General features: G+C 63.0%; 47 protein-coding genes (1 of these 47 running past the window's edge). 29 read left to right on the top strand and 18 right to left on the bottom strand.

From position 1 onward, the window contains the following. Nucleotides 1–94: 94 nt before the first annotated feature. Nucleotides 95–1,039, bottom strand: coding sequence for a choline ABC transporter substrate-binding protein (gene choX / locus F3J44_RS07810; RefSeq protein WP_167271544.1), 945 nt, complete (start codon nt 1,037–1,039; stop codon nt 95–97). Nucleotides 1,040–1,183: 144 nt separating this feature from the next. Between choX and F3J44_RS07805 the strand changes: the two genes are divergently transcribed. Further along, nucleotides 1,184–2,128 carry a GlxA family transcriptional regulator gene (locus tag F3J44_RS07805; RefSeq protein ID WP_167271543.1) on the top strand — a complete coding sequence of 315 codons (945 nt, stop codon included), beginning with the start codon at nt 1,184–1,186 and terminating at the stop codon, nt 2,126–2,128. A gap of 69 nt (nt 2,129–2,197) precedes the next feature. On the opposite strand, the gene F3J44_RS07800 is transcribed toward F3J44_RS07805, so the two are convergent. After that, nucleotides 2,198–2,599 (bottom strand): lysozyme inhibitor LprI family protein, encoded by a 402-nt coding sequence (locus F3J44_RS07800; protein ID WP_167271541.1) that lies wholly within the window; start codon nt 2,597–2,599, stop codon nt 2,198–2,200. A 284-nt stretch (nt 2,600–2,883) separates the two neighbouring features. On the opposite strand from F3J44_RS07800, the gene F3J44_RS07795 reads away from it, so the two are divergent. The 6 genes from F3J44_RS07795 (at nt 2,884) to F3J44_RS07770 (ending at nt 10,691) form a co-directional block, all read left to right on the top strand. Beyond that, nucleotides 2,884–3,861 carry a dipeptidase gene (locus F3J44_RS07795; RefSeq protein WP_016497618.1) on the top strand — a complete coding sequence of 326 codons (978 nt, stop codon included), beginning with the start codon at nt 2,884–2,886 and terminating at the stop codon, nt 3,859–3,861. Nucleotides 3,862–3,937: 76 nt separating this feature from the next. After that, entirely contained in the window at nt 3,938–4,468 is a 531-nt protein-coding gene (locus F3J44_RS07790; RefSeq protein ID WP_054891724.1) for a DUF5943 domain-containing protein, read from the top strand. A gap of 15 nt (nt 4,469–4,483) precedes the next feature. Beyond that, nucleotides 4,484–6,544, top strand: coding sequence for a dimethylglycine demethylation protein DgcA (gene dgcA / locus F3J44_RS07785; RefSeq protein ID WP_167271539.1), 2,061 nt, complete (start codon nt 4,484–4,486; stop codon nt 6,542–6,544). A 181-nt stretch (nt 6,545–6,725) separates the two neighbouring features. Further along, nucleotides 6,726–8,678, top strand: a complete 1,953-nt coding sequence (gene dgcB / locus F3J44_RS07780) for a dimethylglycine demethylation protein DgcB (protein ID WP_167271537.1) — start codon at nt 6,726–6,728, stop codon at nt 8,676–8,678. After that, nucleotides 8,678–9,910, top strand: a complete 1,233-nt coding sequence (locus F3J44_RS07775) for an electron transfer flavoprotein subunit alpha/FixB family protein (protein ID WP_167067531.1) — start codon at nt 8,678–8,680, stop codon at nt 9,908–9,910. The genes dgcB and F3J44_RS07775 overlap by 1 nt, the downstream gene beginning before the upstream one ends. A 10-nt stretch (nt 9,911–9,920) precedes the next feature. Next, nucleotides 9,921–10,691, top strand: a complete 771-nt coding sequence (locus tag F3J44_RS07770; RefSeq protein WP_167271536.1) for an electron transfer flavoprotein subunit beta — start codon at nt 9,921–9,923, stop codon at nt 10,689–10,691. Between the two features lie 214 nt (nt 10,692–10,905). Here F3J44_RS07770 and F3J44_RS07765 read toward each other — a convergent pair whose 3' ends face one another. Beyond that, the gene (locus tag F3J44_RS07765) at nt 10,906–11,109 is read right to left on the bottom strand and encodes a cold-shock protein (RefSeq protein ID WP_167271535.1); all 204 of its coding nucleotides are present in this window, start codon (nt 11,107–11,109) and stop codon (nt 10,906–10,908) included. A gap of 613 nt (nt 11,110–11,722) precedes the next feature. Here F3J44_RS07765 and F3J44_RS07760 point away from each other — a divergent pair. Beyond that, a complete protein-coding gene (locus F3J44_RS07760) occupies nt 11,723–12,523 on the top strand; it encodes an RHS repeat-associated core domain-containing protein (RefSeq protein ID WP_167271534.1) in 801 nt (266 codons plus the stop codon). A gap of 61 nt (nt 12,524–12,584) precedes the next feature. Here F3J44_RS07760 and gbcA read toward each other — a convergent pair whose 3' ends face one another. Beyond that, nucleotides 12,585–13,877, bottom strand: a complete 1,293-nt coding sequence (gene gbcA / locus F3J44_RS07755) for a glycine-betaine demethylase subunit GbcA (RefSeq protein WP_167067548.1) — start codon at nt 13,875–13,877, stop codon at nt 12,585–12,587. Nucleotides 13,878–14,160: 283 nt separating this feature from the next. On the opposite strand from gbcA, the gene gbcB reads away from it, so the two are divergent. Continuing rightward, entirely contained in the window at nt 14,161–15,261 is a 1,101-nt protein-coding gene (gene gbcB / locus F3J44_RS07750; protein WP_167067551.1) for a glycine-betaine demethylase subunit GbcB, read from the top strand. Between the two features lie 156 nt (nt 15,262–15,417). Here the strand turns inward: gbcB and F3J44_RS07745 are convergent, their stop codons facing one another. Continuing rightward, nucleotides 15,418–17,043, bottom strand: a complete 1,626-nt coding sequence (locus F3J44_RS07745) for a methyl-accepting chemotaxis protein (RefSeq protein ID WP_167271533.1) — start codon at nt 17,041–17,043, stop codon at nt 15,418–15,420. Between the two features lie 277 nt (nt 17,044–17,320). On the opposite strand from F3J44_RS07745, the gene F3J44_RS07740 reads away from it, so the two are divergent. From F3J44_RS07740 to F3J44_RS07730, 3 genes are all read left to right on the top strand, one after another. Continuing rightward, the gene (locus F3J44_RS07740; protein ID WP_167067559.1) at nt 17,321–17,551 is read left to right on the top strand and encodes a hypothetical protein; all 231 of its coding nucleotides are present in this window, start codon (nt 17,321–17,323) and stop codon (nt 17,549–17,551) included. Further along, nucleotides 17,548–17,850, top strand: a complete 303-nt coding sequence (locus tag F3J44_RS07735; protein WP_167067562.1) for a cell division protein ZapA — start codon at nt 17,548–17,550, stop codon at nt 17,848–17,850. Before F3J44_RS07740 ends, F3J44_RS07735 begins: the two co-directional genes overlap by 4 nt. Nucleotides 17,851–17,989: 139 nt before the next feature. Continuing rightward, nucleotides 17,990–19,927: a methyl-accepting chemotaxis protein gene (locus tag F3J44_RS07730; RefSeq protein WP_167271532.1), complete on the top strand. Its 1,938-nt coding sequence runs from the start codon at nt 17,990–17,992 to the stop codon at nt 19,925–19,927. Nucleotides 19,928–20,009: 82 nt separating this feature from the next. Here F3J44_RS07730 and F3J44_RS07725 read toward each other — a convergent pair whose 3' ends face one another. Continuing rightward, the gene (locus F3J44_RS07725) at nt 20,010–21,050 is read right to left on the bottom strand and encodes a low specificity L-threonine aldolase (protein WP_167067567.1); all 1,041 of its coding nucleotides are present in this window, start codon (nt 21,048–21,050) and stop codon (nt 20,010–20,012) included. A 328-nt stretch (nt 21,051–21,378) separates the two neighbouring features. On the opposite strand from F3J44_RS07725, the gene F3J44_RS07720 reads away from it, so the two are divergent. The 7 genes from F3J44_RS07720 to fdhA all read left to right on the top strand — a co-directional run bounded on the left by F3J44_RS07720 (nt 21,379) and on the right by fdhA (nt 30,378). Continuing rightward, a complete protein-coding gene (locus F3J44_RS07720; protein WP_039581293.1) occupies nt 21,379–22,632 on the top strand; it encodes a serine hydroxymethyltransferase in 1,254 nt (417 codons plus the stop codon). Between the two features lie 15 nt (nt 22,633–22,647). Then, complete coding sequence (locus F3J44_RS07715) at nt 22,648–23,898, top strand: sarcosine oxidase subunit beta family protein (protein WP_003255680.1); 1,251 nt, start codon at nt 22,648–22,650, stop codon at nt 23,896–23,898. Between the two features lie 14 nt (nt 23,899–23,912). After that, a complete protein-coding gene (locus tag F3J44_RS07710) occupies nt 23,913–24,248 on the top strand; it encodes a sarcosine oxidase subunit delta (protein WP_167067569.1) in 336 nt (111 codons plus the stop codon). Further along, nucleotides 24,245–27,262 (top strand): sarcosine oxidase subunit alpha, encoded by a 3,018-nt coding sequence (locus tag F3J44_RS07705; RefSeq protein WP_167271531.1) that lies wholly within the window; start codon nt 24,245–24,247, stop codon nt 27,260–27,262. The genes F3J44_RS07710 and F3J44_RS07705 overlap by 4 nt, the downstream gene beginning before the upstream one ends. 181 nt (nt 27,263–27,443) lie before the next feature. Next, nucleotides 27,444–28,076, top strand: coding sequence for a sarcosine oxidase subunit gamma (locus F3J44_RS07700; protein WP_167067575.1), 633 nt, complete (start codon nt 27,444–27,446; stop codon nt 28,074–28,076). A 12-nt stretch (nt 28,077–28,088) separates the two neighbouring features. Beyond that, complete coding sequence (gene purU / locus F3J44_RS07695; protein WP_167067578.1) at nt 28,089–28,946, top strand: formyltetrahydrofolate deformylase; 858 nt, start codon at nt 28,089–28,091, stop codon at nt 28,944–28,946. A 232-nt stretch (nt 28,947–29,178) separates the two neighbouring features. Continuing rightward, entirely contained in the window at nt 29,179–30,378 is a 1,200-nt protein-coding gene (gene fdhA, locus F3J44_RS07690; RefSeq protein ID WP_016393294.1) for a formaldehyde dehydrogenase, glutathione-independent, read from the top strand. Between the two features lie 117 nt (nt 30,379–30,495). Here fdhA and F3J44_RS07685 read toward each other — a convergent pair whose 3' ends face one another. The 4 genes from F3J44_RS07685 to F3J44_RS07670 form a co-directional block, all read right to left on the bottom strand. Continuing rightward, nucleotides 30,496–30,705, bottom strand: coding sequence for a hypothetical protein (locus F3J44_RS07685; protein WP_167067584.1), 210 nt, complete (start codon nt 30,703–30,705; stop codon nt 30,496–30,498). Between the two features lie 406 nt (nt 30,706–31,111). After that, nucleotides 31,112–31,378, bottom strand: a complete 267-nt coding sequence (locus tag F3J44_RS07680) for a DUF3077 domain-containing protein (RefSeq protein WP_167271530.1) — start codon at nt 31,376–31,378, stop codon at nt 31,112–31,114. A gap of 64 nt (nt 31,379–31,442) precedes the next feature. Further along, a complete protein-coding gene (locus F3J44_RS07675; RefSeq protein WP_167271529.1) occupies nt 31,443–31,673 on the bottom strand; it encodes a hypothetical protein in 231 nt (76 codons plus the stop codon). Between the two features lie 437 nt (nt 31,674–32,110). Further along, nucleotides 32,111–32,818 carry an RHS repeat-associated core domain-containing protein gene (locus F3J44_RS07670; RefSeq protein WP_167271528.1) on the bottom strand — a complete coding sequence of 236 codons (708 nt, stop codon included), beginning with the start codon at nt 32,816–32,818 and terminating at the stop codon, nt 32,111–32,113. 222 nt (nt 32,819–33,040) lie between these two features. Here F3J44_RS07670 and F3J44_RS07665 point away from each other — a divergent pair, with 222 nt between their 5' ends. Beyond that, nucleotides 33,041–33,616: a DUF2780 domain-containing protein gene (locus F3J44_RS07665; protein ID WP_167271527.1), complete on the top strand. Its 576-nt coding sequence runs from the start codon at nt 33,041–33,043 to the stop codon at nt 33,614–33,616. Nucleotides 33,617–33,662: 46 nt separating this feature from the next. Here the strand turns inward: F3J44_RS07665 and F3J44_RS07660 are convergent, their stop codons facing one another. Further along, a complete protein-coding gene (locus F3J44_RS07660) occupies nt 33,663–34,487 on the bottom strand; it encodes an RHS repeat-associated core domain-containing protein (RefSeq protein ID WP_167271526.1) in 825 nt (274 codons plus the stop codon). 957 nt (nt 34,488–35,444) lie between these two features. On the opposite strand from F3J44_RS07660, the gene F3J44_RS07655 reads away from it, so the two are divergent. Both F3J44_RS07655 and F3J44_RS07650 read left to right on the top strand, forming a co-directional pair. Next, nucleotides 35,445–36,416, top strand: coding sequence for an RHS repeat-associated core domain-containing protein (locus tag F3J44_RS07655; protein ID WP_167271525.1), 972 nt, complete (start codon nt 35,445–35,447; stop codon nt 36,414–36,416). A gap of 240 nt (nt 36,417–36,656) precedes the next feature. Then, nucleotides 36,657–36,782, top strand: a complete 126-nt coding sequence (locus F3J44_RS07650; RefSeq protein WP_205299754.1) for a DUF2780 domain-containing protein — start codon at nt 36,657–36,659, stop codon at nt 36,780–36,782. Between the two features lie 177 nt (nt 36,783–36,959). On the opposite strand, the gene F3J44_RS07645 is transcribed toward F3J44_RS07650, so the two are convergent. Continuing rightward, the gene (locus F3J44_RS07645; protein WP_167271523.1) at nt 36,960–38,309 is read right to left on the bottom strand and encodes an APC family permease; all 1,350 of its coding nucleotides are present in this window, start codon (nt 38,307–38,309) and stop codon (nt 36,960–36,962) included. Nucleotides 38,310–38,518: 209 nt separating this feature from the next. After that, nucleotides 38,519–39,406: an acyltransferase gene (locus F3J44_RS07640; protein WP_167271521.1), complete on the bottom strand. Its 888-nt coding sequence runs from the start codon at nt 39,404–39,406 to the stop codon at nt 38,519–38,521. 227 nt (nt 39,407–39,633) lie between these two features. Between F3J44_RS07640 and F3J44_RS07635 the strand changes: the two genes are divergently transcribed. The 4 genes from F3J44_RS07635 to creD all read left to right on the top strand — a co-directional run bounded on the left by F3J44_RS07635 (nt 39,634) and on the right by creD (nt 43,794). Beyond that, nucleotides 39,634–40,089: an ATP-dependent zinc protease gene (locus F3J44_RS07635; RefSeq protein ID WP_255456932.1), complete on the top strand. Its 456-nt coding sequence runs from the start codon at nt 39,634–39,636 to the stop codon at nt 40,087–40,089. Nucleotides 40,090–40,244: 155 nt separating this feature from the next. Then, nucleotides 40,245–40,925: a two-component system response regulator CreB gene (creB, locus tag F3J44_RS07630; protein ID WP_167067620.1), complete on the top strand. Its 681-nt coding sequence runs from the start codon at nt 40,245–40,247 to the stop codon at nt 40,923–40,925. After that, on the top strand, nt 40,925–42,358 hold the full coding sequence (gene creC, locus F3J44_RS07625) for a two-component system sensor histidine kinase CreC (protein WP_167067623.1): 1,434 nt from the start codon (nt 40,925–40,927) through the stop codon (nt 42,356–42,358). The genes creB and creC overlap by 1 nt, the downstream gene beginning before the upstream one ends. Nucleotides 42,359–42,465: 107 nt before the next feature. Beyond that, the gene (gene creD / locus F3J44_RS07620; RefSeq protein WP_167271517.1) at nt 42,466–43,794 is read left to right on the top strand and encodes a cell envelope integrity protein CreD; all 1,329 of its coding nucleotides are present in this window, start codon (nt 42,466–42,468) and stop codon (nt 43,792–43,794) included. 149 nt (nt 43,795–43,943) lie between these two features. On the opposite strand, the gene F3J44_RS07615 is transcribed toward creD, so the two are convergent. From F3J44_RS07615 to aceE, 5 genes are all read right to left on the bottom strand, one after another. Beyond that, nucleotides 43,944–44,567: a glutathione S-transferase gene (locus F3J44_RS07615; protein ID WP_167271515.1), complete on the bottom strand. Its 624-nt coding sequence runs from the start codon at nt 44,565–44,567 to the stop codon at nt 43,944–43,946. A gap of 3 nt (nt 44,568–44,570) precedes the next feature. After that, nucleotides 44,571–45,239: a peptide-methionine (S)-S-oxide reductase MsrA gene (gene msrA / locus F3J44_RS07610; protein ID WP_167066324.1), complete on the bottom strand. Its 669-nt coding sequence runs from the start codon at nt 45,237–45,239 to the stop codon at nt 44,571–44,573. Between the two features lie 157 nt (nt 45,240–45,396). Then, nucleotides 45,397–48,081 (bottom strand): bifunctional diguanylate cyclase/phosphodiesterase, encoded by a 2,685-nt coding sequence (locus tag F3J44_RS07605; protein WP_167066326.1) that lies wholly within the window; start codon nt 48,079–48,081, stop codon nt 45,397–45,399. A 339-nt stretch (nt 48,082–48,420) separates the two neighbouring features. Then, nucleotides 48,421–50,061: a dihydrolipoyllysine-residue acetyltransferase gene (aceF, locus tag F3J44_RS07600; protein ID WP_167271513.1), complete on the bottom strand. Its 1,641-nt coding sequence runs from the start codon at nt 50,059–50,061 to the stop codon at nt 48,421–48,423. Nucleotides 50,062–50,074: 13 nt separating this feature from the next. Beyond that, entirely contained in the window at nt 50,075–52,720 is a 2,646-nt protein-coding gene (aceE, locus tag F3J44_RS07595; RefSeq protein WP_167066334.1) for a pyruvate dehydrogenase (acetyl-transferring), homodimeric type, read from the bottom strand. A 383-nt stretch (nt 52,721–53,103) separates the two neighbouring features. On the opposite strand from aceE, the gene glnE reads away from it, so the two are divergent. From glnE to waaC, 3 genes are all read left to right on the top strand, one after another. Beyond that, nucleotides 53,104–56,037, top strand: coding sequence for a bifunctional [glutamate--ammonia ligase]-adenylyl-L-tyrosine phosphorylase/[glutamate--ammonia-ligase] adenylyltransferase (glnE, locus tag F3J44_RS07590; protein ID WP_167271511.1), 2,934 nt, complete (start codon nt 53,104–53,106; stop codon nt 56,035–56,037). A gap of 180 nt (nt 56,038–56,217) precedes the next feature. Continuing rightward, on the top strand, nt 56,218–57,267 hold the full coding sequence (waaF, locus tag F3J44_RS07585; RefSeq protein WP_167271509.1) for a lipopolysaccharide heptosyltransferase II: 1,050 nt from the start codon (nt 56,218–56,220) through the stop codon (nt 57,265–57,267). Further along, on the top strand, nt 57,268–57,540 hold the start of the coding sequence (gene waaC, locus F3J44_RS07580; RefSeq protein WP_167066343.1) for a lipopolysaccharide heptosyltransferase I. The gene runs 786 nt beyond the window's last position; 273 of the gene's 1,059 nt are visible here — the first part of the coding sequence; its start codon is at nt 57,268–57,270; the stop codon falls past the right edge of the window.

The following is a 57,540-nucleotide window of genomic DNA, read 5'->3' as shown; positions in this document are numbered from 1 at the left end:
CTTTCGCGGGGCAAGCCCGCTCCTACAGGGGATCGAAGATCCCCTGACAAACGCATGACTTGTAGGAGCGGGCTTGTCCCGCGAAAGGGCCGGATCAGTTGGCGCTAAGCTTGAGGTTGTCCGCCGCAGGCTTGCCGTCAAAGGTGGTCACACCCTCAAGCCAGCGAGCCTTGTCCTCGGGGTGGTCCTTGAGCCACTGGCGGGCCGAAGCCAGGGCGTCCTTGTGGTCGAGCAGTGGCTGCATCATGCGGCTCTCGTCCTCGGCGCTGAAGGTCAGGTTGGCCAGCAGGCGGTGGGCGTTGGGGCACTTTTCGGCGTAATCGGGTGCGGTCACCGTCCACACCGTGGCGCGGCCTTCATCCGGGCCCAGGGCATCCTGGCTGTCACCCAGGTAGGCCATGTCGATGTTGACGTTCATCGGGTGCGGCGCCCAGCCGAAGAACACCACCGCCTCCTTGCGCCGCACGGCGCGGTCGACGGCGGCGAGCATGCCGGCTTCGCTGGACTCCACCAGCTGGAACTTGCCCAGGCCGAACTGGTTCTTGCTGATCATCGCCTTGATCTGGGTGTTGGCACCGGAGCCAGGTTCGATGCCGTAGAGCTTGCCGCCCAGTTCCTTCTCGAACTTCTGGATATCGGCGAAGGTCTTCAGGCCCTTGTCGTACAGGTACTTGGGCACGGCGAGGGTGGCGCGGGCGTCTTCCAGGCTGGGTTTGTCCAGCACCTTGACCTGCTTGGCGTCGATGAACGGGGTGATGGTCTGGGTCATGATCGGGTTCCAGTAACCCAGGAACATGTCCAGGCGCTTGTCGCGAATGCCGGCGAAGATGATCTGCTGCGAGGCGCTGGTCTGCTTGGTCTGGTAGCCCAGGCCGTCGAGCAGTACCTGGGCCATGGCGCTGGTGGCGATGACGTCGGTCCAGTTGACCACGCCCAGGCGCACGTTCTTGCAGGTGGCAGGCTCGGCGGCGAACAGCGGGGTGGCGACCATGCAGGTCACGGCAAGGGACAACAGGCTGCGGCGGATCAAGCGGGACATGGTGGCTCTCCATCGGCAGAACATTTTTATGGGGCCGGCCTCTTTGGGCCGTGTGAACACGCTACGCTGCTGCCAGGGCAGAAATTCGCACCCTGGCGACCAACATTTGCACGGTGGCGACCACCTTCAGCCGTGGAGCACGCAATGCCGCAATTGATTCATTTCCTGCTGTTGCCGGGGTTCTCGGCGATGGGCTTCATCAGCGCCCTGGAACCGCTGCGGGTAGCCAACCGCTTCAAGGGGCCGTCGTACCAGTGGCGTGTGCTGAGCCTGGATGGCGGCGCGGTGCAGGCCAGCAATGGCATGTCGGTGAATGCCGATGGCGCGTTGGGGGAGGGGGAGCCTGGGGGGATTTTGTTGATCGTCGCCGGCTTCGAGCCGCTGGCCTGCTATGGGCCGCCGTTGCAGCAGGCCTTGCGCCGGCTCGACCATGACGGCGTGATTCTGGGCGGCATCGATACCGGCCCGGTGGTGTTGGCTGAAGCCGGCCTGCTCGACGGTTACCGCGCAACCCTGCACTGGGAAGCGTTGGACGCCTTCAAGGAGCGCTACCCGCGCCTGCAGGTCACCCAGGAGCTGTTCGAAATCGACCGCCGGCGCATCACCTGTGCCGGGGGCACTGCCTCGATCGACCTGATGCTCGACCTGATCGGCCAGGCCCACGGCAGTGAACTGGCGGTGCAGGTGTCCGAGCAGTTCGTGCTCGGGCGCATTCGCCCACGCCAGGATCACCAGCGCATGCAGATCGCCAGCCGGTACGGGCTGAGCAACAAGAAGTTGGTGAAGGTGATTGGCGAGATGGAGCGCAACGTCGAACAGCCGCTCAATACCCAGCTGCTGGCAGAAGCGGTGCAGGTGACCCGGCGGCAGTTGGAGCGTTTGTTCAGGCTGCATCTGGACGACACGCCCAGTGGCTTCTACCTGCGGATTCGGTTGGACAAGGCGCGCCAGCTATTGCGCCAGACCGACATGAGCGTGCTGGAAGTGGCCGTGGCGTGCGGGTTCGAGTCGGCTTCGTATTTTACCCGGTGTTACCGGGCGCGGTTTCAGCGGTGCCCGCGGGAGGATCGGTTGGCCCGGGTGGTTTGATGTTTGTCGGTGCCGGCCTCTTCGCGGGGCAAGCCCGCTCCTACAAGCGGGCTTGCGGCCAGTGCAGGCTTACTGCTGGCCGATGGACTGCAGGTACTCCGAACGGTCATCACTACGCTGCGCCACGCAGGTATCCCACGCCGCCTGCAACGCCTTGCTGCCGGCCTTCTCGGCATAGGTTTCGACCTTGCAGTCGGCATCGCGCAGTTGCGTCCACAGCTTCTCGGCCGCCTCCATGCGCCCGACCAGGGCCTTGGCGTTGTCGCCATCATCGGCGTACTGGTCACGAATGCGCTGGATCAGGTCATCATAGGCCGACTTCAATTCACGCTCGGCGGTCTGTTTGTTGAACGCCGCGCAGGCGAAAGTCTGCTGGTCGCTCTCGACGTTGTCGCACGGCGTACTTTCTTCCTCGCCGGCGTGAGCGCCGGTCACCACGGCCAGCAACACCAGCCATGCCATCGATCTCATCCGTTTTCTCCTTAACAGGCTGACGAATCGGCAGGATTCTCGCTCAGCCGCCGAGAAGACGATAGCTCTCTGACGAAATGTTCATCAAACAGCTACGCATGTCGTTATCGCGACTGTCTCGCATCCCCAGGCGCCGTGCCAGAGGGTGCGATGTCGCGCATTGACGCTTTCGGCAAACCCCCTGTCGTTTTTGCATCGGGGCGCCTTTGGGCACAGGCATATGCTGGCCCCAAAGCGCCGGCACAAGGTTCGGCGAGCCCAACTGAATAAAAGGGGACAGCCTGATGAGCCCAGCCGAACTTCACGCCGACAGCATCGTCATCGACGGCCTGATCATTGCCAAATGGAACCGCGAGCTGTTCGAGGACATGCGCAAGGGCGGGCTGACTGCGGCCAACTGCACCGTGTCGGTGTGGGAAGGGTTCAAGGCCACCGTCGACCAGATCGCCGCCAGCCAGAAGCTGATTCGCGACAACAGCGACCTGGTGATGCCGGTGCGCACCACCGCCGACATCCGCAAGGCCAAGGAGCTGGGCAAAACCGGCATCCTTTTCGGTTTCCAGAACGCCCACGCCTTCGAAGACCAGATTGCCTATGTAGACGTGTTCAAGCAGCTGGGCGTGGGCATCGTGCAGATGTGCTACAACACCCAGAACTTGGTGGGCACCGGTTGCTACGAGCGTGATGGCGGGCTGTCGGGCTTTGGCCGCGAGATCGTGGCGGAAATGAACCGCGTCGGCATCATGTGCGACCTGTCCCACGTCGGTTCGAAAACCTCCGAGGAAGTCATCCTCGAATCGAAAAAACCGGTCTGCTACTCCCACTGCCTGCCGTCGGGCTTGAAAGAACACCCGCGCAACAAGTCGGACGAAGAACTGAAGTTCATTGCCGACCACGGTGGCTTCGTTGGCGTGACCATGTTCGCGCCGTTCTTGGCCAAGGGCATCGACTCGACCATCGACGACTACGCCGAGGCCATCGAGTACACCATGAACATCGTCGGTGAAGACGCCATCGGTATCGGTACCGACTTCACCCAGGGCCACGGCCAGGACTTCTTCGAGTACCTGACCCACGACAAGGGCTACGCCCGCCGCCTGACCAACTTCGGCAAGATCATCAACCCGCTGGGCATTCGTACCGTCGGCGAATTCCCCAACCTCACCGAGACCCTGCTCAAGCGCGGCCATTCCGAGCGCGTGGTACGCAAGATCATGGGCGAGAACTGGGTCAACGTCCTCAAGGACGTCTGGGGCGAGTAAGCCGCTCTCCAAGCCTGATAGCCCCAGCCAGCAACGCCGGGGCACCCACATAAAAATTTTATGGAGTTGAGTTTCCATGGCCAAGATCGCCCCGCAATTGCCAATCGAAGTCGACAGCGAAACCGGTGTCTGGACCAGCGACGCCCTGCCGATGCTGTACGTGCCGCGCCATTTCTTCGTCAACAACCACATCGGCATCGAGGAAGTGCTGGGCGCCGACGCCTACGCCGAAATCCTCTACAAGGCCGGCTACAAGTCCGCCTGGCACTGGTGCGAGAAGGAAGCCGAATGCCATGGCCTGGAAGGCGTGGCGGTGTTCGAGCACTACATGAAGCGCCTGAGCCAACGTGGCTGGGGCCTGTTCGAAATCCAGGACATCGACCTGGATAAAGGCACCTGCAGCGTCAAGCTCAAGCACTCGGCCTTCGTGTACGTGTACGGCAAGTGCGGGCGCAAGGTCGACTACATGTTCACCGGCTGGTTCGCCGGTGCCATGGACCAGATTCTCGCTGCCCGCGGCAGCTCGATCCGCACCGTGGCCGAACAGGTGTACGGCGGGTCGGAAGAAGGCCACGAAGATGGCCTGTTCGTTACAAAGCCGTTGTAAGCCGGAGAGAGCGTCATGGCATTCGAAGCAATGTTCCAGCCGATCCAGATCGGCAAACTGACCATCCGCAACCGTGTGCTCAGTACCGCGCACGCCGAGGTCTACGCCACTGACGGCGGCATGACCACCGACCGCTATGTGAAGTATTACGAAGAGAAGGCCAAGGGCGGCATCGGCATGGCGATCTGCGGCGGCTCGTCGGTGGTGGCCATCGACAGCCCGCAGGAGTGGTGGTCGTCGGTCAACCTGTCGACCGACCGCATCATCCCGCACTTCCAGAACCTGGCCGACGCCATGCACAAGCATGGCGCCAAGATCATGATCCAGATTACCCACATGGGCCGCCGCTCGCGCTGGGACGGCTTCAACTGGCCAACCCTGATGTCGCCCTCGGGCATCCGCGAACCGGTGCACCGCGCCACCTGCAAAACCATCGAGGTGGAAGAGATCTGGCGGGTGATCGGCAACTACGCGCAAGCCGCGCGCCGGGCCAAGGAAGGCGGCCTGGACGGCGTGGAACTGTCGGCCGTGCACCAGCACATGATCGACCAGTTCTGGAGCCCACGGGTCAACAAGCGTACCGACGAGTGGGGCGGCAGCTTCGAAGGCCGCATGAAGTTCGGCCTGGAAGTGCTCAAGGCCGTGCGCGCCGAAGTGGGTGACGACTTCTGCGTGGGCATGCGTATCTGCGGTGACGAGTTCCACCCCGATGGCCTCAGCCACGAGGACATGAAGCAGATCGCCGCCTACTACGACGCCACCGGCATGATCGACTTCATCGGCGTGGTCGGCTCGGGCTGCGACACCCACAACACCCTGGCCAACGTCATCCCCAACATGAGCTACCCGCCGGAGCCGTTCCTGCACCTGGCGGCTGGCATCAAGGAAGTGGTCAAGGTTCCGGTGCTGCACGCGCAGAACATCAAGGACCCGAACCAGGCCACGCGCATTCTCGAAGGCGGCTACGTGGACATGGTCGGCATGACCCGCGCCCACATCGCCGACCCGCACCTGATCGCCAAGATCAAGATGGGCCAGGTTGACCAGATCAAGCAGTGCGTCGGTGCCAACTACTGCATCGACCGCCAGTACCAGGGCCTGGATGTGCTGTGCATCCAGAACGCCGCCACTTCCCGTGAATACATGGGCGTGCCGCACATCATCGAGAAAACCACCGGGCCCAAGCGCAAGGTGGTGATCGTGGGCGCCGGCCCTGCTGGCATGGAAGCGGCCCGAGTGGCTGCCGAACGTGGCCATGACGTGACCGTGTTCGAGAAGAAGGAGCAGATTGGCGGGCAGATCACCATCGCCGCCAAGGCCCCGCAGCGCGACCAGATTGCCGGTATCACCCGCTGGTACCAGCTGGAGTTCGCCCGCCTGAAGATCGACCTGCGCCTGGGCACGGCCGCCGATGTGGCAACCATCCAGGACCTGCGCCCAGACATCATCGTGCTGGCCGTGGGTGGGCATTCGTTCCTTGAGCAGAACGAGCACTGGGGCGTCGCCGAAGGGCTGGTGGTCAGCAGCTGGGACGTGCTCGACGGCAAGGTGGCACCGGGCAAGAACGTGCTGGTGTACGACACCATCTGCGAATTCACCGGCATGTCGGTGGCCGACTTCATTGCCGACAAGGGCAGCCAGGTGGAGATCGTCACCGACGACATCAAGCCGGGCGTGGCCATGGGCGGCACCACCTTCCCCACCTACTACCGCAGCATGTACCCCAAGGAAGTGATCATGACCGGCGACATGATGCTGGAAAAGGTCTACCGCGAGGGCGACAAGCTGGTGGCGGTGCTGGAGAACGAATACACCGGCGCCAAGGAAGAACGCGTGGTCGACCAGGTGGTGGTGGAGAACGGCGTGCGCCCGGACGAGCAGCTGTACTACGCGCTCAAGGACGGCTCGCGCAACAAGGGCCAGATCGACGTGGAGGCGCTGTTCGCCATCAAGCCACAGCCGATCCTCAGCCAGCCGGGCGAGGGCTACCTGCTGTACCGCATCGGCGACTGCGTGGCCCAGCGCAACGTGCATGCGGCGATCTACGACGCCTTGCGCCTGTGCAAGGACTTCTGATCGCCCCGTCTTTGTAGAGGCGGGACAGGCCCCCCTGTAGGAGCGAGCGAAGCTCGCGATGGCGTAGGCCCTGGCAACCTGGTTGTCTGCTTGGCCGCTATCGCGAGCGCTGCTCGCTCCTACAGGGGTCCGCGCCGCGTTTGAGAGTGGCGCAAGAATCCAGCTGTTGTGGGAGCCTCCCATGTTGAACACCCTTCTACCCATCCTGCTGTTCGCTGCCCTTGGCCTGGCGGTGCTCGGCGCCCTGCGCCGGGTGCGCATGTGGCGGCGGGGCCGGCCTTCCAAGGTCAACCTGGTCGGCGGCCTGCTGGCCATGCCGCGGCGTTACCTGGTGGACCTGCACCATGTGGTCGAGCGCGACAAGTACATGTCCAAGACCCACGTGGCCACCGCCGGCGGTTTCGTGCTGTCGGCCGCGCTGGCGATCCTGGTGCACGGCTTCGGCCTGCAGAGCAAGATCCTTAGCTACGCCCTGCTGGTGGCCACGATCATCATGTTCAGCGGCGCCATTTTCGTCTTCAAGCGCCGCCTGAACCCGCCTGCGCGCCTGTCCAAGGGCCCGTGGATGCGCCTGCCGAAAAGCCTGCTGGTGTTCGCCGCCAGCTTCTTCATCGCCACCTTGCCGGTGGCCGGCATTCTGCCGGCTGATACTGGCGGCTGGGTGATGGTCGGCATTCTTGGCCTGGGCGTGCTGTGGGGCGTGTCGGAGCTGTTCTTCGGCATGACCTGGGGCGGCCCGATGAAACACGCCTTCGCCGGTGCCCTGCACCTGGCCTGGCACCGCCGCGCCGAACGCTTCGGCGGCGGCCGTTCCACCGGCCTGAAACCGCTGGACCTGGAAGACCCAAGCGCACCCCTGGGGGTGGAAAAACCAGCAGACTTCACCTGGAACCAACTGCTGGGCTTCGACGCCTGCGTGCAGTGCGGCAAGTGCGAGGCCATGTGCCCGGCGTTCGCTGCCGGCCAGCCGCTGAACCCGAAAAAACTGATTCAGGACATGGTCATCGGCCTGGCCGGTGGCACCGACGCGCAGTTCGCCGGCAGCCCGTACCCGGGCAAGCCAATTGGCGAGCATGGCGGCCATCCGCACCAGCCGATCGTCAATGGCCTGGTCGACGCCGAGACGCTGTGGTCGTGCACCACCTGCCGCGCCTGCGTCGAGGAATGCCCGATGATGATCGAGCACGTCGATGCCATCGTCGACATGCGCCGCCACCTCACCCTGGAAAAAGGCGCCACCCCGAACAAGGGCGCCGAAGTGCTGGACAACCTGATCGCCACCGACAACCCCGGCGGCTTCGCCCCAGGCGGGCGGATGAACTGGGCGGCCGACCTCAACCTGCGGTTGCTGTCTGAGGTCAAGGCCACCGAGGTGCTGTTCTGGGTCGGTGACGGTGCCTTCGATATGCGCAACCAACGCACCCTGCGCTCGTTCGTCAAGGTGCTCAAGGCCTCGGGCGTGGACTTTGCCGTGCTCGGCCTGGAAGAACGCGACAGCGGCGACGTGGCGCGCCGCCTGGGCGACGAGGCGACCTTCCAGCAACTGGCCAAGCGCAATATCCAGACCCTGGCCAAGTACCGCTTCCAGCGCATCGTCACCTGCGACCCGCACAGCTTCCATGTGCTCAAGAACGAGTATGGGGCGTTGGGCGGCGACTACCAGGTGCAGCACCACAGCACCTACATCGCCGAACTGATCGAGGCGAAGAAACTCAACCTCGGCCAGCACAAGGGCGGCAGCGTCACCTACCACGACCCGTGCTACCTGGGCCGCTACAACGGCGAGTATGAAGCGCCGCGTGCGGTGCTCAAGGCACTGGGCATCGAAGTACGCGAGATGCAGCGCTCGGGCTTCCGTTCCCGTTGCTGCGGCGGCGGTGGCGGCGCGCCGATCACCGACATCCCCGGCAAGCAGCGCATTCCAGACATGCGCATGGACGATATCCGCGAAACCGAGGCCGAGCTGGTGGCCGTGGGCTGCCCACAATGCACCGCGATGCTCGAAGGCGTGGTCGAACCGCGCCCGCAGATCAAGGATTTGGCCGAGTTGGTGGCCGATGTGTTGATCGAAGCGGACGCACCGGCCGCGGCAAAGCCGCAAACGGCTAAACGTGAACCTGCGGAGGTGCACTGATGAGCGACATTATCCGCCGCGACCCACGCGCCGAGTGGATCGCCCGTAACCGCCTGCACCCGCTGCACGCGGCCATGCAAACGCAACAAACGCGCTGGATGGGCCCCAACGGCCTGCTGCGCAAGAACCCCCATGCCCTGGCCGCAGGCTTCATTGGCCCGGCAGGCCTCAAGCGCATCGACCGCAGCGGCGCCCAGCAGGGCACCGGTGTCGGCGGGCGGCGTACGGCGGCGGCCGAGGTGCAGTTGCCGCTGCACCAAGTCCCGGCGCCAGCGTTCTACGTCGCCGTGGTGCCCGACATGGTGGGTGGCCGCCTGAGCAGCCACGACCGCGACCTGCTCGGCCTTGCCCACAGCCTGGCGGGCAGCGACGGCGCCGTGCTGGCCGTGGTGTTCGGTGAACACAAGGAAAGCAACTTCGCCACAGCCGGTGTCGACCGCCTGCTGGTGATCGAAGGCGAAGCGTTCGAAGGCTATGCACCGGAGCAACTGGTGCAGGGCCTGCGCGCTGTGGATAACCAGTTCACCCCCCGCCACTGGTTGCTGCCCGACAGCCGCAGCGGCGGTGGCGAACTGGGCCGGCGCTTTGCGGCGGCCCTGGGCGAACGCCCGGCCACGCGGGTATGGCAAGTGAAGGACGACCAGTGCATCGGCCGCGCCGGTGCTGGCCAGCAAGACCTGCAACGCGCCGTGCCACGCCTGATTCTGGGCGCGGCGGAATGCGCCGAGCCGGTCAGCGAAACCCGCCACGAAGCGTTGCCGGTGGAGTTGTCCACAAGCGTGCCGCGCAGCCTGTCGCGCATCGAGGACCTGGGCTCGGTGGCCGTCGACCCGGCGACCATCGCCATGGCCGAGGCCGAGTTCATCGTTTCTGGCGGCAATGGCGTGAAGGACTGGGCCCTGTATCACCAGGCCACCGCCGCCCTCGGTGCTACCGAAGGTGCCTCGCGGGTGGCGGTGGACGACGGCTTCATGCCGCGCAACCGCCAGGTGGGTGCCACGGGTACCTGGGTTACCGCGCGGGTGTATGTGGCGGTGGGCATTTCCGGGGCGATCCAGCACCTGCAGGGTATCGGCGCCTGCGACAAGGTGGTGGCGATCAACATGGACCCAGGCTGCGACATGATCAAACGGGCGGACCTGTCGGTGATTGGCGACAGTTCGGCGATTCTCAAGGCACTGATCGAGGCTGTGGACAACTTCCGCAGCGGCGGCCAGCGCGACGCGGCATAAGGGCACGAGCATGAGTACGAAAGTGATCAGCCTGGTTTCCATCGGTGCCCACCCAAGCTCCGGCCGCGCCCGCCGCGCCGAGCAGGATGCGCGGGCGGTGGAGCTGGGGTTGCAGCTGGCGGGGGATAACTTGCAGGTGGTGCATGCCGGCGACCCGCGTGAAGAGGCCTTGCGCGCCTACCTGGGCATGGGCCTGGATCACCTGGATGTGCTGGAGCAGCCGGCCGGTGCCGATGTGCTTGGGGTACTGGGCGATTACCTGCGCGATGCTGGCGCCCAGTTGGTGCTGACCGGCAGCCAGGCGGAAACCGGTGAAGGTTCGGGCATGCTGCCGTTTTTGCTGGCCGAGAAGCTGGGTTGGCCGTTGGTGGTGGGGTTGGCGGAAGTGGAGTCGATCGACAACGGTACCGCCCAGGTACTGCAGGCGCTGCCACGGGGCCAGCGGCGCCGGTTGAAGGTGCGCCTGCCGCTGCTGGCGACTGTGGATAACGCCGCGCCCAAGCCGCGCCAGAGCGCCTTTGGGCCTGCCCGCCGGGGTGTGCTGGCGGCGCGCAATGTGGCGATCGTCGAGGACGAACTGTTGGCCGAAGCCGAACTGCAGCCGGCACGGCCCAGGCCCAAGCGGCTCAAGGTCATCAAGGCCAAGAGCGGTGCGGACCGGATGAAGGCGGCAACGGCCAAGGCCAGCGGTGGCGGCGGCAAGGTGCTGAAGGATGTTTCTCCACAGGAAGGTGCAGAAGCCATACTCAAGCTGCTGGTGGAAGAGGGCGTGCTGCGCTAAGGCCCCCTGTAAAAAATCCCCGCCCCTGCGAGCTGCGCTGTCGCGCCGCAATTACCTGTAGGAGCGGGCTTGCCCCGCGAACACCGGCGCAGCCGGTGCCCCGCACCGCGGTGCTGGCTTCGCGGGTCAAGCCCGCTCCTACAAGGATTCTCTGTTAAATCAGATATTTCCGATTTGTTCCATGGGACCAGTAGGGCTGGATTATCAGGCAACACTACTGCCGCACGACGTTGAACGCCCAATTGGCCAACCCCTCGCTCACCGGCTCGAACGACACCCGCTCCCCCGCCAGCAGCCCCCCATCCCCCGTCGCACAGCGCAGTACCAAGTAATCCCAACCTTGCCCCTCGGCGCTGATTATCCCCATCCCATGGCCGTCATCGAACCATTTCACAGTGCCTGTGAGGCGGCTGTGCATAAGTAGCTCCTAGGGTAGTGCCAAAATAATGGCCACTACTCCATCACAGATGGCAAACCAGCGAAACTGGTAAAAATGTCAGCTACGTCGCAAATTTGCCCACGGAATCTGTTCGTCAACGTGTGGATAAAGTGTTGGTGCATGGTCGTAGGCCCTGCAGGGCATGGGCTGCATCGATTTGGACAAAAAATGACCAGGCCAAATCGAAGGCTTCTGATGGGAGTACCGCCGCGGCGGTTTGGATTTGCCCACAATGACTGTTAGTCGGTCTGTGGATAATCTGTTCGATATTGGCTGAATGCCGCGCAAATCAAGGCCTTGACCGGTTTGATCAAATAATGATCAATTAGCTGTGAAAACGCTCCAATCTTTGGAAATCATGGCCTTGAGTGGCTTATCCACAGGAGGCTATGTCCATTCGGTCCGCTTGCTCACAATCTCTGTTGGTGTTTCTGTGGACAAGGTGTAGGAGGTTTCCTGAAGCCCTTGATTCATCAGCGGTCGAGCGTTGTGATCAATTTATGATCAATGGGATACCTGACATTTTTGCCAGTACGCAAGTCTTGGAGCAGCCCTTATGCTAGCGGCACACGCTTTGCTCTGTGGATAAGTTATGGCTAAGTATCTCCTCGCTACCGATGGCCAACGTTCCGTACTCAGCGGTTCGTCGAGCCCGCGACGGGCTTATTCACCTTACGGCACCCTGGGTAATGCGCGGGGCCCATGGCTGGGGTTTGCTGGCCAGCAACGGGATCAGCTCACAGGCAACTACCCATTGGGAAATGGCCATCGCTTCTACAGCCCAACCCTGATGCGGTTCATGGTGGCGGACAGGTTGAGCCCGTTTTCCAAGGGGGGGATCAATGCGTATGCGTATTGCGGGGGAGATCCCGTGAACCGTGTGGACCCCAGTGGTGAGTTCTGGGGCGTTATTCTCAGAGGTATTGGCATCGTGTCTAGCGGCACCACATTGCTCGGAGCATTGGCACGAACGGCCAAGAATGTCGTTGGACGAAGGATGGCGTTTCGCAACGGTACGGTCCATGGGGAGCTACCCTCAGCATCCAGAACCTCGAATCTACACTACATGCTCACGGGGGTGTCCGGGTTGGGGGGGCAGGTGGCTGCAACGGTAACGGGTGTAACACCTGGTCTGCAAACTGCCGCGGACGTGTTGGGCGCGATCAATGCCGTCACGAGTGTGGCCGGGGGAATGACAGGGAACTATGCGGCGGCGAAGGAGGTGGTGCACTACATGCGGCAATACCCGCGTGAAATTCCGGGGGTGCTTTTTGAGACTCTTATGGATGTCACGATGGTGGATGAGATGTTATCGACTGTAGGCAGAGGGCTTGAAGCGACGGCTGCCCGTATCAGGCGTATGAGAACACCACTCCATGAAGTCCAGGCTTAGTGGATGAGCCTGATACGCTCCGCTCATTTGGAACGAAGCGTGTCAGGCGAACGTCGGGGAGTTATTGAGCCTGCACTTCCTTCAGGTACGGCGCCGGCTCTGCCCCGAGGTTGTTGAGCAACCGCTGGCTGTACCAGTCAATGAAGTTCACCACACCAAACTCGTAGGTCTTCGAGTACGGCCCTGGCTGGTACGCCGTGGAGTTGATCCCCCGTTGGTTCTCTTCGGCCAAGCGGCGGTCCTGGTCGTTGGTGGCGTCCCACACCTTGCGCATGTGCTCAGGGTTGTAGTCCACGCCCTCCACCGCATCCTTGTGCACCAGCCATTTGGTGGTGACCATGGTTTCCTGGGCGCTGATCGGCCACACGGTGAACACGATCATGTGGTCGCCCATGCAGTGGTTCCACGAGTGCGGCAGGTGCAGGATGCGCATCGAGCCCAGGTCGGGGTTCTTGATGCGGCCCATCAGCTTCTGGCAGGCCTGCTTGCCGTCCATGGTCATCGACACGGTGCCCTTGAGCAGCGGCATGCGCACGATGCGGTTACGCAGGCCGTGGCTCTTGTGCAGGTACGGGATCTTCTCGGCGTCCCAGGCAGCGGCGGAGCTGGCCACGTGGTCCTTGAATTCCTGGCTGGCACGTGGGTCGTTGGTGTCGTCCCACTCCAGCAGGGTTTGCAGCAACTCCGGGTGCGAACCGCTGCAGTGGTAGCACTCGCGGTTGTTTTCCAGCACCAGCTTCCAGTTGGCTTTTTCCATCAAGGTGGTGTGCACCGCCACCTTGGTGTTCTCCATGTCGTACGGTTCCATGTAGTGGTCCAGGGTGGCCAGGAACTCGTCGATGGCCGGCGGGTTTTCCGCCAGGCTGATGAAGATGTAGCCGCCGGCGACCTTCACGTTCACAGGCTTGAGGCCGTACTGCTTCATGTCGAAGTCGGCGCCCATTTCGGTGCCCGCGAACAGCAGGCGGCCGTCCAGCTCGTAGGTCCACTGGTGGTAATGGCAGACCAGCTTGGCCACCTTGCCCTTATCGCTGACGCACAGGCGCGAACCACGGTGCCGGCACACGTTGTGGAAGGCATGCACCTTGCCCTCGGTACCGCGCACCACCAGGATCGGGTTGTTGCCGATCTGCAGGGTGATGTAGTTACCCTTGGCCGGGATCTCGCAGGTCATGCCGGCGATCAACCATTCCTTCTGGAAGATTTCCTGCATGTCGATCTGAAACAGACGCTCGTCGGTGTAGAACGGCTGGGGCAGCGAGTAGGTGCGCTCGCGGGTCTGCAGCATCTCGGCGGTGGCCTTGCGTGCAGGTTCCAGTGGATCGCCCAGGCTCAGGGTTGCGGTGACGTCCATCGTGTCTTCCTCGGGGCCGTGTGCGGCCGGCAAAAGGTGGCTAATCGTTGTTGTCGTGGTTCAACAGCAGGCTGGTTGTTTTGCCGTGGAGTGTGCGTCCGAAGACGCCGTGAACCGTATCCATGGACGACATGGCCGAATTGAATTACGACGCGCCAACCCTTGCAGTGCGGGGCTGGTCGCGATGAGCACGTCGATGTCGCTGGCAGGAATGTACGACGCCCGTCCCTTGAGCATTATCGGAGCCATAAAAAGGGCCAATAGTCGGCCGCTGGAGATGAACATGTCCGATACCTTCCTCAATCCGGTCAGCACCCAGACCTGGGCCAATGGCCGCCACATCGTGCGCTGCGTCAAGGTCATCCAGGAAACCTGGGATGTGCGCACCTTCTGCTTCATGGCCGACCAGCCGATCATGTTCTTCTTCAAGCCCGGGCAGTTCGTGACCCTGGAGCTGGAGATCGAAGGCAAGCCGGTGATGCGCTCGTACACCATCTCCAGTTCGCCGTCGGTGCCCTACAGCTTCTCGATCACCGTCAAGCGCGTGCCCGGTGGCCTGGTTTCCAACTTCCTCCACGACACCATGCACGAAGGCGCCGAGCTGCCGGTGCACGGCCCGGTGGGGCTGTTCAACGCCATCGACTTCCCCGCCGGCAAGGTGCTGTACCTGTCCGGTGGCGTGGGCATCACCCCGGTGATGTCGATGGCGCGCTGGTTCTACGACACCAATGCCAACGTCGACATGGTGTTCGTGCACAGCGCCCGTTCCCCCAAGGACATCATCTACCACCGCGAACTGGAGCAGATGGCTTCGCGCATCCCCAACTTCAGCCTGCACATCATTTGCGAGAAGCATGGTCTGGGTGAGCCTTGGGCGGGTTACCGCGGCTACCTGAACCAGCGCCTGATGGAGTTGATTGCGCCGGACTACATGGACCGCGTGGTGTTCTGCTGCGGCCCGACGCCCTACATGACGGCGGTCAAGCGCATGCTCGAAGCGGTTGGCTTCGACATGAAGAACTACCACGAGGAATCGTTCGGCGCCACGCCACCGGAGGCCAAGGCCGATGCGGTGGAACATGCCGAGCAGGCGGCCGATGCGCCGGAAGTGGATGCGTCGGACCTCAACCTGGTGGAGTTCATCGGCAGCGAGAAGAGCATTCGCGTGGCACCGGGCGAAACCGTGCATGCGGCGGCGGCCAAGGTTGGGCTGATGATTCCCAAGGCGTGCGGCATGGGCATTTGCGGGACGTGCAAAGTGCTCAAGCTGGGCGGCGAGGTGGAGATGGAGCACAACGGCGGGATTACCGAGGAGGACGAAGCCGAGGGCTATATCCTGTCGTGCTGCAGCGTGCCGAAGGGGGATGTGCGGATCGATTATTGAGCCGTCGACCAATCTGGAACAATCTGGTAGGAGCGAGCGCAGCTCGCGATGGGGCGCGCAGCGGCCCCAGGTTCTCAGCTTCGCAGCTGATATTGCCGGGGCTGCGTTGCAGCCCATCGCGAGCTGCGCTAGCTCCTACCGTGGATACGCAAACTTTCAGGTCCGGAACCGCGCCACCAGGCCATTCAAATCAACCGCAAGGCGCGACAGCTCGGCACTCGCCGCGCTGGTTTGATGCGCCCCGGTGGCGCTCTGCACCGACAGGTCGTTGATGTTCACCAGGTTGCGGTCCACTTCGCGGGCCACCTGGGCTTGCTCCTCCGCCGCGCTGGCGATCACCAGGTTACGTTCGTTGATCTGCGCCACCGCCCCGGCGATGGTGTCCAGCGCCATGCCGGCGCCCTTGGCGATGTTCAGCGTCGACTCGGCGCGCTCGGTGCTGGTGCGCATCGACTCCACGGCCTCTTCGGTGCCGCCCTGGATGCTGCCGATCATGCGCTCGATCTCGCTGGTCGACTGCTGGGTGCGGTGGGCCAGTGCCCGCACTTCATCGGCCACCACGGCAAAGCCACGGCCCGCCTCACCGGCACGCGCCGCTTCGATCGCCGCGTTCAGGGCCAGCAGGTTGGTCTGGTCGGCCAGGCCACGGATCACGTCGAGCACCTTGCCGATGTCGCGCGACTGTTCGGCCAGGTGGGTGATGAGCTTGGCGGTGGCCTGCACATCACCGCTCATGCGCTCGATGGCGCCGACGGTTTCCATCACCAGGTCACGGCCATCGCCTGCCGAACGGCTGGCTTCGCTGGAGGCTTCGGAGGTGCTGACGGCATTGCGCGCCACCTCTTCAACGGCGCTGGTCATTTCGGTAACCGCCGTGGCGGCCTGTTCGATCTCGTTGTTCTGCTGCTGCAGGCCACGGGCGCTTTCGTCGGTGACGCAGTTCAGCTCCTCGGCCGCCGAGGCCAGCTGGGTGGCGGAACCGGCAATCAGCTGCAGGGTGTCGCGTAGCTTGTCCTGCATGCGGGCCATGGCGCGCAGCAGGCGTGCCGCTTCGTCGGTGCCTTCGGCGCGGATCACCTGGGTCAGGTCGCCATCGGCGATCTGCTCGGCGGCCTGCAGGGCTTCGTCGATTGGCTTGACAATGCTGCGGGTCAGCAGGAAGGCGCAGAGGAAGGTCAGCACGGCGGCGGCGACCAGCAAGCCGATGACCAGGGCGAAGGCGGTGGCGTACTGGCTGGCGGCGGTCTGGTTGGTGTCGCGGGTCTGGTCGGTGTTGATCTGCACCAGGGTGTCCATGACCTTGTTGATCTGGTCGGAGTTGGCCAGCAGATCGTTGTTCAGCAGGTTGCGCAGGCCGTCCACATCACCGGCCTGGCTCAGGGTGCGCATGCGCGACTCCAGCTGGCGGTACTGGCCGAGCAACTGGCCGAACTGCTCGAACGCGGCCTTTTCGTCCGCGGCGGTCACCAGCGGCTCATAGGCGCGGCGCGCGCGGTCGATCTGGGCATTGCGCTCGTCCAGCAGGCGCAGGGTGTCGCGCTGGGTTTCCGGCTCGCGGTTGAGCAACAGGCGGTAAGACAGGGTGCGCATGCGCAGGTTGAGCGCGGTCAGCTCGTCGAGGGTCTTGATGCTGGGCACGCTGACTTCTTCGATGACCACGCCGGCCTGTCGGATGTTGCCCATTTGCACGAGCGAGAAGATACCGAGGCCGAGCATGATCACGCCGATCAGGGCGAACCCGAGCAACGCGCGCGGGGCGATGTTCATGTTGCGTAGAGACATGGGAAAGAGTCCAGGCAGGGGAGAGGGGGCGCGCGGTCCGTGCGACGAAATAAGACCTGCCTGTCTATCGGTCGTGACCGGCCAGTCTTGAGGCTGACAGCGAAAAAATGTGAGGCAGCTATCTATTTACCTGACCGGCGGTTGACCCAGGTCGGAACAAGGGGGCCGATACCCTGTCAATCTGCGGGTTAGAAACCTTGTAAATCCGATATTTAATGGCGGGGGCTCACACTTTTCTTTATCGTGTGCGACCTTTGCAACAACCCGAGATAGACCCATGCTGGAAGCCTCCCTGAATCAAATCGAGCAACTGGTCAGCGACCTGATGCAGAAAAACGCTCAACTCACCGAGCAGAACACCGCCCTGGGCCAGGAACTGGCCCAGGCCAAGGAAGAAAACGAAACCCTGCAGCTGTCGCTGATGGAGCAGGAAGAGAAGAACGGCAGCACCGCTGCACGCCTGCAAGCCTTGGTTGATCGCGCCAGCGCAGGCGTCGCCAACGCATGAGACTGCAAGCGCAGCCGATCAATGTCGTGTCGATCCTCGGCATCGATTATTCGATCAAGGCGCCCGAGGGCCAGGAAGACACCCTGGCCCAGGCAGTGCGGATGCTCAACACCGCGCTGAACGAAACCAAGCGCCAGTACCCGACCCTGATCGGTGACAAGCTGCTGGTGCTGGCCGCGCTGAACCTGTGTTCCCGGCAGGTTGAACTGCAGAAGGAACACCAGCAGACCCTGGAGCGCACCCAGGCGCAAATCGACGCCACGGTGGATGCGATCGTTCGAACCATTGCCGAACAGTAGCAGCCTGATGCTCGGATACCTGTGGGAGCGGGCTTGCCCGCTCCCACATGATCGGCGCAGTTGTCGCAGATCACTGGATTAACTGAATACGCAAGTGTATACACTTTCCGCAAAACAATAATGAGCGGGGAGCATGGGCATGCGTATCTGGCGTAAGGGCATCCAGTGGCAATTGATCGCGAGCATGGGCGCTGCCCTGTTGGCGAGCATCCTGGTGGTGGTGGTCATCTTCACGGTGGCGCTCAACCGCCTCACCGAGCGTTACCTGGTGGACACGGCCTTGCCGGCCAGCATCGAAGCCATCCGCAACGACATCGAGCGCATGCTCGGCCAACCGCTGACAGCGGCTGCCGACATTGCCGGCAACACCTTGCTGCGCGACTGGCTCGCCGCTGGCGAAGACCCCGCCCAGGCCCCGCAATTTCTCGAATACCTGCAGGCTGCCAAGCAGCGCAACCACGCCTTCACGGCCATGTTCGCCGCCCCTGCAACGGGCCACTACTACCACGAGAACGGCCTGGACCGAACGCTCAGCCGCGCCAACCCCAAGGACGCATGGTTCTACGGCTACATCGACAGCGGCGCCGAGCGCCAGGTGAACATCGACATCGATGGCGCCACGGGCGAGCTGGCGCTGTTCATCAACTACCGCGTGGAAAAGGCCGGCAAGCTGGTTGGCGTGGCCGGCATGGGCTTGCGCATGACCGAGCTGTCGAAGCTGATTCACGACTTCAGCTTCGGTGAGCAGGGCAAGGTGCTGCTGGTGCGCAACGACGGGCTGATCCAGGTGCACCCGGACGCAGCGCTCAGCGGCAAGCGCCAGTTAAGCGAAGACATCGGTGTGCAAGCGGCCCAGGCCGTGATGGGCCAGGGCGAGCAACTGCACAGCGCGCATTTCACTCGTAATGGTGAAGATTACCTGGCCCTGGGGCTGCCCCTGCGTGATTTGAACTGGACCCTGGTGGCCGAAGTGCCCGAGGCGCAGATTTATGCACAGATGCGCCAGGCCGTGTGGCTTACCAGCCTGATCGGCGGCGGCGTGGCGCTGCTGTCCCTGCTGCTGGTGGTGCTGTTGGCCCGTGGCCTGGTGCGGCCGATTCGCAGCGTGACCACCGCCTTGGTGCAGATTGGCAGCGGTGCCGGCGACCTCAGCCACCGCCTGGACGATTCACGCCAGGATGAACTGGGCGACCTGGCCCGCGGCTTCAACCGCTTCCTCGACAGCCAGCGGGCGTTGATTGGCGAGGTGCTGCGCACCACCGAACGCCTGCACCGGGCGGTGGAGCAGGTAACCCAGGTGGTGGACAACACCGCCGAGCGCTCGGGCCGCCAGCAGGAAATGACCGAAATGGTCGCCACCGCCGTGCATGAGATGGGCCTTACCGTGCAGGACATCGCCCGCAATGCCGGCGACGCGGCCCTGGCCTCGCAAACGGCGCGGGAAGAGGCCGTGCAGGCCCGCGAAGTGGTGCGGCGCTCGGTGCAGGGCATCGAGGGCATGTCGGGCGACATTGGCAAGGCAGCTGACGCGGTAGGCCAGCTGGCCGAGGAAGTCGCCTCGATCGACCAGGTATTGGCGGTGATTCGCAGTATTTCCGAGCAAACCAACCTGCTGGCGCTGAACGCCGCCATCGAGGCGGCCAGGGCAGGGGAGATGGGCCGTGGCTTTGCCGTGGTGGCCGATGAAGTGCGCACCCTGGCCCGGCGCACGCAGCTTTCCACCGATGAGGTGCAGCAGATGATTCAGCGCCTCAAGCACGGGGCGGGTTCTGCGGTGAGTTCGATGCAGGCGGGGCAGCAGGCCACCGGCAGTGGGGTGGAATCGAGCCAGCGAACCGGGGCGTCGCTGGGTGCCATCACCGAGCAGGTCGAGCACATCAGCGACATGAACCAGCAGGTGGCCACTGCGACCGAGGAGCAGTCGGCGGTGACCGAGGAAATCAACCGCACGGTGCAGGGGATTTCCGACCTGGCCAGGGAAACGGCGGCCGAGGTGCAGGGCTGCCGCGAGCAGTGCCAGGCCCTGCGTGGCCTGGCCGACGATTTGGCGCGGCAGATGGGTGGGTTCAGGCTGTAGCATGCAATTCGCGAGCTACGCTCGCTCCTACCAGGGATTGCGTACCCCGGTAGGAGCGAGCGCAGCTCGCGAATGCGCCCTGTCAGGCGCTGACGATACTGCGGATATCCGCCGCCAGCTCGCGCACCCGCTCTTGCTCGGTATCCCACGAGCACATGAACCGCGCCCCACCACTGCCAATGAAGGTATAGAACCGCCACCCCTTGCCACGCAGCGCTTCAATGGCATGCTCCGGCATCTGCAGGAACACCCCGTTGGCCTCCACCGGGAACATCAACTGCACCCCAGGCAGGTCGCTCACCAGCGACGCCAGCAACTGCGCACACTGGTTGGCATGGTTGCCATACCGTAGCCAGGCGCCACCCTCCAGCAGCCCGACCCACGGCGCCGACAGGAAGCGCATTTTCGACGCCAGCTGCCCGGCCTGCTTGCAGCGGTAGTCGAAGTCCTCGGCCAACTGGCGATTGAAGAACAGAATCGCCTCGCCCACCGCCATGCCGTTCTTGGTGCCGCCAAAGCACAGCACATCCACGCCGGCCTTCCAGGTGAGTTCAGCCGGGCTGCAGCCGAGGAAGGCGCAGGCATTGGTGAAGCGTGCGCCGTCCATGTGCAGGTTCAGGCCCAGCTCCTTGCAGGTAGCGCTGATCGCCTTGAGCTCGTCGGGGCGGTACACGGTACCCACTTCGGTGGCCTGGGTGAGGGTGACCACCCGTGGCTTGGGGTAGTGGATGTCCTGGCGCTTGAGCGCCACTTCGCGGATCGACTCGGGCGTGAGCTTGCCGTTGACGCTGGGCGCGGTGAGCAGCTTGGAGCCGTTGGAGAAGAACTCCGGCGCGCCGCACTCGTCGGTTTCGACGTGAGCGGTTTCCGAGCAGATCACGCTGTGGTAGCTCTGGCACAGCGAGGCCAGGGCCAGGGAGTTGGCGGCGGTGCCGTTGAAGGCGAAGAACACCTCGCAGTCGGTTTCGAACAGCTGGCGGAAGTATTCCGACGCCCGCTCGGTCCATTGGTCGTCACCGTAGGCGCGGTCGTGGCCATGGTTGGCCTTTTCCATCGCGGCCCAGGCTTCGGGGCAGATGCCGGAATAGTTGTCGCTGGCGAATTGTTGGCTCTTATCTGTCATGACACTGTCCTGTGAACGACGCAGAACAGCACTCTAAACCATCGCTTTGGCGGTTGCCTATACAACCTGTGCATGGGCTGATTTCAGTGTTGTTTGTGCCGGCCTCTTCGCGGGGCAAGCCCACCCCTACAAGGCCCGCGCGCCCAGGTTCCCTGTAGGAGCGGGCTTGCCCCGCGAAAAGGCCGGCCCTGAGAACACAAACCCAATGTCGTAAACGCGCCATTGCAAGGCGTGCGCAGGCATCTGACCCGCCCGTGCCAGTCATAACATCGCCACAAAGGGCCACAGTGCCCCACGACAAAAAACGATCGCTGCCGGGAGAGACACGATGTTCAGCAAGCAAGACCAGATCCAGGGTTATGACGACGCACTGCTGGCGGCGATGAATGCCGAAGAACAGCGCCAGGAAGATCACATCGAGCTGATCGCCTCGGAGAACTACACCTCCAAGCGCGTGATGCAGGCCCAAGGCAGCGGCCTGACCAACAAGTACGCCGAAGGCTACCCAGGCAAGCGCTACTACGGTGGCTGCGAGCACGTCGACAAGGTTGAAGCCCTGGCCATCGAGCGCGCCAAGCAACTGTTCGGCGCCGACTACGCCAACGTTCAGCCGCACTCCGGCTCTTCGGCCAACGGCGCGGTGTACCTGGCCCTGCTGCAGGCGGGCGACACCATCCTGGGCATGAGCCTGGCCCACGGCGGCCACCTGACCCACGGCGCCAAAGTGTCGTCCTCGGGCAAGCTGTACAACGCCGTGCAGTACGGCATCGACACCAACACCGGCCTGATCGACTACGACGAAGTCGAGCGCCTGGCCGTCGAGCACAAGCCGAAGATGATCGTTGCCGGCTTCTCGGCCTACTCCAAGACCCTCGACTTCCCACGCTTCCGCGCCATCGCCGACAAGGTCGGTGCGCTGCTGTTCGTCGACATGGCCCACGTTGCCGGCCTGGTTGCCGCTGGCCTGTACCCGAACCCGATTCCATTCGCCGACGTGGTCACCACCACCACCCACAAGACCCTGCGCGGCCCACGTGGTGGCCTGATCCTGGCCAAGTCCAACGAAGAGATCGAGAAAAAGCTCAACGCCGCCGTGTTCCCTGGCGCCCAGGGCGGCCCGCTGATGCACGTGATCGCCGCCAAGGCGGTGTGCTTCAAGGAAGCGCTGGAGCCTGAGTTCAAGAGCTACCAGAAACAAGTCATCGAAAACGCCCAGGCCATGGCCCAGGTATTCATCGACCGCGGCTACGACGTGGTGTCCGGTGGCACCGACAACCACCTGTTCCTGGTCAGCCTGATTCGCCAGGGCCTGACCGGCAAAGATGCCGACGCAGCCCTGGGCCGCGCGCACATCACTGTGAACAAGAACGCCGTGCCGAACGACCCACAGTCGCCGTTCGTGACCTCGGGCCTGCGCATCGGCACCCCGGCTGTCACCACCCGTGGCTTCAAGGTTGCCCAGTGCGTGGCGCTGGCCGGCTGGATCTGCGACATCCTCGACAACCTGGGTGATGCCGACGTTGAAGCCGATGTGGCGAAGAACGTCGCGGCCCTGTGCGCAGATTTCCCTGTATACCGCTGAGTGGAGTCACACACCATGCAACGTTACTCGGGCTTCGGCCTTTTCAAGCACTCCCTCAGCCACCACGAGAACTGGCAGCGCATGTGGCGCACGCCAACCCCTAAAAAGGTCTACGACGTGGTCATCGTCGGCGGTGGCGGCCATGGCCTGGCCACGGCCTACTACCTGGCCAAGGAACACGGCATCACCAACGTCGCGGTGATCGAGAAGGGTTACCTGGGTGGTGGCAACACCGCCCGTAACACCACCATCGTGCGTTCCAACTACCTGTGGGACGAGTCGGCGCACCTGTACGAGCACGCCATGAAGCTGTGGGAGGGCCTGTCCCAGGACCTCAACTACAACGTGATGTTCTCCCAGCGCGGCGTCTACAACCTGTGCCACACCCTGCAGGACATGCGTGACTCCGAGCGCCGTGTGAGCGCCAACCGCCTCAACGGCGTGGATGGCGAACTGCTCAACACCGCCCAGGTGGCGGCGGAAATCCCGTACCTGGACTGCTCCAAGAACACCCGCTATCCGATCCTCGGTGCCACCGTTCAGCGCCGCGGCGGCGTAGCCCGCCACGACGCCGTGGCCTGGGGCTTCGCCCGTGCCGCCGACGCCCTGGGCGTGGACCTGATCCAGCAAACCGAAGTGATCGGCTTCCGCAAGGAAAACGGCGCGGTCATCGGCGTTGAAACCAACAAAGGCTTCATCGGCGCCAAGCGCGTAGGTGTGGTCACTGCCGGTAACTCGGGGCACATGGCCAAGCTGGCCGGCTTCCGCCTGCCGCTGGAATCGCACCCGCTGCAGGCACTGGTGTCGGAGCCGATCAAGCCGATCATCGACTCGGTGATCATGTCCAACGCCGTACACGGCTACATCAGCCAGTCCGACAAGGGCGACCTGGTGATCGGTGCCGGTATCGACGGCTGGGTCGGCTACGGCCAGCGCGGTTCGTACCCGGTGATCGAGCACACCCTGCAGGCCATCGTCGAGATGTTCCCGAACCTGTCGCGCGTGCGCATGAACCGCCAGTGGGGCGGCATCGTCGACACCTCGCCGGATGCGTGCCCGATCATCACCAAGACCCCGGTCAAGAACATGTTCTTCAACTGCGGTTGGGGTACTGGCGGCTTCAAGGCAACCCCGGGCTCGGGCAACGTCTTCGCCGCAAGCCTGGCCAAGGGCGAGATGCACCCGCTGGCTGCGCCGTTCTCCATGGACCGTTTCTACAACGGCGCACTGATCGACGAACACGGCGCCGCCGCCGTCGCCCACTAACCGGAGACACCGTCATGTTGCATATTTTCTGTCCCCACTGCGGCGAGCTGCGCTCCGAAGAAGAGTTCCACGCCTCTGGCCAGGCGCACATCGCCCGCCCGCTGGACCCTGCCGCCTGCTCCGACGAGGAGTGGGGCACCTACATGTTCTACCGTGACAACCCACGCGGGATTCACCATGAACTGTGGGACCACGTTGCCGGCTGCCGCCAGTATTTCAACGTCACCCGCGACACCGTGACCTACGAGATTCTGGAAACCTACAAGATTGGCGAGAAGCCGCAAGTGACCGCCAATGGCAAGGCCGCCAGCGCGCCGTCGACCGTCAAAGGCCAAGGGGAAAAAGTATGAGCCAAACCTATCGCCTCGCCAGCGGCGGCCGTATCGACCGCAGCAAGGTCCTGAACTTCAGCTTCAACGGCAAGACCTACCAAGGGTATGCCGGTGACAGCCTGGCCGCCGCGCTGCTGGCCAATGGCGTCGACATCGTCGGCCGCAGCTTCAAGTACTCGCGCCCACGCGGCATCATCGCCGCCGGCACCGAAGAGCCGAACGCCATCCTGCAGATCGGCTCCAGCGAAGCCACCCAGATCCCCAACGTGCGGGCTACCCAGCAGGCCCTGTACGCAGGCCTGGTCGCCACCAGCACCAACGGCTGGCCGAACGTCAACAACGACGTCATGGGCATCCTTGGCAAGGTCGGCGGCAGCATGATGCCGCCTGGCTTCTACTACAAAACCTTCATGTACCCCAAATCGTTCTGGATGACCTACGAGAAGTACATCCGCAAGGCAGCCGGCCTTGGCCGTGCGCCGCTGCAGAACGACCCGGACAGCTACGACTACATGAACCAGCACTGCGACGTGCTGATCGTCGGTGCAGGCCCTGCAGGCCTGGCCGCTGCCCTGGCCGCTGCACGCAGCGGTGCCCGGGTGATCCTGGCTGACGAGCAGGAAGAGTTCGGCGGCAGCCTGCTCGACTCGCGCGAAACCCTGGACGGCAAGCCTGCCATGGAATGGGTCAGCGCCGTGGTCAAGGAGCTGGAAAGCCTGCCGGAAGTGACCCTGCTGCCACGCGCCACGGTCAACGGCTACCACGACCACAACTTCCTGACCATTCACGAGCGCCTGACCGACCACCTCGGTGACCGCGCGCCGATCGGCCAGGTGCGCCACCGCGTGCACCGTGTGCGCGCCAAGCGCGTGGTACTGGCTGCCGGTGCCCACGAGCGCCCGCTGGTGTACGGCAACAACGACGTGCCGGGCAACATGCTGGCCGGTGCCGTTTCCACCTACGTGCGCCGCTACGGCGTGGCCCCAGGCCGCAAGCTGGTGCTGTCGACCAACAACGACCACGCCTACCGCGCCGCGCTCGACTGGCACGATGCTGGCCTGCAAGTGGTCGCCATCGCCGACGCCCGCCACAACCCACGCGGTTCGCTGGTTGAGGAAGCACGTGCCAAGGGCATTCGCATCCTGACCTCCAGCGCCGTGGTCGAGGCCCGTGGCACCAAGCACGTCAGCGGCGCCCGTGTGGCGGCCATCGATGTGCAGGCGCACAAGGTCACCAGCCCTGGCGAAACCCTTGACTGCGACCTGATCGCCACCTCCGGCGGCTACAGCCCGATCGTGCACCTGGCTTCGCACCTGGGCGGCCGCCCGGTGTGGCGTGAAGACATCCTTGGCTTCGTGCCAGGCGATGCCCCGCAAAAACGTGAATGCGTAGGCGGCGTGCATGGCGTATACGCCCTGGGCGATGTGATTGCCGACGGCTTCGAAGGCGGCGCCCGCGCAGCCACGGAAGCTGGCTTCAAGGCCACTGTTGGCAGCCTGCCGAAAACCGTGGCACGCAAGGAAGAGGCCACCGTGGCACTGTTCCAGGTGCCGCACGACAAAGGCACCGCCCGTGCGCCGAAGCAGTTCGTCGACCAGCAGAACGACGTGACCGCCGCCGCCATCGAGCTGGCCACCCGCGAAGGCTTCGAGTCGGTCGAGCACGTAAAACGCTACACCGCGCTGGGCTTCGGCACCGACCAAGGCAAGCTGGGCAACATCAACGGCCTGGCCATTGCCGCCCGCTCCATCGGCATCACCATTCCGGAAATGGGCACCACCATGTTCCGCCCAAACTACACGCCGGTGACCTTCGGTGCGGTAGCGGGCCGCCACTGTGGCCACTTGTTCGAGCCGGTGCGCTTCACTGCCCTGCATGCCTGGCACGTGAAGAATGGCGCCGAGTTCGAAGACGTCGGCCAGTGGAAGCGCCCGTGGTACTTCCCGAAAGCCGGTGAAGACATCCATGCCGCCGTGGCCCGCGAATGCAAGGCCGTGCGCGACAGCGTGGGCCTGCTGGACGCCTCGACCCTGGGCAAGATCGACATCCAGGGCCCGGACGCCCGTGAGTTCCTCAACCGCATCTACACCAACGCCTGGACCAAGCTCGACGTGGGCAAGGCCCGCTACGGCCTGATGTGCAAGGAAGACGGCATGGTCTTCGACGACGGCGTAACCGCCTGCGTTGGCGACAACCACTTCATCATGACCACCACCACCGGCGGCGCCGCCCGCGTGCTGCAGTGGATGGAGCTGTACCACCAGACCGAGTGGCCGGAGCTGAAGGTGTACTTCACCTCGGTGACCGACCACTGGGCCACCATGACCCTGTCCGGCCCCAACAGCCGCAAGCTGCTCAGCGAGCTGACCGACATCGACATGGACAAGGAAGCCTTCCCGTTCATGACCTGGAAGGAAGGCAACGTTGGCGGCGTACCGGCCCGGGTGTTCCGGATCTCGTTCACCGGCGAGCTGTCGTACGAAGTCAACGTGCAGGCCAACTACGCCATGGGCGTGCTGGAGCAGATCATCGAGGCGGGCAAGAAGTACAACCTGACCCCGTATGGCACCGAAACCATGCACGTACTGCGTGCCGAGAAGGGCTTCATCATCGTGGGCCAGGACACCGATGGCTCGATGAACCCGGACGACCTGAACATGAGCTGGTGCGTGGGCCGCAACAAGCCGTTCTCGTGGATCGGCCTGCGTGGCATGAACCGCGAAGACTGCGTGCGTGAAAACCGCAAGCAGCTGGTAGGCCTGAAGCCGATCGACCCCACCAAGTGGCTGCCTGAAGGCGCCCAGTTGGTGTTCGACCCGAAGCAGCCTATTCCGATGGACATGGTTGGCCACGTGACCTCCAGCTACGCCTCCAACTCCCTGGGCTATTCGTTCGCCATGGGCGTGGTCAAGGGCGGCCTCAAGCGCATGGGCGAGCGCGTGTTCTCGCCACAGGCAGACGGCAGCGTGATCGAGGCGGAGATCGTGTCTTCGGTGTTCTTCGATCCGAAGGGTGAGCGGCAGAACGTTTGAGGCCCATAACTAGGTCCGCTTGAAATGCAAGCCCTGTAGGAGCGGGCTTGCCCCGCGAAGGCAGAGGTGGCCTCGCCGCCCTCTTCGCGGGACAAGCCCGCTCCTACAGACCACGGCTGCTATTCGGGCATTGCGTCTGACCTTCGGTCTTACGGACAACAGAATTCAAGGCAGGTAAGAAATGAGCGCTATCAACGTCTTCCAGCAAAACCCCGGCGCCGAGGCCAAGGCCCAGTCGCCACTGCACCACGCCGACCTGGCCAGCCTGGTGGGCAAAGGCCGCAAGAACGCAGGCGTAACCCTGCGCGAGAAGAAATTCCTCGGCCACCTGACCCTGCGTGGCGATGGCCACAACCCGGAATTCGCCGCCGGCGTGCACAAGGCCCTGGGCCTGGAGCTGCCGGTTGCCCTGACCGTGGTGGCCAACGGCGACACCTCGCTGCAGTGGGTTGGCCCCGACGAGTGGCTGCTGATCGTGCCCGGCGGGCAGGAGCTGGCAGTGGAGCAGAAACTGCGTGCGGCCCTTGAAGGCCAGCACATCCAGGTGGTGAACGTCAGCGGCGGGCAAAGCCTGCTGGAACTGCGCGGCCCGAACGTGCGCGAAGTGCTGATGAAGTCCACCAGCTATGATGTTCACCCGAACAACTTCCCGGTGGGCAAGGCCGTGGGCACCGTGTTCGCCAAGTCGCAACTGGTGATCCGCCGTACCGCCGAAGACACCTGGGAACTGGTGATTCGCCGCAGCTTCTCCGACTACTGGTGGCTGTGGCTGCAGGACGCTTCGGCCGAATACGGCCTGAGCATCGAGGCGTAAGGAGAACGGAACATGAGTCGGGCACCGGATACCTGGATTCTCACCGCCGACTGCCCGAGCATGCTCGGCACTGTCGACGTGGTGACGCGCTACCTCTACGAGCAGCGCTGCTACGTGACCGAGCACCATTCCTTCGATGACCGGCTGTCGGGGCGGTTCTTCATTCGCGTGGAGTTCCGCCAGCCGGACGATTTCGACGAGGCCGGCTTTCGCGCCGGCCTTGCCGAGCGCAGCGAAGCGTTCGGCATGGCGTTCGAGCTGACCGCACCCAATCACCGCCCCAAGGTGGTGATCATGGTGTCCAAGGCCGACCACTGCCTGAACGACCTGCTGTACCGCCAGCGCATCGGCCAGTTGGCCATGGACGTGGTCGCGGTGGTGTCCAACCACCCTGACCTCGAACCGCTCGCGCACTGGCACAAGATTCCCTACTACCACTTCGCCCTCGACCCGAAAGACAAGCCGGGCCAAGAGCGCAAGGTGATGCAGGTGATCGAGGAAACCGGGGCGGAGCTGGTGGTGCTTGCCCGTTACATGCAGGTGCTGTCGCCGGAGCTGTGCCGGCGCCTGGATGGCTGGGCGATCAACATTCACCACTCGTTGTTGCCGGGGTTCAAGGGCGCCAAGCCTTATCACCAGGCGTACAACAAGGGCGTGAAGATGGTCGGCGCTACCGCGCACTACATCAACAACGACCTCGACGAGGGGCCGATCATTGCCCAGGGCGTCGAGGTGGTGGACCACAGCCATTACCCGGAAGACCTGATTGCCAAGGGGCGCGACATCGAGTGCCTGACCTTGGCGCGGGCCGTGGGGTACCACATTGAGCGGCGGGTGTTCCTTAACGCCAATCGCACGGTTGTTCTGTAGCAGCCTGTACTGGCCCTTTCGCGGGGCAAGCCCGCTCCTACAAGAGCGGGCTTGCCCGCGAAGGGGCCGACGCATTTCTACCTGCCGCTAAAAGGCATCCCCTTGTCGCTTCCAGTCAGCGCACATCGCCGTTTCAGGCCCACAATTCCTGCACTCCAGTAACACATGCCGCCCATGGACGGCGGCACGTTCCACCACCGCTGCAAACATAAAAATCAAGCGAGGTAAGAGCATGTCTGGCAATCGTGGAGTGGTGTATCTCGGCGCGGGCAAGGTCGAGGTGCAGAAGATCGACTACCCGAAAATGCAAGACCCACGCGGCAAGAAGATCGAGCACGGCGTGATCCTCAAGGTGGTTTCCACCAACATTTGCGGCTCCGACCAGCACATGGTCCGTGGCCGCACCACTGCCCAGGTCGGCCTGGTGCTTGGCCACGAAATCACCGGTGAAATCGTCGAGTTGGGGCGTGATGTAGAACGCCTGAAAATCGGTGACCTGGTGTCGGTACCGTTCAACGTCGCGTGCGGGCGCTGCCGCTCGTGCAAAGAGATGCACACCGGTGTCTGCCTCACCGTCAACCCGGCCCGCGCCGGTGGTGCCTATGGCTACGTCGACATGGGCGACTGGACCGGTGGCCAGGCCGAGTACGTGTTGGTGCCATACGCCGACTTCAACCTGCTGAAACTGCCCGACCGCGACAAGGCCATGGAAAAGATCCGCGACCTGACCTGCCTGTCGGACATCCTGCCAACCGGCTACCACGGCGCCGTCACTGCTGGCGTTGGCCCAGGCAGTACCGTCTACGTGGCCGGTGCCGGCCCGGTGGGCCTTGCCGCTGCTGCCTCGGCGCGCCTGCTGGGCGCTGCCTGCGTGATCGTCGGTGACCTGAACCCGGCCCGCCTGGCCCACGCCAAGTCCCAAGGCTTCGAAGTGGTCGACCTGTCCAAGGACACCCCGCTGCACGAGCAGATTGTCGACATCCTGGGCGAGCCTGAAGTGGACTGCGCCGTTGACGCCGTGGGCTTCGAGGCCCGTGGCCATGGCCACGAAGGCGCCAAGCACGAGGCCCCGGCCACCGTGCTGAACTCGCTGATGCAGGTCACTCGCGTGGCTGGCAGCATTGGTATTCCGGGCCTGTACGTGACCGAAGACCCGGGTGCGGTGGATGCTGCGGCCAAGATCGGCGCGCTGAGCATTCGCTTTGGCCTGGGCTGGGCCAAGTCGCACAGCTTCCACACCGGGCAAACCCCGACCATGAAGTACAACCGCCAGCTGATGCAGGCGATCATGTGGGACCGCATCAACATTGCCGAGGTGGTGGGGGTGCAGGTCATCAACCTGGACCAGGCGCCGGAAGGCTATGGCGAGTTTGATGCCGGTGTGCCGAAGAAATTCGTCATCGACCCGCACAAGATGTGGGGCGCGGCGTGACCGTGTGATGTGGGAAAGCCCCTCTTGTAGAGGGGCTTTTTTTTGGCGGGTAGATCGAGCGCCGCAGGCGGCGCATCGCGAGCTTTGCTCGCTCCTACCAGGCCAGCTACCCAGCCTTCAGGCCTGGTCGCCTGAACCTTGAACGGCCAGCACCGAGCCTTTGTCATCGGTAGCCAGCAGCCCGGAGGCTTGAGTGTCGTCGGTACTCAACTCCGCCAGCGGCTGCTCGGCATTGCGAAAGATGGCGCGGTGCTGGTCGCCTTGCTTCACGGTGACGAGCTTGTCGCCCTGGTAAAAGAACAGCGTGTTGTTCGGTGCTTTGCTCATGGTTCGAATCCCTGCTGGGGTGGATGAATGGGCGCTGCATGAAACCCATTCTGAACACCCGCAGGAATTTTCATACTGGCAGAAATAACAGTTTTAAAGCCTGGCGCAGCAGCTGTAGGAGATAACCCAGCCCTTGCGGGCTGCGCTGTCGCGCAGGGAACCGTGCCAGCAGCCGCGCCGCCATCCTTTGTAGGAGCGGGCTTGCCCCGCGAACACCGGCGCAGCCGGTGCCATACACCGCGGTGTTTGCTTCGCGGGTCAAGCCCGCTCCTACAGGATTCACCGTTAAATCAGATATTTGCGATTTGTTCCATGAGAGCCTACCCAGCCCTACGGGCTGCGCTGTCGCGCTGCAGTTCCCTGTGGGAGCGGGCTTGCCCGCGAAGGGGCCAGCCCGGTCGACCCATTATTTACGCATCATCCCCAACTCGGCATCATCCATCAGCGCCTTGGCCATTGCGCTCAGGTAATGGGAAGCCCAAAGCAACTGCGGCTTGTCTTCCATAAGCCCTTCGATGGTCAAATCCCGCACATAGCCCATCAGTTCCGAAGCCTGTTCGCGGGCGTTCTGGCAGGGAATGCCCGGGGCGATGCAGAACAGCGGGTGGGTATGGCCTTCGCCTTGGTAGAAAAAGGTTTTGCCTACGGTGGTGTTGGTATTGTCACTGCTCATTTTTCAATCTCCCTGAAATTTCTCGGTTGCCTGGGCCAGCCCAGGCAACACAAAAGCTCAACCGTTAATGCTGCGCCTGCGGCTGCATCTGGGCCAAGGCTGCCTCAAGCAACGCCTGCAGCGCTTCAAGCTGATGCATCGTGGCCATGACCAGAATCGAGGCTGGTGACTTGGGCTGCAGCAAGATCGCCTGGTGCGCGACGGCTTGGGCACACAGCACATGGTCCGTGGCCTGGATGAGGGTGTCTTCGAGGGAATGGGAGGTGTTGGGTGGATCGGGGACAATCTTACGCATTGGTTTTTTCTCGATAGGGGCCACCACCCTCTGCTGTCAAACAGGTGGGTGGCAGCTGTGCATGGGTTGACAGACCGGTAGAAAAACCAAAAAACCCGGCGCACACGAGGTGCCCCACACACAGCCGCCATCGAGGGCTAAAGCCATGAAGATTTTCTGGTCGGCCTGTCAAAGCCGGTCGCTGTTTTCGCAACGACCGCCCGACACTAGGGCGCATCCCAGATCATCGCAATGGCTTAAGCGGTTTGGGACTGTAATTCAGAAACGTCCTACAAGTAAGGGGAAAAAACTGAATGCCTGAGGGAATCTTACGCGCCAGGCCTGCGTTCGTACTCGCCTAGCCAATCGAGCGCCGCTTGCGGCGCTCGATCTTAAGTTCAGCAAGTCCTCAATCATTGTCGTCGGCGAGCATCTGATCGGAACCTTGAGTCAATTTTTTAGTACAGTATCGCACCCCTAATCGCTTTTACATTTGCTGAGGTTTTTTGTAATTCTAAAATGTTGTTTGTGACTTTTAAGTAGCGCTGAACTATTGGGATGTTGTATTCGCTTTGCAAATATTCGATTCGATTTTTACGGTTTTTTAATTGTTCAAGTTTAGAGTTTATTAACTCGGGGTCTACAGTTGTCAGGTCGTACAGTTTAGCGGATTCAATCAATTCTTTATTTGCGGAGGTGAGCTGACTTATTTCGTTTCGCGCCATGCGCTTTACCATAAACCTGCCGAGGTCATCGTTGGCCTGTCCATGCGGCGCTCGCTCATCGCCTGTTGTGCCCTGAAGTGTTGAAGTGACAGGTCGATCTTTTTTTGGTGTTCTTCCAAAAAAGCGATTCTGGATACCTTTTTTGAAGCTTACGAATGGTTTGAAAATGAGTGGTACATGCCCAGAGGGGTCTATTCTACCTACCGGGTCACCCTTGCAGTAAGAATAGGCATTGATACCCCCGTTGCCAAATGGGCTTAAACTGTCTGGTGAAACGAAGCGCATCAAGTCTGTGCGATAACCTCTGTAGCCAGAACCCAACAAATATAGCGATGGCAGTGTTTGTACAGGCTCTCCATTGAAGCCGAGCAGTGTCTGCGTCGTATGATTTTGTGAGCCAAAGCCATAGACAGTATAAACGAGTGGTTCTTCTCTGCTCATACGGTTGTGCTCCTATCAGGTAGTGTGGCGATATCAAATCCTCATCGACGCTGCACCCAGTATGCTGAGGTGAATTGCACACCGCTACTGATAGAAATAACAGGCGATGATCACAGGTCTGCGCTGGCAAGGAATACCGACAAGGTTGCCTGGAACAATCCATCAATCCACCAGTCAAAACGAACGTTTCCCAGGCCATCCCGGCCAGCGAGGTCCCTCCCGATGAAAGCATTCACCCTGGCAACCCTGATGACCCTGGCCGCCACCCCAGCGTTCGCCTTCAACCTCAGCGACGCCGCCAACGCCGTCTCTTCCATGCAGAACCAGAAGCAACAAGCCCAGGTACAGGCGCCCGAGGGGCAGGCCAATCTGCTCAACACCCTAGGCAGCCAGTTGAACATCACCCCCGAACAGGCCGTGGGCGGGGCTGGGGCGATGCTGGGGTTGGCGCGCAACAACCTGAGCAGCGACGACTATGGCCAGCTGACCAAGGCAGTGCCCGGCTTGGACCTGCTATCGGGCGCCAATGCCCTGGGTGGGTTGAGCGGGTTGGGGCAGTTGCTAGGTAACGACAAGGGTAGCCAGTCGGCGCTGGACAAGGCCCTGGGCAACGATGTGGAGAACCGCGGCGACCTGGACAACGCGTTCAAGGCGCTGGGGATGGATACCGGAATGATCGGTCAGTTCGCGCCGTTGATTCTGCAGTACCTGGGGCAGCAGGGGATTGCGGGGTCGTTGTTGCAGAACCTGGGTAGCCTGTGGACCACCCCAGCGCCGCTGAATCAGCCTTCGGTGTGATGGTTCTAGGTGCCAAGGAGGGCACGCGGGTGTGGAGTTAAATAGGCTACACCGGTAGGTTCGGATGGTGTGTAGAGTGATTAGCGCGTGTGCGCTCTACTGCAGTGCGGATGGCTTCTTGTATTTGCTGCGGTGTCATCCTATCGATAGTCGCAGAGGACTGAGGGTCCTCGCTGGATACGCTCGATAGGCTGGGCGAGCGAGATGCCCCGCGTGCTATGGCCGATTCATAACTAGGTAGCTCGCCGTTAAAAATCTCATCGTATGACGGTAGGGCAGCATCACGGCGCGCGCCGGCTTCGTCATTAAATACGCTAAAAGATTGGCGAGGACTGGCCACGGGTGTGAGTGTGATTGCTGAGCCTCTTGATGAAACGGGTGATTGGTTATGCCGAGCCTGGAATGCTGCTATCTGATCTCTAACTTCACGCACGTTCGAGCGCGTTCTAGTGCCTAGGAGGTTGCGTATACCTTTGCCCAAACTCCTGAGGAAGTGTGGCACATGGCCCGAGGGGTCAGCATGATTGACGGGATCTCCCAGGCAATAGCCATAGGCATTTAGCCCACCGCTGTCAAATGGGCTTAGTGAGTCAGGCTTATGGAATCGGTACAGGACGGTACTCAGTATTCTGTACCCCTTGCCCAAGGGGTAGCCTTTCGAAGCCGGGTCAAGCCACTGTCCGTTGAATGCGATCAGCGTTGTTATCTTGCCAGCGTGATGGTAGCCATAGGGCGAGTAGGCGATCGATTCGCGCGATGAACCGGCAATAGTGTTGGTGCAGTCAGCTTTCTCGAATTCAGCTGTAAAAGTTGGTGTGCTGTCAGAATCGACCTGCACCTGCCCGTTGCTGCCGGTTGAGTGAGTGGTCATGGTGTGCTCGGTACCGTGAGACTGCGAGAGATTTCACTGTGCGCAATCGGGTTGAGAGGCACAACTAGCAAATTTGCTAGGAAATGCGTGGTTGCCGAAGGTCAACGCCCGCAGATGCTACAAAGCTGAGCCAGCCTTCGGTCTGACTGGCACACGCGGCCCCTGTAGGAGCGAGCAGAGCTCGCGATGGGGCGCGCAGCGGCCCCAGGGTTTCAGCTTAACGGCTGATGATGGCGGGGCTGCTTTGCAGCCCATCGCGAGCTGCGCTCGCTCCTACCGGATTTTGCGTAGGCCCGCCGGATACGCTGCGCGGTTGCGGGCGGCGGCGTTGGGCCTCAGGCGGTTTCCGAGAACTCCATCAGGCGCACAGAACCTGGGTAGCCTGTGGACCACCCCGGCGCCGCTGAGCCAGCCTTCGGTCTGACCGGCGCACGTTGCCTCTGTAGGAGCAGAGCTCGCTCCTCATGGAGCAAATCAGATACTTATGCTTTGTTTCATAAGAGATCACCCGGCCCTTCCGGGCTGCGCTATAGCGCAGCAAACAAGATGCGCATGGCTTTAGATCTGCACTGACATCGAGATCTAGAAAAGCATTCGACGACTGATCCAGATAGGTCGGCCGCCGAATGCTTTGCTATGGTTCCCAATGCGCGGGAAAGAGGCCGTACACAGCACTGGTGTGCGGCTGAATGAGATAGTGGTCCAAATGGCATCGGTGTTAGTTCCTGGCGGTACAGCTTGCTGTAACCACGTATAGAAGAGTGAGCACTTCACCGCCATTGCTCCTCCCACCCCGCGCGCACCTGTTTTTTCTCAAAAGAACAACGGGTTACCTTTTGTTTGATAGAAGAAACGTGCTGGAATTAGCTTCCACCTGATATTTTTGATAGTAGACGGTGCCCCTGAATTGAGCGAGTTTAAGGGCTGAGTTAGTAAACGTTATTGGAGTCGACTTTCATGTCACTAGCATCCACGCCCAAACAAGGAGTGCCTGAGAACTGTACCGAGGGGTTGAAGGCTGCCTTTGCTCGATATTTTTATCAGGGGAACAATCTGTTTTCCAGGATTCAAGGCTCCAAACAGCAGTCAATTTTTAGACTAGAGCAGGGCCTGCTTGCTCAATGTGAGATTCATGATAACCTCTTCGAGGTAGGGCTGATTTGCCACGATGCGAAACTATCAGTCTCACGAATGTCGAAGCGCGATGGCGATGTAGATATCGCTTATACGCCTTATGGTTATGCATCCAGCGATGATTTGAAGGATGCTATATCCGGCTTTAATGGAGAGCCGATAGATCAAATAACGGGCTATTACCTGCTAGGAAATGGTTATCGCATATATAGCTCCAGTCTGATGCGCTATGGCAGTCCAGATAGCTTGAGCCCTTTTGGTGAAGGAGGGCGGAGCGCATACATGTACTGCATGGGTGAACCAGTGAGTTTTACTGATCCCACAGGGCATTTTCGACTCGGATCTGTATTCAGCCGTTTACGGAAAGTGTTCTTCTCTCCCCGAAAGCCTGGGAAAGACCAAACAGCTAAAGGAATCGATATTGGCTATCACGGCACAAGTGGTGCTGCGGCAAAGAAGATTTTGAAGGGCGGCGTTAAAAGTACGACGGGTACTTTTTTTGTGACCGATACGTTCGAGAATGCGAGCCGCTATGCAGCCTTGAAGAAAAATGGAACCGTATTGGCTGTAAGTACAATTGATTTTGCCAAGGTAAAAGATAATTCTGCGCGAGCGTTGGTGCGGAGCAAAGGTATAAATGAGTTGAGGATTGGCAGGCCAGCGCACCCTTCACTGAGGTTTACGCGAGTTTCAAGCGCAGGTCAGACAGCGGATTTCAACAGATTTATAACTCTGGAAGATCAAATGGCACGCGACATCCAAATGTTCAACGCTGGCTTGAGGCAGGCGAGCTGAATGTGCGCTGTCATTGCTTTCTTCAAATTCCATTGCTTACCTCTATAGCCGGATTTGAATGAACGCCAGGGAAGCAAGTCAAGCCCCTCGTTTCCCTGGCCATACCGTCCAACAAAATCCCTCCCAATCAAAGCATTCACCCTAGGCAGCCCTAGTGGCTCTGGCCGCAAGCCCGGTGTTCGCCTTCAACCTCAGCGCCTTGAACGCATTGTCTAGGTCGCCACGGTTTTCCACACCGGGATGATCGGGCAGTTTGCGCCGTTGATTCTGCAGTACCTTGGCCAGCAGGGGATTGCGGGGTCGTTGTTGCAGAACCTGGGTAGCCTGTGGACCACCCCGGCGCCGCTGGGCCAGCCTTCGGTCTGACTGGCACACGCGACCCCTGTAGGAGCGAGCAGAGCTCGCGATGGGGCGCGCAGCGGCCCCAGGGTTTCAGCTTAACGGCTGATGATGGCGGGGCTGCTTTGCAGCCCATCGCGAGCTGCGCTCGCTCCTACCGGATTTGTGCAGGCCCGCTGCGGTTGCGGGCGGCGGCGTTGGGGCTCAGGCGGTTTCCGAGAATTCCATCAGGCGCACCGGGCGGCGGAAGCCGGCGGTGAGCACGGCCAGGTAGGCCAGGCCCAGGGCGAACCAGCACAGGCCAATCACCAGGGTCAGCGCCGACAGGCTGGTCCACAGCCACAGGGTCAGCGCCAGGCCCACCAGCGGCACCAGGCCATAGCACAGCAACCCCTTGAGGTTACGCTGGGCGCGGTCATCCATCAGGTGGGTCTTCACCACCGCCAGGTTCACCGCCGAGAACGCCACCAGTGCACCGAAGCTGATCAGCGAAGCCAGAGTCTCCAAGTTAATCACCAACGCCAGTAGCGAGAACGCCGACACCAACGCAATGGCGAACACCGGCGTGCCGAAGCGGGGCGACAGGTAGCCGAAGCTGCGCCGTGGCAGCACGTTGTCGCGGCCCATGGTGAACAGGATGCGCGACACCGCCGCCTGGGAGGCCAGCGCCGAACCCAGGCTGCCCGCCACGTAGGCTGCCGTGAAGAAGTTGGCCAGGAACTGCCCACCGGCCTTGAGCATCACTTCGTTGGCTGCCGCGTCGGCATTGGCGAAGGTGGTGCCGGGCATCACCAGCTGGCTCACGTAGGCCAGCACGGTGAACAGCACGCCGGCGAACAAGGTGGTGAGGATGATCGCCCGTGGCACGTCGCGGCGGGCATCGCGGCATTCTTCGGCCAGGGTAGAGACGGCATCGAAGCCCAGGAACGACAGGCACAGCACCGCCGCCCCCGCCATGATCGCGCCGAACCCAGGCTTGGAACCATCGCCCAGCAGCGGCGCCAGCAGGTCCAGCGGCTGGCCAGCCAGCGATTGGCACGACAGCGCGACGAACACCAGGATGAAGATGATCTGTGCACCGACGATCAGGTTGCTGGTTTTCGCCACCGAGTGGATGCCCACCACATTGAGCACGGTAACCAGCACGATCGAGGCCAGGGCGATGGACCAGGCTGGAATGGCCGGGAAGGCGATATTGAGGAACAGGCCGATCAACAGGTAGTTGATCATCGGCAGGAACAGGTAATCGAGCAGCAGCGACCAGCCGGCCAGGAAGCCGACATTAGGGCCGAAGGCCATGTTGGTGTAGGAGTACGCCGAACCCGCGACTGGGAAGCGCTTGACCATGAAGCTGTAGGACGCGGCGGTGAACAGCATGGCCACCAGGGTAACCATGTAGGCGCCGGCGGTGCGGCCACCGGTGAGCTCGGTGACGATGCCGTAGGTGGTAAAGATGGTCAGCGGGACCATGTACACAAGGCCGAAGAACACCAGGGCGGGGAGGCCGAGAACACGGCGCAATTGGGCGGAGTTGGAGCTGGGTGGGTTGGCCATCGATCGATCCAGGCATTTTTGTAGTTGTGCTTTGGTCGATTTTTATCCACTTAGGGGGTGCATGACAAAAAAGTATTACTTATTGTAATTATTAGCCTGGGTTTTAATTGACGGGGTGTGGTGGGTTTGCGGGCCTCTTCGCGGGGCAAGCCCGCTCCTACAAGGGGGTACGCGGCCTCTGTAGGAGCGGGCTTGCCCCGCGAAGCAGGTTAGGCCATTTCGGCCCGCAACTGCTCGATCCGCTGGTCCTTGGCCAACCACAGCTGGTTCACCCAGGCCTGCACGGTCTGGCGGAACGCAGGGTCGTTCTCGTAATCCCCATCCCATAATGCCGGGTCCAGCTCGCGCACTTGAATGTCGATAATCACCCGGCTAATGCTGCCATTGAGCAGGTCCCAAAACCCCGGTGCCTGGTTGCCGGGGTAGACGATGGTGACGTCCAGCAGCGCATCCAGCTGCTCGCCCAGCGCCGCCAGCACGAAGGCCACGCCGCCGGCCTTGGGCTTGAGCAGGTAGCGGTAGGGCGACTGCTGCTCGCGCTGCTTGGCCTCGGTGAAGCGCGTGCCTTCAAGGTAGTTCACCACGGTGACCGGCTGGCGCTTGAACAGCTCGCAGGCCGCCTTGGTGATTTCCAGGTCCTTGCCTTTGAGCTCTGGGTGCTTTTCCAGGAACGCCTTGCTGTAGCGCTTCATGAACGGGTAGTCCAGGCCCCACCAGGCCAGGCCCAGCAGCGGCACCCAGATCAGCTCCTTCTTCAGGAAGAACTTGAAGAACGGTGTGCGGCGGTTGAGGCTCTCGATCAACGCGGGGATGTCGACCCAGGTTTGGTGGTTGCTGACGGCCAGGTACGAGGTGTCCTTGCGCAAGTTCTCGGCGCCGCGTACGTCCCAGCGGGTGGGGATGCACAGGGCGAAGATGGCTTTGTCGATTTCCGACCAGGTTTCGGCCACCCACATCACCGCCCAGGAGGCATAGTCACGCCCACAGCCTGGCAGCACCAGTTTGAGCAGGGCGAAGACCAGCAGCGGGCAGATCAACACCACGGTGTTGAGCAGCAGCAGGGTGGTCGTAAGAAGGCCGGTAAACAGGCGACGCATAAGGGGACTCTTGTTGTGGGAAGTTAGCAGGGCGCAATGATAAGCAGCGCCGAGGCCTACGCCAAATGCCCCGCGCCCGGTGGCGGGGACAAATGTTTCACAATTTGTTGGTTAACCTTGTGACAGCGAACCTATCCTGCCTGTGCAGTCTAAGCACTGACCCTTCTCAAGGAAGCCTGCCTGTGAAACCTCTGCTTGCCCTGTTGTCGCTGTTGGCGTTGCCGGTCATGGCCGCCGAACCCACGTTGTATGGCCGTTACGAGTACATCACCTTGCCGGAGCTGGGCCAAACCCTGAAGGCCAAGATGGACACCGGCGCCTGGACCGCCTCGCTGTCGGCCAAGGACATCGAGATGTTCACCCGCGATGGCGAGGAGTGGGTACGCTTCCGCCTGGCGACCAAGGACGCCGACGGCAAAGTGTATGAGCACCAGGTATCGCGCATCAGCAAGATCAAGGGCCGTGCCGATGAGGACGAGGAGGGCGATGCGCCGGAAATCTCCAAGCGCCCGGTGGTAGACCTGGAAATGTGCCTGGGGGGCGAGAAGCGCACCATGGAGGTCAACCTGGTGGACCGTAGCAACTTCAACTACCCGCTGCTGGTGGGCTCCAAGGCGCTGCGCCAGTTCAAGGCGGCGGTGAACCCGGCCAAGCGGTTTACGGCGGGCAAGCCTGATTGTTGATATGTGGCGCTGGTGCGGGCCCTTTCGCGAGCTGCGCTCGCTCCTACCGGTAATGTGCAAGCCTCACGTTAGGCGCCGCACCTGTAGGAGCGGGCTTGCCCGCGATGAGGCCAGTACGTTAAAAGTCCAGCTTTGCCCCAGCAAGGCCGGACGCCATGCCCCATATCCTCATCGTCGAAGACGAAGCCGCCATCGCCGACACCCTGGTCTACGCCCTGCAGGCTGATGGCCACAGCACTGAATGGGTAACCCTGGGCAGCGCTGCCCTCGACCAGCAGCGCTTGCGCCCCGCCGACCTGATCATCCTCGACATCGGCCTGCCCGACATCAGTGGCTTTGAAACCTGCCGCCAACTGCGCCGCTTCAGCGAAGTGCCAGTGATGTTCCTCAGCGCCCGCGACGGTGAGATCGACCGGGTGGTGGGCCTGGAAATCGGTGCCGACGACTACGTGGTCAAACCCTTCAGCCCCCGTGAGGTGGCGGCCCGGGTGCGGGCGATCCTCAAGCGCATGGCGCCGCGTGCCGAGGTGCAGGCGCCAGCGCCGTTGTTTCAGCTTGACACCCTGCGCATGCAGATCAGCTACCGCAGCCAGCCACTGGCCCTGACCCGCCATGAGTTCCGCCTGCTGCAATGCCTGCTCGAACAGCCCCAGCGGGTGTTCAGCCGTGAGCAACTGCTCGACGCCCTGGGCGTGGCCTCTGACGTGGGGTATGAGCGCACCATCGACAGCCACATCAAGAGCCTGCGCGCCAAGCTGCGCCTGGTGGCCGCTGCCGCCGAACCGATCCAGACCCACCGTGGCCTGGGCTACAGCTATAGCCCGGACAACGCCTGATGCGCCTGGGTATTCGCATTTTTCTGGTGTACTTCCTGTTCGTCGGGCTGGCTGGCTATTTTTTGCTCAACACCGTGCGCGAGCAGATTCGCCCGGTGGTGCGCCAGTCTTCCGAGGAAACCCTGGTCGACACCGCCAACCTGCTGGCGGAAATTCTCCATGATGACGTCAAGGCCGGCACCCTGGCCCAGAGCCGCCTGCCCGAAGTGTTGAAAGCCTACGGCCTGCGCAGCCCCGGCGCGCAGATCTGGGGCCTGGAGAAAACCCAGGTCAGCCACCGCATCTATGTCACCGACGCCAACGGCATCGTGCTGCTCGACTCCAGCGGGCAAGACCTGGGCAAGGACTACTCCAAATGGAACGACGTCTACCTGACCCTGCGCGGCCAGTACGGCGCCCGTTCCACGCGCAGCGTCGAGGAGGACGAGAACACTTCGGTGATGCACGTGGCAGCGCCGATCGTCGACAACGGCAAGATCATCGGCGCGGTCACCGTGGCCAAGCCCAACAGCTCATTGCAGCCCTATGTCGACCGCTCCGAACGGCGGCTGTTGAACCTGGGCCTGGGGTTGATCGTGTTTGGCCTGCTGGTTGGCGCGGCGTTGTCCTGGTGGCTGGTGCGCTCGTTGCGCCGGCTGGCGCGGTATGCCCAGGCGGTGAGCGAAGGCGAGCGGGCGGCGCTGCCGTACTACAAGGGCGGCGAGCTTGCGCACCTGGCCGAAGCGGTGGAGCGGATGCGCACGCAGCTGGAGGGCAAGGCCTATGTCGAGCGCTATGTGCACACCCTGACCCATGAGCTGAAAAGCCCCCTGGCTGCGATACGTGGGGCCTCCGAGCTGCTGCAGGGCGAGATGCCGGCCGAGCAGCGCGAGCGCTTTGCCGGCAATATCGAGCGCGAAAGCGAGCGCTTGCAGCAGATGATCGAGCGCTTGCTCAACCTGGCGCGGGTCGAGCAGATGCAGGCATTGGAAGACGAGCAGCTGGTGCCCTTGGCGGCCATGGTGGATGAACTGCTGCTGGCCCATGCGGCGCGGATCGAGGGCCAGGGCTTGCAGGTTCGCCAGCGGGTGCCGGCGGGCCTGCGCTTGCTGTGCGACCCGTTCCTGATGCGCCAGGCATTGGCCAACTTGCTCGACAATGCGCTGGACTTCAGCCCCAGCGGCGGCGCGCTGTTGTTCGAGCTGGAGCGCGAGGGCGAGCGGCTGGCGCTGAGCCTGTTCAACCAGGGCGAGGCGATTCCGGCCTATGCGCTGGGGCGGGTGAGCGAGCGGTTCTATTCGCTGCCCCGGCCTGGGAGCGGGCGCAAGAGCACCGGGCTGGGGCTGAATTTCGTGGCCGAGGTGATGCAGTTGCATGGCGGGGCGCTGGCGGTGGAGAACGTTGGCGGCGGCGTGCGGGTGCGGTTGTGGTTGCCGGGGCGGCGTATCGGTTGAGATGGCTGGGCCGCGCGCGGCGCTGGAAAAACACCCAATTCACACACGCGCTCCACGAAGCCTCCACGCAAGGCGCAGACACTGCGCCCACTGCCATAGGAGGCCCCATGAACAAATCCCTTGCCTACAAGCTCGGCACCATCGCCTTGCTCACTTTGCTGCTGATGATCCCCTTGCTGATGATCGGCGGCCTGATCAGCGACCGCCAGAACCTGCGTGACGGCGTGCTGCACGACATCGCCCAAAGCGCCAGCTTCGACCAGCAGATCAGCGGCCCGCTGCTGGTGGTGCCCTACCGCAAGTACCAGCGCCGCTGGATCGTGAAGGACGGCGAAAGCGTGGAGGAAACCAGCACCCTCAGTGGCCACCTGTACTTCCTCCCCGAAACCTTCGATGCCGACCTTGGCGTAGACACCGAACTGCGCGCCAGGGGCATCTACCAGGCGCGCCTGTTCCACGCCAAGGGGCGCATTTCTGGCCGCTTCAAGCTGCCGCACCACTGGGGCATCGACAAGGATTTCGACGACTACCGCTTCGACAAGCCGTTCCTGGCCGTGGGCATCAGCGATATCCGTGGCATCGAGAATGGCCTTGAACTGAGTTTCGACGACCAGCGCCTGCCGTTCGAGGCCGGCACCGGGCTGGACTGGCTGCGCAGCGGCGTGCGCGTGGCACTGCCGCAGCTGGACGGTGAGCAGGCCCGCGAGTTCGCCTATGGCTTCGACCTGGCCCTGCAGGGCACCGGCCAACTGCACCTGCTGCCGGTGGGCCGTACCAGCAGTGTCGACATGCGCGCCAACTGGCCGCACCCAAGTTTTGTCGGCAGTTACCTGCCCAGCCGCCGCGACATCGACGCAAATGGTTTCACGGCCCACTGGCAGACCTCGTTCTTCGCCACCAACCTGGAAGATGCCGTGCGCCAGTGCGCCACCGGCGGGCAGTGCGCCGACTTCAGCGAGCGCACCTTCGGCGTGAGCTTCATCGACCCGGTGGACCAGTACCTCAAGAGCGAACGGGCCATCAAGTACGCCTTGCTGTTCATCGCCCTGACCTTTGCCGGCTTCTTCCTGTTCGAGGTGCTGAAGAATCTGAGCGTGCACCCGGTGCAATACATCCTGGTTGGCGTGGCGCTGGCGTTCTTCTACCTGTTGCTGCTGTCGTTGTCCGAGCACATCGGCTTTGGCCCGGCGTATGGGCTGTCGGCTTCGGCCTGTGTGTTGCTGCTGGGGTTCTACCTGAGCCATGTGCTGCATAGCGTGGGGCGCGGGGTGGGGTTCGCGGCGGGGCTGGCGGCGCTGTACGGCATGCTTTATGGGCTGCTCAGTGCCGAGGACTATGCGCTGCTGATGGGCTCGTTGCTGTGCTTTGGCTTGCTGGGGGTGTTCATGGTGCTGACCCGCCGGTTGGACTGGGCGCGGGTGGGGAGGGCGGCATGAGGGAGGATAGAGCGATTGGGCGGTGGTTGGCCTTTCGAATCGGCCTGCTGTTTCCTTTGAAACCGAGGTGAGGCCTTCGCGGGGCAAGCCCGCTCCTACAGGGGGGTACGATCTTCTGTAGGAGCGGGCTTGCCCCGCGAAGGGGCCCTTCAGGCTACCGGTACGGTGGCAACCATCGACGGCCGCTTGGCCACCTCGGCATACCACGCCGCCAACCCAGGCTGGCGCTCACGCCAGCCAAACTCCGGCTGGCGCAGGTCCAGGTAGCCCAGCGCACAGGCAACGCCAATCGCCGCGATATCGAACCCGGAGGCGATCTCTGCCAGGTGCTCCTGCTCAAGGTTCGCAAGGCTGCGGCGAATCTTCTCGCTTTGCGCCTCAAGCCAAGCGTCCCAGCGCTTGTCCTCAGGGCGCAGGAAGCTTTCGTAACGGCTCAGCACCGCCGCATCCATGATCGCATCGGCCTGGGACGCCAGGGTCATGCGCCGCCAGCGTGCCGAGCCCTCGCGCGGCAGCAGCGGCAGGCCGACATGCTGCAGGTCGAGGTACTCGCAGATCACCCGGCTGTCGTGCAGCACGGTGCCGTCTTCCAGGCGCAGGGCCGGGATCTTGCCGATCGGGTTGCCCTGGTTGAGCTGGGCATCGCCGTTTACCGGGCTGACGTTCACCGGGTGCAGGGTCACCCGGCCAAGCTGGCCGGTTTCATGCAGCACCACCAGCACCTTGCGCACGAAGGGCGACAACGGCGAGTGGAACAGGGTCATGGTGCCCATGGCTCAGTTGCCTTGCAGGCTGGGCGGCAGGCACACGCCAGTGCCGCCGATGCCGCAGTAGCCTTCGGGGTTCTTGGCCAGGTACTGCTGGTGGTAGGCCTCGGCGAAGTACACGGTCGGGGCCTGGTCGATTTCGGTGGTGATCTCGCCGAAACCGGCTTTGTTCAACTCGGCCTGGAAGGTGTCGCGGCTGGCCTTGGCTTGCTCCAGCTGTTCCGGGCTGGTGCAGTAGATGGCCGAGCGGTACTGGGTGCCGATGTCGTTGCCCTGGCGCATGCCCTGGGTCGGGTTGTGCAGTTCCCAGAACATCGCCAGCAGCTCGCGGTAGCTGACTTTGTCTTTGTCGAACACCACCAGCACCACTTCGGTGTGGCCGGTCAGGCCCGAGCAGACTTCTTCATAAGTGGGGTTCGGGGTGAAGCCGCCGGCATAGCCGACCACGGTGCTGACCACGCCTTCGCGCTGCCAGAAGCGGCGCTCGGCGCCCCAGAAGCAGCCCAGGCCGAAGATGGCGAAGTCGATGCTGCCCTCGAAGAATGGGCCCAGCAGCGGGGTGCCTTCGAACACGTAGTGGAATTCGGGCAGGGACATTGGCGTTTCGCGGCCAGGCAGGGCCTGTTCCGCGGTAGGCATGACGTTTTTGTTCACCAGGATTTCCGAACGCAGGACCATGGCCGTTCCTCTGTGTTTAGTCAGTGAGATAGGTGTTGGGGCCTTCGCGGGGCAAGCCCGCTCCTACAAAGGCGGCGACGGGAGGTGCCTGTAGGAGCGGGCTTGCCCCGCGAAAGGGCCCGAATGGGCTCTAGTGTGCCCGACCTTGAAGCAGCTGTCAGGCCATTGGACCGCGCGGGTAGCGCTTGAGTTTTTCGGTAAGCTCGCGGCCTGGTATCGGCCGGTCGAACAGGTAGCCCTGGCCAACGTCGCAGCGGTGCCGGCGCAGGAACGCCAGCTGCTCAGGCGTCTCGATCCCCTCGGCCACCACCTTGAGCTTGAGGTTGTGGGCCATGGCCACCACCGCCGAGGTGATTTCCATGTCGTCCTGGTTGTCGGGGATCTCGTTGATGAAGCTGCGGTCGATCTTGATGATGTCGATCGGGAACTTCTTCAGGTAGCTCAGCGACGAGTAACCGGTGCCGAAGTCGTCCATGGCCAGGGTCAGGCCCAGGGCCTTGAGCTCGTCGAGCTGGCGGTGGGTGTCCTCGGTGGCTTCGAGCAGCAGGCCTTCGGTGAGTTCCAGCTCCAGCAGGTGCGGTGGCAGGCCTTCTTCCTTGAGGATCGAGGCGATCGAGGCCACCAGGTCGGGGTCGGAGAACTGCTTGGGCGACAGGTTGATGGCCACGTGCAGGCAGCCCATGCCGGCTTCCTGCAACTGCTGGCTCATGCGGCAGGACTGGCGCACCACCCACTTGCCGATGGGGATGATCAGGCCGGTTTCCTCGGCCACGCTGATGAACTGGTCGGGGCGGATCATGCCGCGCTCGGGGTGGTTCCAGCGCAGCAGCGCCTCCAGGCCCAGCAGGCGGCCACTGCGCAGGCACAGCTTGGGCTGGTAGAACACCTCCAGCTCGTTCTGGGTCAGGGCGCGGCGCAGGTTGTTTTCCACGAACAGCTTGTAGCTGGCCTCGGCGTTGAGCACTTCGGTGAACACCTGCACCTGGTGCTTGCCGTTGGCCTTGGCCTTGTGCAGGGCAAGGCCTGCGTTCTTCATCAGGCTGGCCGGGTCGCTGCCGTGCAGCGGCGCGTAGGCCAGGCCCACGGAGGCGGTGACGTTGATCAGCTGGTTGTCGACGAACATGGGTTTGTCGAGGGTGCGCAGCAGCTGCTGGGCAACGCCCTGGCCGTCTTCCAGGCTGGTGTCGTCGAGCAGCACGGCGAACTCGTTGCTGGCGAAGCGGGCGAGGATGCCGTTGGGGCTAAGGCTGTTGCGCAGGCGCCGGGCCAGGCTGATCAACAGTTTGTCGCCGGTCTGGTGGCCAAGGCTGTCGTTGATCCGCTTGAAGTTGTCGATGTCCACCAGCAGCAGGCACATCGGGTTTTCGCCGTCGCGGGCAAAGCGCTCGTCGAGGCTGCGGATGAACGCCGGGCGGTTGCCCAGGTTGGTCAGGTTGTCGGTGTAGGCCAGGCGCTCGATGCGCTGCTGGGCGAGCTTGGTCTGGGTAACGTCTTCGTAGATGCCGATGTAGTGGGTCAGCTCGCGGTTGTCACCGTATACCTTGGAGATCGACAGCTGGCCCCAGTAGGGTTCGAGGTTCTTGCGCCGGCTTTTGAATTCGCCTTGCCAACTGTTGCCCATGGCCAAGCTGGACGGCGAGTCGAACAGCAGCTCGCTCAGGTTTTCCAGGGCCGGCAGCTCGCCCAGGTGATGGCCCTGGACTTCCTCGGTGCTGTACTGGGTGATGGCCGTGAAGCTTGGGTTGACGTACTCCACCACGCCGTCGCGGTTCACCAGCAGGAAGGCGTTGGCGCTTTGCTCCACCGCGCGCTGGAACAGGTGCAGGGCGCTGGCGGCGGTGCGCCGGTTGTGGTTGGTGATTACCTGGGCGAACTGGTCGGCCAGCTCGCCGGCGAACGCGATTTCATCCGACTGCCAGGCCCGCGGCTGGCCGGTCTGCTCCAGGCACAGCACGCCCACCACCTGGCCGTCGACCCGCACGCTGGCGTCGAGCATGGCGTTGTTGCCTTCGTACAGGCTTGCCGCCAGCGCCCGGGTGCGTGGGTCGTGGTGGGCGTTGTGGGCGTCGATGGCGCGGCTGGCGTGCAGGGCTTCGAGGTAGTCGGGGAACTGGCTGGCGTCGATGGGCTCGGGCAGGCGGTGCATTTGCTCGTTGCGCAGCCAGGCGCTGATCGGCTCCAGGCGCTGGCCCTCCAGGTGCCAGATGCTGGCGCTGTCGACCTTGTAGATTTCGCAGGCGCTGCGGGTAATCAGCTGGGCGGCTTCGAGCAGCGAGTTTTCCGCACTGTAGCGTTGGCGGGCCAGGCGCAGGATCAGGTCCTGCTGGCCGCGCACACGTTCCAGGTGTTCAAGCTGTTCCTGCTGGGCGCGTTGGTTCAGCTGCAGGGCCAGTTGCAGGCGGTTGTTGCGCGACTCAAGGTCGGTGGCGTCCTGCTCGGCTTCGTCTTCGTCATCGAGCACGGTGAGAAAACCGCGCAGCAGCTGGCGGTTGTGCTGCTTGTAGGCTTCGCCGGCTTCCAGCACGCGCAGTGCGCGGGGCTGGGCGTGCAGGGTGTAGCGCACGCGGTAGTAGCCGCGCTTGCCGAGCTGTTGCTGGATTTCGTCGTGCAGCCGGTAGCGCGCCTCGGGCTCCATCAGGCTGGCATAGGGCGAGTCGATCAAGGCGCACAGTTCGGACGCGGGCAGGCCGAACTGGCGCTCGCAGGCGGGGTCCAGGAAGAGCATTGCCCAGGTGGCTTCGTTGAGCCTTTCGAAACGCAGCATGCCGAGCCGCGAGGGCACGGGAAGCTGCGTGACGACCTCGGCCGCCACACGGCTGGCGGCATCGGGTTGGCTTTTCATCGAAGACTCGCTTGAAGAGGGGAGGCGGCCTGGAGCGGCGGCACATTCGGCAAGGTTGCATCATGTCCCGAAGGCTGGCAAGCGGCCGTTTGGGTTCATGTATATGTTTTCGGCCGTTGGGCTGAAAACCTTGAATCGGCGGACGGAAATTGGCGCCTGGCGGCGCATCGCGAGCTGCGCTCGCTCCTACCAGGCTTATGCGGAACCGGTAGGAGCGAGCGCAGCTCGCGATGCGCCGCCAGGCGCAAAAAAAGCCCCGCCAATTGGCGGGGTTGAGGTACGAGCGTGGCAGCTCGAAAAAGTACCTGCCTCCCCAGGGGAAGGCAGGTTGGCTGCGTGTTACAGCAGCATGGTACGAATGTCGCCCAGCACGTCGCCCAGGCGCTTGGTGAAGCGCGCGGCGGCAGCGCCGTTGATCACACGGTGATCGTAGGACAGCGACAGCGGCAGCATCAGCTTCGGCTGGAAGGCCTTGCCATCCCAGACTGGCTGCATGGTCGCCTTGGAGACGCCCAGGATCGCCACTTCCGGCGCGTTGACGATCGGCGTGAAGCCGGTGCCGCCAATGTGGCCGAGGCTGGAGATGGTGAAGCAAGCGCCTTGCATGTCGTCGGCCGACAGCTTCTTGGTGCGGGCCTTTTCGGCCAGCGCCGCAGCTTCGGCAGCCAGTTGCAGCAGGCTCTTCTGGTCGACGTTCTTGATCACAGGGACCAGCAGGCCGTCCGGGGTGTCCACGGCGAAGCCAATGTGCACGTACTTCTTGCGGATCACAGCCTTGCCGCTTGGTGCCAGCGAGCTGTTGAAGTCCGGCAGTTCCTTGAGCAGGAAGGCGCAGGCCTTGAGCAGCAGCGGCAGCACGGTCAGCTTAACGCCAGCCTTCTCGGTCACGGCTTTCTGCGCAACGCGGAAGGCTTCCAGCTCGGTGATGTCGGCGGAGTCGAACTGGGTCACGTGCGGCACGTTCAGCCAGCTGCGGTGCAGGTTGGCAGCACCGACCTGCATCAGGCGGGTCAGGGCCACTTCTTCCACTTCACCGAACTTGCTGAAGTCCACGGCTGGAATCGGCGGGATGCCGGCGCCGCCGGTTGCGCCAGCGGCTGCTGGTGCTTCCTTGGCCTTCTGCATGACCGACTTGACGTAAACCTGCACGTCTTCCTTCAGGATGCGGCCGTGCGGACCGGTAGCCGCGACTGCGCCCAGGTCGACACCGAACTCGCGGGCCAGCTGGCGAACCGCTGGGCCGGCGTGAACCTTGGCGTTGCTGCCGGCAGCCGGTGCGCTAGCAACCGGAGCAGGAGCAGCAGCCGGGGCGGCAGCGGCAGGCGCGGCGGCCGGAGCCGCTTCAGCCTTGGCCGGGACAGCAGCGGCCGGCGCCGGGGCAGCAGCCGGTGCAGCGCCAGCCACCTTGAGCTTGAAGATCAGGTCGCCAGTGCCAACTTCGTCTTCGAGCTTGCACAGCACTTCCTCGACCACGCCAGCGGCTGGCGATGGGATTTCCATGGAGGCCTTGTCGGACTCCAGGGTAATCAGCGACTGGTCGGCTTCGACGGTGTCGCCGACCTTGACCAGCACTTCGATGATCTTGGCCTTGCCCGACGAGCCGATGTCCGGCACGTGGATGTCCTGCACGCTGGCGGCAGCCGGGGCTGCTGCCGGAGCAGGGGCGGCTGCGGCGGCCGGAGCCGGCGCAGCAGCTGGGGCTGGAGCAGCGGCGGCAGCCGGAGCCTCAGGGGCCGCAGCAGCGGCGCCCTCGGCTTCCAGAACCAGCAGCTCGTCGCCTTCTTTCAGGCGGTCGCCCAGCTTGACCTTCAGTTCCTTGATGACGCCGGCCTTGGGGGCCGGGATCTCCATGGAGGCCTTGTCGGACTCCAGGGTCAGCAGGCTCTGGTCAGCCTCGATACGGTCACCGACCTTGACGAACAGCTCGATGATTTCACCTTCACCGCTGCCGATGTCAGGTACGCGAATGAGTTCGCTCACTTAAAAATACTCCTCAGCAGTCCAGTGGGTTGCGCTTGTCCGGGTCGATGCCGAACTTGACGATGGCGTCAGCCACAACCTTGGGTTCGATCTCGCCACGGTCAGCCAGGGCTTCCAGGGCAGCCAGCACGACGAAGTGGCGGTCGACTTCGAAGAAGTGACGCAGCTTCTTGCGGCTGTCGCTGCGACCGTAACCGTCGGTACCCAGGACTTTGAACTCTTTGCTCGGCACCCACTGGCGAATCTGCTCGGCGAACAGCTTCATGTAGTCGGTGGACGCGATAACCGGGCCTTTGCGACCGTTCAGGCACTGCTCGACGTAGGTCTGCTGTGGCTTCTGGCCAGGCTTGAGGCGGTTGGCGCGTTCCACGGCCAGGCCGTCGCGACGCAGTTCGTTGAAGCTGGTGACGCTCCACACGTCGGCGCCGACGTTGAACTCTTCACGCAGGATCTTCGCCGCTTCGCGAACTTCGCGCAGGATGGTGCCGGAGCCCATCAGCTGTACGTGGTGCGCGGCTTCGCGGGTGTCTTCTTCGAGCAGGTACATGCCCTTGATGATGCCTTCCTCGACACCGGCCGGCATGGCTGGCTGCTGGTAGGATTCGTTCATCACGGTGATGTAGTAGAAGATGTCCTGTTGCTCTTCGGTCATCTTCTTCATGCCGTCCTGGATGATCACCGCCAGCTCGTAGCCGTAGGTTGGATCGTAGGTGCGGCAGTTCGGGATGGTGCCCGCCATCATGTGGCTGTGACCGTCTTCGTGCTGCAGGCCTTCACCGTTGAGGGTGGTACGGCCGGCGGTACCGCCGATCAGGAAGCCACGGGTGCGGCTGTCGCCAGCGGCCCAGGCCAGGTCGCCGATACGCTGGAAGCCGAACATCGAGTAGAAGATGTAGAACGGCAGCATCGGCTGGTTGTGGCAGCTGTACGAGGTACCGGCAGCGATGAACGACGACATGGCGCCGGCTTCGTTGATGCCTTCCTCGAGGATCTGGCCCTTCTTGTCTTCGCGGTAGAACATCACCTGGTCTTTATCGACTGGCTCGTAGAGCTGGCCGACCGAGGAGTAGATGCCCAGCTGGCGGAACATGCCTTCCATACCGAAGGTACGGGCTTCGTCCGGGATGATCGGCACGATGCGCTGGCCGATGTCCTTGTCCTTGACCAACTGCGCCAGGATGCGCACGAAGGCCATGGTGGTGGAGATTTCGCGGTCGCCCGAGCCGTCCAGGATCGCCTTCAGGGTTTCCAGCGGCGGGGTTGGCACGCTGAAGCTCTGGGCGCGGCGCTGAGGCACGAAGCCGCCCAGGGCAGCACGGCGCTCGGCCAGGTACTTGGCCTCGGCGGAGCCTTCTTCTGGTTTGAAGAATGGCAGGTTCTCGAGGTCGGCATCCTTGACCGGGATGTCGAAGCGGTCACGGAAGTGACGCAGGCTGTCGACGTCGACCTTCTTGGTGTTGTGCGCGGTGTTCTTGGCTTCGCCAGCACCGGTACCGTAACCCTTGATGGTCTTGGCCAGGATGACGGTTGGCTGGTCCTTGTGGTTCACAGCCTGGTGGTACGCCGCGTAGACCTTGTACGGGTCGTGGCCGCCACGGTTGAGCTTCCAGATCTCGTCGTCGGACAGGTCTTCGACCATGGCCTTGAGCTCTGGGGTGTTGAAGAAGTTCTCACGAACGTACGCGCCGTCTTTGGCTTTGTAGTTCTGGTACTCGCCGTCGATGACTTCGTCCATGCGGCGCTGCAGGGCACCGTTGGTGTCCTTGGCCAGCAGTGGGTCCCAGAAACGGCCCCAGACGACTTTGTTGACGTTCCAGCCACCGCCACGGAACACGCCTTCGAGTTCCTGGATGATCTTGCCGTTGCCTCGAACCGGGCCGTCGAGGCGCTGCAGGTTGCAGTTGATGACGAAGATCAGGTTGTCCAGCTTCTCGCGGCCGGCCAGGGCGATTGCGCCCAGGGATTCCGGCTCGTCGCACTCGCCGTCGCCCATGAAGCACCAGACTTTCTGCTTGCCGGCCGGGATGAAGCCGCGCGCTTCCAGGTACTTCATGAAGCGGGCCTGGTAGATGGCCTGGATCGGGCCCAGACCCATCGATACGGTCGGGAACTGCCAGAAGTCAGGCATCAGCCATGGGTGTGGGTACGAAGACAGGCCGTTGCCGTCCACTTCCTGACGGAAGTTGTTCATCTGCTCTTCGTTGATGCGGCCTTCCATGAAGGCACGGGCGTAGACGCCTGGCGAAGCGTGGCCCTGGAAGAAGATCAGGTCGCCGCCGTGTTCTTCGGTCGGGGCCTGGAAGAAGTAGTTGAAGCCGATGTCATACAGGGTGGCACTGGAAGCGAAGCTGGAGATGTGGCCGCCCAGGTCCGAGTCCTTCAGGTTGGTGCGCATCACCATGGCCAGCGCGTTCCAACGCACCATCGAGCGAATGCGGCGTTCCATGAACAGGTCGCCAGGCATGCGTGCTTCGTGGGTGACAGGGATGGTGTTGCGGTATGGCGTGGTGATTGCGTACGGCAGCTGGGAGCCACTGCGGGTGGCCAGCTCGCCCATGCGGGTCATCAGGTAATGAGCGCGGTCTTCGCCTTCTTTGTCGAGGACCGACTCCAGGGCATCCAGCCATTCCTGGGTTTCGATTGGATCGAGGTCTTGCATGGCTTGCTCCAGGGCGGAAAGGCCACCAGAATCGGGGGCCTGAGTTTGCGACTGGCCTTATGGGCAGACGTCGTGAATTCTTGGATTGCCGGTGTGTCTTCCGGCGCCGTGTAGTTTTACTACATTTGCTTTGGCATTTCATGCTTTTGCGCGCCATGGGTAGTAGTAATACTACACAAATGCGACGTTTGGTCGCACCTCGGCTTGTGAGGAAAAACGTTCATGTTGGTTGGCGATGTGTCGCGAACGGGTGGTTCTTGATGTTTCATGCCAATGATTCGTTTTTTTCAGCTATTTCCAACTTTTGTATGACAGTCCAACCGTGGTCCGGCTTCCCCTTGGCCGCAATTTCCCCTCCATTTCACGCCGATCAAGGATAGACCATGCGCCTACCTTTGCCGCCCGAACTGCCCCTCACCCTGCAACCGTTGGTCGCGCGCAACCAGCAGTTCCTCAGCGATGCCGTGGCCGGCCACGCCGAACTCGACCCACAGGCCTGGAGCCAGGCCCTGCGCCTGCAGTTCGACCAGGTGGCCGCTGCCAGCGACTTCGTGCTGGGCCTGGTGCAACGTGAGCCTGCGCTGCTGTTTGGCCTGATCGCCAGTGGCGAGCTGGCGCGCCGCTACAGCCCGGGCGAGCTGCGCGGGCAAATCGCCGCAGCGGCGCAGGCGGCGCAAAGCGAGGAGGAGCTGGCGCGCAACCTGCGCCGTGAGCGCAACCGCCAGCAACTGCGCATCATCTGGCGCGATGTCACCCGCCAGGCCGAGCTGGGGGAAACCTGCCGCGACCTGTCCGACCTGGCCGACGCCGCCATCGACGAAGCCTACCAGTGGCTGTACCCGCGCCACTGCCAGCAGTTCGGCACGCCCATCGGCAACCGCAGCGGCCAGGCGCAGCAGATGGTGGTGCTGGGCATGGGCAAGCTGGGCGCGGTAGAGCTGAACCTGTCGTCGGACATCGACCTGATCTTCGCCTTCCCCGAGGGCGGTGAAACCGAGGGCGTGAAGCGCTCGCTGGACAACCAGGAATTCTTCACCCGCCTGGGCCAGCGGCTGATCAAGGCGCTGGACCCGGTGACCGTCGACGGTTTCGTGTTCCGTGTCGACATGCGCCTGCGCCCCTACGGCTCGGCCGGTGCCCTGGTGCTCAGCTTCAATGCCCTGGAGCAGTACTACCAGGACCAGGGCCGCGACTGGGAACGCTACGCGATGATCAAGGCGCGGGTGGTGGCCGGCGACCAGGCTGCCGGTGCGCAACTGCAGGAAATGCTGCGCCCGTTCGTGTACCGCCGCTACCTGGACTTCTCGGCCATCGAGGCGCTGCGCACCATGAAGCAGCTGATCCAGCAGGAAGTGCGGCGCAAGGGCATGGCCGACAACATCAAGCTCGGCGCCGGTGGCATTCGCGAGGTCGAGTTCATCGCCCAGGCGTTCCAGCTGATCCACGGCGGGCGCGACCTGAGCCTGCAACAGCGCCCGCTGCTCAAGGTGCTGGCGACCCTGGAAGGCCAGGGCTACCTGCCGGCGGCGGTGGTGGCGGAGCTGCGCGAAGGCTATGAATTCCTGCGTTACACCGAGCACGCCATCCAGGCCATCGCCGACCGCCAGACGCAGATGCTGCCGGACAGCGAGCTCGATCGCGCGCGCGTGGCCTACATCCTGGGCTTTGCCGACTGGCAGGGCTTCCAGGACCAGCTGACCTACTGGCGTGGCCGGGTGGACTGGCACTTCCGCCAAGTGATTGCCGACCCGGACGACGAAGAAGGCGAGGGCGAACTGGTGGTGGGCGGCGAATGGTCGCCGCTGTGGGAGCAAGCCCAGGATGAAGAAGCGGCAGGCCGCCAGCTTGAGGAGGCCGGCTTCAAACAGCCCGCCGAAGCCTTGCGCCGTCTGGCCGCGCTGCGCGCAAGCCCGCAGCTGCGCTCGATGCAGCGCATCGGCCGCGAACGCCTGGACGCCTTCATCCCGCGCCTGCTGGCTCAGGCTGTGGAACATGCCAACCCAGACCTGGTACTGGAGCGTGTGCTGCCGCTGGTCGAGGCCGTGGCGCGGCGCTCGGCCTACCTGGTGCTGCTCACCGAAAACCCCGGAGCCCTGCGCCGTTTGCTGACGCTGTGCGCGGCCAGCCCGTGGATCGCCGAACAGATCGCCCGCTACCCGTTGCTGCTCGATGAATTGCTCAACGAAGGCCGGCTGTTCAGCCCGCCGTTGGCGCCGGAATTGGCCGCCGAGCTGCGCGAGCGGCTGACGCGCATTCCCGAGGACGACCTGGAGCAGCAGATGGAAGCGCTGCGCCACTTCAAGCTGGCCCACAGCCTGCGGGTGGCGGCGTCTGAAATCAGCGGCAACCTGCCGTTGATGAAAGTCAGCGACTACCTCACCTGGTTGGCCGAGGCCATTCTCGACCAGGTGCTGGCCCTGGCCTGGCGCCAGACCGTGGCCCGCCACGGCCAGCCCAAGCGCAGCGACGGCAGCCTGTGCGACCCAGGCTTCGTCATCATTGGCTACGGCAAGGTCGGCGGACTGGAGCTGGGCCATGGTTCGGACCTGGACCTGGTGTTCATCCACGACGGTGACCCGCAGGCCGAAACCGACGGCGCCAAGCCCATCGACAGCGCGCAGTTCTTCACCCGCCTGGGCCAGCGCATCATTCACCTGCTGACCACCCAGACCAACTCCGGGCAGCTGTATGAAGTCGACATGCGCCTGCGCCCCTCGGGCGCGGCCGGGCTGCTGGTCAGTTCGTTGGGCGCGTTCGAGCGTTACCAGCAGAACGAGGCCTGGACCTGGGAACACCAGGCCCTGGTGCGCGCCCGCGTGCTGGTGGGCTGCAAGCAGGTGGCAACGGCGTTCGAGGGCGTGCGTGCCAAGGTGCTGGGCCAGGCCCGCGACCTCGGCAAGCTGCGCACCGAGGTGAGCGAAATGCGCGCCAAGATGCGCGACAACCTGGGCACCAAGGCAACCGTTGCCGGCACCGCGGCCAATGCCTTCGATGCCGGGGTGGCGTTCGATATCAAGCAGGATGCCGGCGGTATCGTGGATATCGAATTTATGGTGCAATACGCCGCTTTGGCCTGGTCCCACGACCATCCGGCCATACTCCGATGGACCGATAACATCCGCATTCTGGAAGAGCTGGAGCAGGCAGGTTTGATGCCGGCCAGTGACGCGGTGCTGTTGCGTGAGGTGTACAAGGCGTTTCGCTCGGCGTCGCACCGCCAGGCCCTGCAGAAGCAGGCCGGGGTGATCGACGCGGCGCAGTTTGCCGATGAGCGCCGTGAAGTGCGGCGGATCTGGGGGGAACTGGGCCTGAGCTGATACCGTGCTGGTTTCTTCGCGGGGCAAGCCCGCTCCTACAGGGACCGCACCGGCCTGTAGGAGCGGGCCCCGCGAATGGACCCTGCGAGTGGTACACTGTCCGCCACATAGCCTGAATATAAAGAGGGGAGGCCAGGCTGTATGCAGCCTGTAGCCTCCCCGAGCGTTTCTGGACTAAGCATGAGAATACTGATCATTGGCCCCAGCTGGGTCGGCGACATGGTGATGGCGCAGACCCTGTTCCAGTGCCTGAAACAGCAGCACCCCGACTGCGTGATCGACGTGCTCGCCCCCGAGTGGAGCCGGCCGATCCTCGAACGCATGCCCGAGGTGCGCCAGGCCTTGAGCTTCCCGCTCGGCCACGGCGCGCTGGAGCTGGCCACGCGGCGGCGCATCGGCAAGTCCCTGGCCGGCCAGTACGACCAGGCCATCCTGCTGCCCAACTCGCTGAAATCGGCGCTGGTGCCGTTCTTTGCCGGCATTCCCAAACGCACCGGCTGGCGCGGCGAAATGCGCTTTGGCCTGCTCAATGACGTGCGCAAGCTGGACAAGGCACGCTACCCGCTGATGATCGAGCGCTTCATGGCCCTGGCCTACGCGCCCGGCACCGAACTGCCGCAGCCCTACCCACGCCCAAGCCTGCAGATTGAAGCGCAAAGCCGCGAGGCGGCCCTGGGCAAGTTCGGCCTGGCCCTGGACCGCCCGGTGCTGGCCCTGTGCCCGGGCGCCGAATTCGGCGAGGCCAAGCGCTGGCCGAGCGAGCACTATGCCGCCGTGGCCGACGCGATGATTCGCCAGGGCTGGCAGGTGTGGCTGTTTGGCTCGAAGAAGGACCATCCGGTGGGCGAGCAGATTCGCGACCGCCTGATCCCAGGCTTGCGTGAAGAGTCCTACAACCTGGCGGGTGAAACCTCGCTGGCCGAGGCCATCGACCTGATGTCCTGCGCCGATGCCGTGGTGTCCAACGACTCGGGCCTGATGCACGTGGCCGCCGCGCTCAACCGGCCGCTGGTGGCGGTGTACGGCTCGACCTCGCCGGGCTTCACCCCGCCGCTGGCCGAGCAGGTTGAAGTGGTGCGCACCGGCATCGATTGCAGCCCGTGCTTCGACCGCACCTGCCGCTTCGGCCACTACAATTGCCTGCGCCTGCTGGAGCCGGGCAAAGTCATTGCCGCCCTGCACAGCCTGGGCGGGCCGAACCTGATTGACACCTTGGCCGAGGCCGACTAAGTGCGGGTACTGATTATCAAGACCTCGTCGCTGGGGGACGTGATCCACACCCTGCCGGCGCTTACCGATGCCGCCCACGCCATCCCGGGCATCCGTTTCGACTGGGTGGTGGAAGAAGGCTTCGCCGAGATCCCCAGCTGGCACCCGGCGGTGGACAAGGTCATTCCGGTGGCGATTCGCCGCTGGCGCAAGAACCTCTGGCAGACCATCAAGAGCGGCGAGTGGAAGGCGTTCAAGCAGCGCTTGCGCGAGCACACCTACGACCTGGTGATC

Source organism: Pantoea sp. Tr-811 (assembly GCF_011752535.1).
Classification (GTDB): domain Bacteria; phylum Pseudomonadota; class Gammaproteobacteria; order Pseudomonadales; family Pseudomonadaceae; genus Aquipseudomonas.
The sequence above is the reverse complement of the archived record's forward strand: the minus strand, read 5'-3'. Positions and strand labels throughout refer to the sequence as shown.

Excerpts from the sequence above, each read along its gene's own strand:
- F3J44_RS07790 (WP_054891724.1), top strand. The coding sequence starts at position 3,938 with ATGGCCAAGATCGCCCCGCAATTGCCAATCGAAGTCGACAGCGAAACC.
- F3J44_RS07675 (WP_167271529.1), bottom strand. The coding sequence starts at position 31,673 with ATGCGTAAGATTGTCCCCGATCCACCCAACACCTCCCATTCCCTCGAA.
- msrA (WP_167066324.1), bottom strand. The coding sequence starts at position 45,239 with ATGGTCCTGCGTTCGGAAATCCTGGTGAACAAAAACGTCATGCCTACC.
- creD (WP_167271517.1), top strand. The coding sequence starts at position 42,466 with ATGAACAAATCCCTTGCCTACAAGCTCGGCACCATCGCCTTGCTCACT.
- F3J44_RS07700 (WP_167067575.1), top strand. The coding sequence starts at position 27,444 with ATGAGCGCTATCAACGTCTTCCAGCAAAACCCCGGCGCCGAGGCCAAG.
- F3J44_RS07720 (WP_039581293.1), top strand. The coding sequence starts at position 21,379 with ATGTTCAGCAAGCAAGACCAGATCCAGGGTTATGACGACGCACTGCTG.
- creC (WP_167067623.1), top strand. The coding sequence starts at position 40,925 with ATGCGCCTGGGTATTCGCATTTTTCTGGTGTACTTCCTGTTCGTCGGG.
- F3J44_RS07615 (WP_167271515.1), bottom strand. The coding sequence starts at position 44,567 with ATGGGCACCATGACCCTGTTCCACTCGCCGTTGTCGCCCTTCGTGCGC.
- F3J44_RS07640 (WP_167271521.1), bottom strand. The coding sequence starts at position 39,406 with ATGCGTCGCCTGTTTACCGGCCTTCTTACGACCACCCTGCTGCTGCTC.
- F3J44_RS07670 (WP_167271528.1), bottom strand. The coding sequence starts at position 32,818 with ATGAGCAGAGAAGAACCACTCGTTTATACTGTCTATGGCTTTGGCTCA.
- F3J44_RS07800 (WP_167271541.1), bottom strand. The coding sequence starts at position 2,599 with ATGAGATCGATGGCATGGCTGGTGTTGCTGGCCGTGGTGACCGGCGCT.
- F3J44_RS07705 (WP_167271531.1), top strand. The coding sequence starts at position 24,245 with ATGAGCCAAACCTATCGCCTCGCCAGCGGCGGCCGTATCGACCGCAGC.
- F3J44_RS07710 (WP_167067569.1), top strand. The coding sequence starts at position 23,913 with ATGTTGCATATTTTCTGTCCCCACTGCGGCGAGCTGCGCTCCGAAGAA.
- F3J44_RS07740 (WP_167067559.1), top strand. The coding sequence starts at position 17,321 with ATGCTGGAAGCCTCCCTGAATCAAATCGAGCAACTGGTCAGCGACCTG.
- F3J44_RS07805 (WP_167271543.1), top strand. The coding sequence starts at position 1,184 with ATGCCGCAATTGATTCATTTCCTGCTGTTGCCGGGGTTCTCGGCGATG.
- F3J44_RS07605 (WP_167066326.1), bottom strand. The coding sequence starts at position 48,081 with ATGAAAAGCCAACCCGATGCCGCCAGCCGTGTGGCGGCCGAGGTCGTC.
- F3J44_RS07730 (WP_167271532.1), top strand. The coding sequence starts at position 17,990 with ATGCGTATCTGGCGTAAGGGCATCCAGTGGCAATTGATCGCGAGCATG.
- F3J44_RS07655 (WP_167271525.1), top strand. The coding sequence starts at position 35,445 with ATGTCACTAGCATCCACGCCCAAACAAGGAGTGCCTGAGAACTGTACC.
- F3J44_RS07715 (WP_003255680.1), top strand. The coding sequence starts at position 22,648 with ATGCAACGTTACTCGGGCTTCGGCCTTTTCAAGCACTCCCTCAGCCAC.
- F3J44_RS07650 (WP_205299754.1), top strand. The coding sequence starts at position 36,657 with ATGATCGGGCAGTTTGCGCCGTTGATTCTGCAGTACCTTGGCCAGCAG.
- F3J44_RS07765 (WP_167271535.1), bottom strand. The coding sequence starts at position 11,109 with ATGCACAGCCGCCTCACAGGCACTGTGAAATGGTTCGATGACGGCCAT.
- F3J44_RS07735 (WP_167067562.1), top strand. The coding sequence starts at position 17,548 with ATGAGACTGCAAGCGCAGCCGATCAATGTCGTGTCGATCCTCGGCATC.
- F3J44_RS07745 (WP_167271533.1), bottom strand. The coding sequence starts at position 17,043 with ATGTCTCTACGCAACATGAACATCGCCCCGCGCGCGTTGCTCGGGTTC.
- aceE (WP_167066334.1), bottom strand. The coding sequence starts at position 52,720 with ATGCAAGACCTCGATCCAATCGAAACCCAGGAATGGCTGGATGCCCTG.
- waaF (WP_167271509.1), top strand. The coding sequence starts at position 56,218 with ATGAGAATACTGATCATTGGCCCCAGCTGGGTCGGCGACATGGTGATG.
- dgcA (WP_167271539.1), top strand. The coding sequence starts at position 4,484 with ATGGCATTCGAAGCAATGTTCCAGCCGATCCAGATCGGCAAACTGACC.
- F3J44_RS07660 (WP_167271526.1), bottom strand. The coding sequence starts at position 34,487 with ATGACCACTCACTCAACCGGCAGCAACGGGCAGGTGCAGGTCGATTCT.
- dgcB (WP_167271537.1), top strand. The coding sequence starts at position 6,726 with ATGTTGAACACCCTTCTACCCATCCTGCTGTTCGCTGCCCTTGGCCTG.
- F3J44_RS07760 (WP_167271534.1), top strand. The coding sequence starts at position 11,723 with ATGGCTAAGTATCTCCTCGCTACCGATGGCCAACGTTCCGTACTCAGC.
- gbcA (WP_167067548.1), bottom strand. The coding sequence starts at position 13,877 with ATGGACGTCACCGCAACCCTGAGCCTGGGCGATCCACTGGAACCTGCA.
- glnE (WP_167271511.1), top strand. The coding sequence starts at position 53,104 with ATGCGCCTACCTTTGCCGCCCGAACTGCCCCTCACCCTGCAACCGTTG.
- purU (WP_167067578.1), top strand. The coding sequence starts at position 28,089 with ATGAGTCGGGCACCGGATACCTGGATTCTCACCGCCGACTGCCCGAGC.
- F3J44_RS07665 (WP_167271527.1), top strand. The coding sequence starts at position 33,041 with ATGAAAGCATTCACCCTGGCAACCCTGATGACCCTGGCCGCCACCCCA.
- creB (WP_167067620.1), top strand. The coding sequence starts at position 40,245 with ATGCCCCATATCCTCATCGTCGAAGACGAAGCCGCCATCGCCGACACC.
- F3J44_RS07685 (WP_167067584.1), bottom strand. The coding sequence starts at position 30,705 with ATGAGCAAAGCACCGAACAACACGCTGTTCTTTTACCAGGGCGACAAG.
- F3J44_RS07725 (WP_167067567.1), bottom strand. The coding sequence starts at position 21,050 with ATGACAGATAAGAGCCAACAATTCGCCAGCGACAACTATTCCGGCATC.
- choX (WP_167271544.1), bottom strand. The coding sequence starts at position 1,039 with ATGTCCCGCTTGATCCGCCGCAGCCTGTTGTCCCTTGCCGTGACCTGC.
- F3J44_RS07795 (WP_016497618.1), top strand. The coding sequence starts at position 2,884 with ATGAGCCCAGCCGAACTTCACGCCGACAGCATCGTCATCGACGGCCTG.
- F3J44_RS07770 (WP_167271536.1), top strand. The coding sequence starts at position 9,921 with ATGAGTACGAAAGTGATCAGCCTGGTTTCCATCGGTGCCCACCCAAGC.
- fdhA (WP_016393294.1), top strand. The coding sequence starts at position 29,179 with ATGTCTGGCAATCGTGGAGTGGTGTATCTCGGCGCGGGCAAGGTCGAG.
- F3J44_RS07645 (WP_167271523.1), bottom strand. The coding sequence starts at position 38,309 with ATGGCCAACCCACCCAGCTCCAACTCCGCCCAATTGCGCCGTGTTCTC.
- F3J44_RS07680 (WP_167271530.1), bottom strand. The coding sequence starts at position 31,378 with ATGAGCAGTGACAATACCAACACCACCGTAGGCAAAACCTTTTTCTAC.
- gbcB (WP_167067551.1), top strand. The coding sequence starts at position 14,161 with ATGTCCGATACCTTCCTCAATCCGGTCAGCACCCAGACCTGGGCCAAT.
- F3J44_RS07775 (WP_167067531.1), top strand. The coding sequence starts at position 8,678 with ATGAGCGACATTATCCGCCGCGACCCACGCGCCGAGTGGATCGCCCGT.
- F3J44_RS07635 (WP_255456932.1), top strand. The coding sequence starts at position 39,634 with ATGGCCGCCGAACCCACGTTGTATGGCCGTTACGAGTACATCACCTTG.